The sequence below is a fragment of the Actinoplanes rectilineatus genome (assembly GCF_000962825.1).
In the GTDB taxonomy this organism is placed as follows: Bacteria; Actinomycetota; Actinomycetes; order Mycobacteriales; family Micromonosporaceae; genus Actinoplanes; species Actinoplanes rectilineatus.
The window spans coordinates 1-56876 of record NZ_JZKF01000055.1 but is presented as its reverse complement, the minus strand read 5'-3'; the positions used below and the strand labels follow the sequence as shown (position 1 = coordinate 56876).

Sequence of the window (56876 nt, the reverse complement as noted above, 5' to 3'; positions counted from 1 at the left end):
ATCTTCGACGGGTTGAAGACGACCGCCGATCGTGGTGCCGGCTCGGTGCGGCTGGTGATGACGGTCATCGTGGTGACTCGCTTTCGATGAGATGCCCCTGCGGGATGGCGGGTACGCCGTTCGGAAGGTGGAGCATGGAGCGGACGATGCCGTCAGGCCACCCCGCGGAGCGGAGCGCTGGAGGTGTCGTTGCGGCGGGCGGTGAGCCGGGCCGGGTCCGGCCAGCGAACGTCGCGGGCCCAGCCGAGCTTCTCGAAGATCCAGATGAGACGGGCGGCGGGGTCGATCTGTCCGCGCAGCACACCGTGCCGGGCGCCGGTCGGGTCGGCGTGATGGCTGTTGTGCCAGCTCTCGCCGAACGACAGGATCGCCAGCGGCCAGAAGTTCGTGGCCCTGTCCTTGCTGTCGAACGGGCGCTCGCCGACGACGTGGCAGATCGAGTTGACCGACCAGGTGACGTGGTGCAGCAGGGCCATCCGGACCAGCCCGGCCCAGAAGAACGCGGTCAGGGCGCCGGCCCAGGTGCCGGTGACCAGCCCACCGATCACCGTGGGGGTCAGCAGCGAGAACGCGATCAGGGGAAGGAACAGCCTGTCGATCACGCGGATGCCACGGTCGGCGAGCAGGTCCGGTGCGAAACGGGCCTTGTTGGTGACCTCGGGGTTCAGGAACCAGCCGCAGTGGGCGTACCACAGGCCTTTGGCCAGAGCGCGGACGCCGGTGCCGTACCGCCATGGTGAATGGGGGTCACCCTCGCGGTCGGTGAAGGCGTGGTGCCGCCGGTGGTCGGCGACCCAGCTGGTCGGGGGTCCTTCCACGGCGAGGGATCCGGCCACGGCCAGAGCCAGGCGCAGCGGCCGGACGGCCTTGAACGAGCCGTGGGTGAGGTGGCGGTGGAAACCGACCGTGACACCGGCGACCGCGATCAGGTACCCGATGGCCGCCATGCCGGCGTCGAGCGCGGAGAGTCCCCACCCCCACGCGATCGGTACGGCGGCGAACAGTGCGACGAACGGCGCCACGACGAAGACCCAGAGCATCGCGACGGCCACGCGTGACTGAGGTGCCTCGATCATGGGTTTGGGGCCGGGCAGGGCGACGGCGACGGTGGCGGTGGAGGTGCTCATGGCGCGACTCCTTGGAGCCTGTCGGCCGACGATGACGAGGCGACGACATCGCGCGGACAGGCCGGTTGCGGCGAGGGAGGACCGCGGGAGTCTGGACGGCCGCCGGGATCACAGGGGCGGAACTCGGTGTATCCCCAGTACCCGGTTACGCGGCCGGCAAACGAGACCGTTCTTCACGATGCCGGTTTACCGGGCCGTGGAAGGGGTATCGCCACGACACCGCCACCGCTGTCTCGGTGGCTCGGCCGTCCAGACTCCGCGGCTCGACATCGGTCCTCGCCCCTCCACGGTTCTTTCGTGTACGGCAGGCGACAGCACTGAGGAGCCAGGCCATGAATTGTCCCGTCGTTCGCCGGTGGGCGAATCGGAACTCCTGCCGTCGTGAGCTTTCTTCGAGGAAAGACGTCCTGTGGGCCGCCGTTGAAGGGGGGCCCGGCGGCCCACAGGACGGCCTCCGCCGGACGGCAGGACGCTCATGATGTTCTCCGACGTCGTCGACGTCCTGCGAGGGGAACACGACGAGATCCGGCGGTTGTGCGCCGCGGTCGAGCGCAGTGGTGACCGGGACCGGGGGCATCGGTTCGCCGTGCTCTCCCGTGCTGTGCACCGCCACGAGTTCGGCGAACGAGCGGTCGTCCATCCAGCGGTCAGGAACGTGAGCGTCGCCGCCGACCTGATCGCAACGATGCGCCTGACCGAGGAGACGGCGCTCCTGCTGGCATTGAACACGCTTGACGATCTCGGCCCGGAGGACCCGGGTTTCCGCCGGGGATTCACCGCCCTGCACCGGGCCGTCCTGGAGCACCTGACTCGCGAGGAACTGGACGAGTTCCCGATTCTGCGGCGGCACGTGCCGGTCCAGCGGCTGCACGCGATGACCGGCGCGCTCACCGACGTTCAGCTCATGGCCGCGGCCTGATCTCCCCGACGTCCGCGGCCGGCCCGAACGGTGTCGACGCGTCCACGTCTCCCGGCTGTCGTCACCGGGAGACGCCGTGCTGGAGGGTGGCGATCAGGGCGAGAGTCGATTCGGCACCCTGGTTGAGGTTGGGTCCGAGCGGGGTGAGCCCGTCGTAACCACCGCCGGTCGCCGGGTTCCACATGATCTGGCCGATGTCGTTGTCACCGAGGAACCAGGCGATGCACCGGTCCACGCCCGCACGCCAGGTCCGAGCGCCGGTGATGGTGGCGGCGGTGGCGCAGGCGTCGGCCAGCGCCGCGACCTCGATCGGTTGCTGGTCGTACCGTGGTCGTGTGGTTCCGCGTCGCCAGCCGGCCGCGGGCAGTGCCGACAGGTGGCCGTCGTGGGTCTGGATGTCCAGCAGCCAGGTGAGCATTCGCAGGCCGGCGGCCAGGACCGGGGGATCGTCGAGGAGATCACCGGCGGCGATGAGAGTCTCGGCGAGAGCGGCGTTGGCGTAGGTGAGCCGTTCCTCGGGCCACGGCCAGTGCGGATCGGGGCCGGGATGGCCGATCACCGTCACGGCATCGGACAGGAGCGAAAGGGCCGGTTCGCCGCCGGAGCCGGCGCGGAGCAGTTCGGTGGCTCCGAGCGCGGCGAAGGCCATGGACCGGGGGTTGCCGGACCGGCGGGAGGCGCCCTGGGCGAAAGCGTGGTGGGCTTCCTCGCGGATCCACGGGGCCGGGCAGCGCGCCGCGGCGGTCCCGAGGCCCCACAGGGCGCGTCCCCACCAGTCCTCGACGGCGGGTTCGTCGGCCCACACCCGGTCGAACCCGAGCCGGTTGTGGAAGGCGCCGGTGGCGTCCTGCGCGTGGGTGAGGAACGTCAGGTAGCACTCCGCGAGCCGCAGCACCTCGGCGGACGGGTCGGCCTCGCGGCCGGTGACGACCAGGCCCCGGGCGGCATCGTCGGTGCAGTAGCCGTGCTCGCGGCGGGCGATGGTGTGCCGGGCGTGTTCGAAGAGCCCGGTGTCGTCGGTCAGCCGTGCCAGGTGGGTGAAGGGGATGGCGGACAGGGCCGGGTCGGGGTCCGGGGCCGTGCTGACGGCCTGTGCGGTCACGGACCGACCGTGGTGATCAGGTTGCGGTCGGCGACGAGCGTCGCGGCCAGTTCGTGGTATCGCTGGGCCACGGCGGGCCAGCGCAGTGCCGGTTCGGCGTGGCCGTTACGGCCGCGCAGTGTGGCGGCCAGGGCAGGCTCGGTGAGGATGCGCCGCACGGCGGTCGCGAGGGCCGCGGGATTCTTGTGCGGTACGAGCAGGCCGGGCCCGTCGGTGAGCAGTTCCACCGCGTGCGGGAAGGCGGTGGCCACGACCGGGATCCGTGCCGCCACGGCCTCGACGAGGACGCCCGAGGTGACCTGCTCGGTGGAGTCGTACGGCAGCACGACGACGTCGGCGGAGCGGATCAGTGTTCCGAGCGCCTCGTCGTCGAGGTAGGCCGACTGGTAGCGCACCTGGTGCGCGATGCCGAGGACCGCGCCGAGCCGGTGCAGGCCGGCCCGGTACTCCTCCCCGTGGAGTTCGGCGACCTTGGGGTGGGTGCGGCCGGCCACCGTGTAGACGGGTGCGGGTTCGAGGTTGCGTAGCCGGGCCAGGCCGCGCAGCGCCCACTCGATTCCCTTGCCCGGCCCGAGCAGACCCCAGGTCAGCAGGTGCGACTCCGGGTGTCGGCGGCTCGGCGGGCCGGCGTAGTCCAAGGCTCCGTGCGGGATCACCGAGATCTTCGCGGCGTCGACGGTGTAGCCGGTGATCAACCGGTCGTGGGCGGCCCGGGTGATGGTCACGACCGCGCTGGCGGCGGCCACGATCTGTTCGAGCAGCGACTTCTGGTTCGGGGTGGGATGGGTGAGCACGGTGTGCAGGACGACGAGGCTCGGCACGGTGAGTCGGCGCAGCACGGACAGGACCTCGCCGCCGTCACGGCCGGGGTAGATGCCGTACTCGTGCTGGATGACGGCGATGTCGAAACCGTTCAGCGCCTCCGCGCTGTCGCGCCACCCGGCCGGTGCCGCGGCCGTCCAGGTGTGCACCACACCGTCCTCGGGCGTGGGGTCGTCGCCGTGCGCCGCGACCCGCACGATGCCGACCGCGGCCGCGGACCGGCCGAGGTGGGTGGCGAGCGCGGAGTTGAACGTCGCCAGGCCGCAGCGGGTGGGCGGATGGGTACTGAGGAATCCGTACTTGATGGTCATGAGCTGTGCCCTCTGTCGGTCGGCCCGCCGCGGATCACGTGACGGGGCCTCACACGGCGCCGGCGTATCAACGCCGGAAGCACCGTTCGTCTTGTCGGATCCCACAGCCGAGGAGCAAACGCCGAACCTCACCCCTGGTCGGGCTCGGCCAATGTGGAGAGATCGAGATGAAGCATGGCCAGCAGCCCGCCATGACGTGACGGATCGATGCGGTCCGGCAACTCGCGTTCGACGAAATCGGCTCGGATCGGCTGGCCGCGTTCGCGGAGCGCCGCGACGACCGTCGCCCTCATGATGACCATTGTCTCCGCTCGAACGTTGCCCTTGGACGGGGCCCACGGATAGGGCCCACCGGTGAGGGTCTCGAGCCGCCGGAGTCTGGAGCGACATCCGTCAGAGTACGCCTGAACGACCCGATGGGCCGAACAGCGCTTCGGGCCGTGCTCTTCGCCGGTGACGCGGTGCCGCCGTGACATGGCCCTCTCAGCGGTGTCCGGAACCGCCGGCGTCGTTGTGGTAGCTCAGCCTCACCCGGGTTCCGGTGGCGTCCGTGGTGATGTCCATGCTGGTGCAGGCGCGTTCGATGAGCTGGAATCCGGTGACCTGTCGCTTCCGGACGCCGGCCGGGGGGCGGTCGGCGTGAGCGGATCGCAGTGTCGTGCCGATGCCGGCGCCGTGGTCGCTGATCTCGCACCAGAGGCGATCGTCGCGGCCCCACAGCAGCAGCTGGCCGAAGCCTCCGCCGTGCTGCACGGAATTGGCCATGGTCTCGTGCACGGCCAGCGCGAATCGGTCCGCGTCCGCACGGGCCAGGCCGTGCCGGGTGCTGGCGGTGTGGGCCCGGATGCGCACCCGCGCCATCGAGGCCTGGTCGAACCAGCGGACCAGTGGCGGCACGGCGGCAGCGGCAACGGTCCGCCGCGAGGTCAGGGCGATCGGCGTACCCGCTCCGGAAGGGGCCAGCCGGGCATCGGCGAAGGCGCCGGTCCAGTCCAAGCCGAAGCGTTCCAGGGTGAGCAACTCGGTGGCCGCGGCGGTGAGTTCCGCCGCGGTGGCCCGGTCGGCGAGAGAGAGATCACCTGGTGTACGCCGGTACAGGTCGACGGCTCCGGCATACCGGACGCCGCCGGCGTGCAGGGGCAGAGCGAACACCGCCCGCGCGCCGGAGTGCAGTGCTGCCGGGGTGAACCGCGGCCAGTGCTCACGCCACCACGGATCGCTCAGATCGGGGGCGTGCACCGATCGGCGGGTGGCGGTGGCGTCGCGGCACGGGCCGTCGTCCAGAGTCTCCTGGGCGGCCTCGATGCCGGCGCTGCCCTGGTCGCTGCTGAACCGGATCTGTGGGAACGGGTCGCCCTCCGGGCCGGCCGAGATGCCGATTCCCGCGACATCCGGAATGAGCGCCGAGCCCGCCCGGCACAATCCGGTCAGGTCCGGGCCGTATGTGCGGATCAGGTGCCAGACATGGCCCGGACGCGCTCCGCCGAAGCCCTCGGCGCCGTGCTGGTACATCGCTGCTCCTCGAATGGCTGGCAGCGCCACCAGGGTCCGGGGCAGCGATTTCGACGCGTACGGAACGGGCCTGTGGATCTGCGTGCGAGGGGCGGCCATGGTGATGCCCGTACGATGCGGGTCACAGTAGCGCGACGTGGTGAGCGCTGACGGACATTTCGTACGCCCGCCGTGTCATGGCTTGCCTCCCGGATCGGGACTACGATGCGTGTGTCGTCGGGGTGCTGATGTCTCGCAGGCGTCCCGAACGTTGCAGCGGCAGGCGACGGTGCCACGGCGGACGGCCGTGACCGGTGTCCCGCTGTCGGTGGTGGCGAGGCGGTGCTCACGATGACGGTGTCGGATCTCGGTCCGCAGGCGTGGGTGACGGTGCATCTGCCGGGCGACGGAGTGATCCTGGTCGTCGTGGCGGGTGAACTGGCGCGGCCCGTGGCCGACACGGTGACCGAGCAGTTGATGGGCTCACTCGACCAGCCAGGGCATGTGTTGTGGCTGGATCTCTCCCAGTTGAGTTTCTGTGATCTGGCCGGGCTGCGAGCACTGATCAGCTTTCAGGATCGAGCCGGCGCTCGCGGCCTGCGGGTGCGGGTGGTGGCGATCTCCGGCGCGGCGCGGATGCTGGCCGACCTGACCGGCATGCAGCCTTTCGGCCGGCTGGGTGACTCCGAGGACGAGCCCGGCCCGGTGGAATGACCTCGACCGTCCCCGGTACGGGCCCAGCGCACCCGAGCCGTGCTCAGCATCGGACGGATCCGTGTCCGGCCTCATGCGCGTCGGCCGCGAGTCCCGCATCGCGACGGTGCCGGGTCGGTTTGTGAGATTTATGAGCTCAACTGCGATCATCGACCTGCCGGTATACCGTTGGGACACGGCGGTGTCCCATCGCCGTTCGCTGCTCCGGACCCAGGTGGCGCACCACTTCTGAGTAGGTGCCCTGGAGCAGCCGTGGATTCCGTAACACCTCCCGTGTCCCCCATGTCGGCCACGTCACCGGGTGTGTGGCGCCGTCTCCCACCCGGTCCCGGTCCCGGTGCGGGCGACGGCGGCCGATGACCGCCGTGGAGCGGCGCGGGGGAGCACCGTCCCTTCGATCGCCGTACCTGGTGGCGACGGTCACCGACCGCCGTGGGGTGTCGGTGGGTGTCGTCGCCGACGCGAGCAGCAGCGTGGTCGAGATCAAGGTGCACGGTCACTGGTCACAGCAGCTCGGCGAGCAGATCACCGCCGGACTGGGACTCTGCCTCGCCGGTCCGTCCGAGGCCATCATCATCGATCTGCGTGACTTCAGTGATCGGCATGGGCTGAGCTTGCGGTACTGGCTGGCGGCACAGCGGGAGGCGCGGGGTGGCGCGCTGCCGGTCGGTCTGGCGTTGTGCGTCCCGCCGGCGACGATGCTCGGTTACCGGTTGCGGCATCACGAGGGGAACCCGTTGCCGCTGTTCGCCACGATGGGCGAGGCACGGGCCGCGGTCGTCGGCAGGCTGAGACGAAGTCACCGGTGGCAGACCCGCCTGGCGCCGGTCCCGGTCTCCGTGCGGGCGGCACGTGACCTGGTGGAGCTGGCGTGTCATACCTGGCAGCTGCACGATCTGCGACAGGACGCAGCACTGGTCATGTCGGAGTTGGCCGCTAACGCCGTCGAGCACGCCGGTACGGATTTCGTGCTCACCGTGCTTCGGCGCGGCCGGGATCTGCATCTGGCCGTCCGGGACGGCGACACCCGTTATCCGCGTCTGGTCGAGTCCACCCAGGCGGGTCCACGGCTTCCGGTCGTCGAGGGCGGGCGGGGACTGATGCTGGTGCATGCGGTCGCCGCGAGGTGGGGTGCGATACCGGCCCATGGTGGCAAAGTCGTCTGGGCGACGGTTTCCGCGTGACGTCGCCGGCCGGCGGGCGGTGTCGCACTCCCGCCGGCCGGCGACGACGCTGCCGATCAGCCGGCGCGCTCGACCATGGCGAGGAGCTCCGGGGTGTGGCGTCTGTCGTCAGCGTCCGCCGCTGCGGCCGAGGCGGTGTCGGCCGAGGCCGGGCTGGCGTCCGGCGGAATGACGAGGAGGTCGAAGCGGTCCCTCCCGAAGTCGTTGATGACGGTGATCAGCCCGGGCGGCTGTGAGGTGTACCAGCCGAGCCGGGCCGACGAGCGGCCACTCGCCCGGCTCGGGCGCGGCAGGTCCCACTCGGCGGGGTTCAGCAGCACATGCGTGATCACGCCGCGGAGAGCGGACAGCGCCTCCATCAGGGCGGGGAGTTCGGTTGCCGGGTCGGAGGAGCGGGGCCACCACGCTCCGTCGAGGACGGTGTCCCGCGACGGCGGGTCGGCGAGTCGTAGTCGTGCGGAATCGGCCGTCGGATTCATCGGTGTGCCTTCCTGTCGGCGACATCCGCGCCATCAAAGGGCGGGCGCGATGCGCTCGTCGGGAGACGTCGAGAAAGCCGGTAGTCCCTTCACCCTACCCGCGGCCACGCCGTGGCACGACTCGTGCCGAACGAGGAATCCGTGCGTTCACGTGTAGGTTCCGCGGTAAGGAACGCGGCCCTCTCCCGGGGGACGACCGGCGGTCCGGGACACGCTGAAGCCGTAGCATCATCGGCGCAGGATCCACGCATGTCGCTCCAGACCTCGGCGGCACTCCCACTCGCCGTTGAATTGGAGCACCATGACGGACGTCGGCGACGGCCCGGCCGGAGGAACACCTTCCACCACTGTCAGCGGCGACTCGAGCGACGCCGTGCTGCTCGAAGCGGTCTCGCAGGGCAGTGTGCCCGCGTTCCGTGCCCTGGTCGAGCGGACGTCGGTGGCTGTCGGCGCCCTGCTGGCCGAACTCCTGCCGGACTGCGCATGGCGCGACGAGATACTCGCGGCCACCTATCTGGAGGTGTGGTGGCTGGCAGGCTGTCGCATTCAGCCGGACGTCGACGCCACGGACTGGATCGTCGCGATCGCGCGGCGGCGGGCGGTGGAGACCCGCACCGATCTCGAGCCGGACGGCGAAGGGCCGCGGACCGGGTACGCGCAACGGGAGTTCGCCACGTTGCTCCGCTCACCGGCCGGGCCACCCCGGCCGGTGACGGTCAGGGCCGTGTCAGACCGGGCAGCGACGCCAGATCGGTGACGACCAGCTCGGCGACCTCGGTGAGCCGCCGGTTGTGGTTGCGGGCGTAGGCGCGGATCCGGCGGAACGCCTCGTCGACGCCGATGTCTTGGACCTGTGCGAGAGCGCCCTTGGCCTGCTCGATGATGATCCGGCTGTTCAGCGCCCCCTGCAGTTGCTCGGTCAGCGCCTCACTACGGCGGATCGCGCGTTCCTGCATCAGGCCGATGGTCGCCACGTCGGCGAGAGCCTGCATGATCGGCACATCGGCGGCGCTGAAATCGCCGCCGGTGGTGCTGCCGAAGATGTTGAGGGCGCCGATCACCTGGGAACGCAGTCGCAGCGGGAAGGCGTGCACGGACCGGAAGCCCGCCTCCGAGGCCCGTGGCGCGAATCGGGGCCAGCGGCCTGCCGCCGACGCCAGGTCGATGTTGATGACCGGCTGTCCGGTCCGGTACGCCTCCAGGCAGGGACCCTGATCATTCTGCAACTGGAAGAGCTCGATCAGGCGGACGTTCTCGTCCGATCCGGCCATGAAATCCAGCCGTCCCCGTTCGTCGGCCAGCATCAGTCCGGCGGCGGCCGCGTCCACCAGGCTGCGGGCCCGGTCGGTGAGCATGTGCAGGAAATCGAGGAGGTCGAATTCGTCGACCAGCGTGTCGGCGACCTCCACGAAGATGCTTGCCAATCGCTCAGCCGAAACGCCGCTCATGCCCTGCCTCCCGGTAGTTTCGGTACCAAACAGCCACTCATCCGTGTCAACCGTCCAATCGCAGCCGTCGTTGCACGATGTCGCGGGCGACATCCTCCAGGCGACGGTTCTCGGCGAAGGCGTAAGCCCGTATCCGTACCAGAGCCTCACCGATGGATACCCCTAACTGGACCATGACCATTCCCTGGGCCTGGAACAGTTCGGCCCGGCGTCCGAAGTCCAGCGCCATGGCACCGTCACCAGCGGAGATGTCACCCTGCTGCAGGTTCAGCAGGGCCTCCACGGTGAGCTCGGCGAACGTGAACGCCAGCTGCAGTTCCGTGCCGGTCAACGGGCCCACCCGATCCCGGAAGACGTCCATGACTCCGAGCCGGGCGGCACCGACCTGCAACGGGAAGGCGAAGACGGCGCGGACCCCGGCGTCGCGGGCGGCCGGAGTGTAAACAGGCCAGCGGAAGCCGGCACCATCGGACAGATCCGCCGTGAGAATCGGGCGGCGAGCGGCGAAGGCATCGATGCAGGGCCCCTCGCCGAGGATGAACTGCAACTCCTCGACACGCTCGCTGACCGGATCCGACGTCGCGCACACCCCACGCATCCCGTCAGCGGTCATCACGCTGATCCCGGACCCGCTCGCCGACAGCGCCTCGACGGTGGCGAGGCAGATCCGCTGCAACAGACCCGCATCAACCGGCTGGGCGTCGACGAGACGCCGGACGAGTGCATCATGCTCATCACCGCCAGCAGGCGAGGTCACGATGCCGGACCGTCTGTGCGGGGCCGGAACGATCCGCACGTCAATGCCGACACGGGCGCCCCTTCCCAGCGTAGACGCCGAGGACCAGGGCGGCTTGAGTCAATAGACACCCACACCCTACCCCCACCACCGGTGCGAATAGTGGCGCAGAGACTCGCCTTCCACGACGAGGTCCGTGTCTGGCACGCGCGCGGCCGAGGTCACCTCGGAGAGTGGCGTATCGGGCACTGACGGTAACTCATACTTTCGGCTAGCTTTATGCCTGACCTTTCGGCTAACCTCGTGCTGCCGAACGGGTATCCGGGCTGGCGGAGGCAACCGGAGGACGACATGACCACAGCATCCGTCGACACGACGACCCGCTCGGCCGCTGCGCAGAGTGACGTCGCTGCGCAGAGTGACGTGATCACCAGTGAGCGTCAGGCTGACGTCGCGGGCGATCTGATCAACGCGCTGGCCGCGATGCCCGCCGGTCACCCGTCCCGGGCCGCTCTGCGGGACCGGACGATCGAGGCCTGGCTGCCGCTGGCCCGCCACCTGGCGAACCGCTACACGGGCCGCGGTGAGCCCACCGACGACCTGGTGCAGACCGCCACGATCGGGCTGATCAAGGCGATCGACAAGTTCGACCCGCAGTACGGTGTGGACTTCGCCGGCTATGCGATCCCGACGATCCTCGGTGAGGTCAAGCGGCACTTCCGCGACCGCACCTGGTCGATCCGGGTGCCGCGCCGGCTCCAGGAGCTGCGCCTGCGGATCACCGAGGCCAACAACACCCTGACCCACACGCTGAACCGGCCGCCGACCGTCGCCGACATCGCGGCCCACATCGGCATCACCGAGGAAGAGGTCCTCGAAGGCCTCGAAGGTGCCCGCGCCTACAACGCGACCAGCCTGTCGACGCCGGTCGGCCCGGACGGCAACGCCGAACTCGGCGACATGATCAGTAGCGACACCGACGACTACGCGGCCGTCGACATGCGCGCCACGCTCGGCCCTGCGCTGGCGCAGCTCGACGAGCGCGAGCAGAAGATCGTCACCCTGCGGTTCTACGGCAACATGACGCAGTCGCAGATCGCCGACCAGATCGGCATCTCCCAGATGCACGTCTCCCGGCTGCTCACCAAGGCCCTGACGAAGCTGCGCGGCCACATCAACGCCGACGCTCTCTGAGTTCCTCGGACCCGGGCCCGCCGTGTACTACGGCGGGCCCGCTGTCGTAGCCGTCCACGCCGATCCGGTACCAGCCCTTGACGATCGCGCAGCTCTCCCGGCCGGTGGGGGCGGTGCACGCCCTCGTCCTCGGCGTAGTCGCCCGTAGTGGTGCGGCAGGGCGGCCATCACCTGCCTCTTCGCCGCGTCGACGGGTGAGATGTAGGTCCAGTTTCGGCCCAGCGCGGCCGTTGACCGTCGGGCCGGGAGAGGTAGCCGGCCGGGAAGTGTCGCCCGCGACCGTCAGGTTCCGGGTTGCGATTCCCGGATGTTCAGGTAGGCGTCCATGTGCGTGATGGTGAGCAGGCGTTCGACGATGCTGCCCGGCGCGACGGCGACGGTGAGCCGGCCGCCGTCCCGGTCGAACGCGGCGGACAGTTGCTGGAGCATGTGCAGCGCGCTGCTGTCGAGGAACTCGATGTCGCTGAGGTCGAGATCGACCGGTGTGCTGGTTCCGGCGGCCCGGATCCGGTCACCGACGGTGCCGGCGTTCGACATGTCGAGTTCGCCGGTGACCCGGACGTGCACGCCGGTCTCGTGGATGCTGGTGGTGACGTCCGCGATGGGGTCGGTCATCGGCTTGCTTCCCGGGTAGGCACGCGGAACCGGACGAGGGTGCCGTCGGTGGTGGAGTGTCGCTCGAAGTCGTGGCTGAGGGTGTCGATGATCGGAAGGCCCCGTCCGCGGCTGGTGCCCGCTTCGCCGGGGGTCCGCCAGGTGCCGTGATCCCGGACCGTCGCCAGGTACGAGCCGTCCGGCTCGTACCGGACGTCGATCTCGATGGTGCCGGTGGGGTCCTCGCGGTAGGCGTGTTCGATGGCGTTGGCGCACGCCTCGTTCACGGTGATGAGCAGGTCGTCGTCGTTGCGGTCGAGGCCCGGCAGGGTGCGCTGCCAGGCACTCAAGGCGTGGCGGAGCCGGGACAGGCCGTGGCGGTCCGCGACCATCGTCTGATGGAACGGCGCCGGTGGCACCCGCAGGCAGAGCACGACGACGTCGTCGTTGCGGTGCTCGGCGACGCCCAGCGCGGTCAGCAGACCGTCGCACACCTCGCCGACCGGTGCGTGCCGCAGCGCGACGGTGGCGTCGCGGAGCCGGTCCAGGCCGGTGGTGATCGGTTCGCGGCGCCGCTCGACCAGGCCGTCGGAGAAGAGCACCAGCAGGGCGCCGGGTTCGAGGGTGTCGCTCGCCTGCGGCCGTGATCCGAAGTCCCGGCCGGTGATCGGGGCGGACCGGCCGTCGTCCAGCCACCGGGCGTCGCCGCCGGCCGTGACCACGAGCATCGGCGGGTGCCCGGCCGACGCGTGCCGTAGTTCACGGGTGGCCGGATCGAAGACGGCGTAGCAGGCCGTGGCGAACGGGATCTCGTCGTTGACCGCGACGAACCCGTCCAGGTGGGTCAGCAGGGTCCCGGGGCCGGGCACGTGCGGTGCGAGCGCGCCCATCGCGACCCGCATCTTCCCCATCGCCGTCGCGGCGGCCAGGCCGTGCCCGACGACGTCGCCCACGGTCAGTGCGACAGTGCCGCCGCGCAGCTCGAAGGTGTCGTACCAGTCGCCACCGACCTCCAGCGTGGCGCTGCCGGCTTCGTACCGCGCCGCGATCGAGACCCCGGGCGGCGCCACGGTGCGGGCCGGCAACAACGCCCGTTGCAGCTCCAGGGCGATGCGGTGTTCCTCGTCGCGGGCCCTGGTCTGCTCCGCCAGGGCGAGCTCGCCGACCCGGCGTTGCGCGTCGATGTCGGTGGCCACGCCGAACCAGCGCACCAGATCACCGCTGTCGTCCTGGAAGGGGACGACCCGGATCAGATACCAGTGGTGACCGCCGTCGCGGTGCCGCAGCCGCGCCTCGCACTCGAAGACGGCGGGCGGATCCCGGTGCCCGTCCCAGGCGGCCAGGAACCCGTCGCGCTCACCGGGATGGACGGCCCCGCCGAGCAGCGCACGGTCGGTGTCCGCGGTGTGCGGCGTCCCACCGATCAACGTGGACCAGCTCGGGTTGAGCATCTCCACGGCGCCGTCGGGCCGGGCGACCCAGATGAGCTGCGGGGTCACCTCGACGACCTGGCGGAACCGGGCCTCGCTCTCCCGCAGCGCATCCTCGATCTCCCGGCGCCGGGAGATGTCGGCGGCGACCCCCACCAGCCGGTCCGGTCGGGGCGGGTCACCCTCGAAGTAGGCGCGGGCGGTCACCATGACCCACCGGTACGAGCCGTCTCCCCGGTCGACACGGATCTCCTGGCTCAGCAGGCGGGAGCCGCCCGGGTCGAACGCCGCCGCCACCGCCGTTCCGTACCGCTGCCGGTCCTCGGGGTGGATCATCGAATCCAGCGCTGTGGCGAGCGACAGCACCCCGTCGGACGGAAGGGCGAACAACTCCAGCATGCGAGCGTCGGGCTCTCCGCGGTCCTCCCGTGCCGACCACACGAAGGTTCCCATCTCGGCCGCGTCGAGCGCGACCTGCAGCCGCTCCTGCTCAGTCTTCTGCACCATCACTCATTCCGCGGTCGATCGACTCGTCTCCCGCCGCTACCGGCAACGGTCAGTATGCAGACCATGACGTCGATGATCATCAAGTAGCTCATCGGCCGGTGGGCCCGGTGCGGCGCCGTCATGGGGAGGCGACCGACGTAGCCTTGCGATGTCCAGCTACTTCGATGCCACCCGAGGAGCTTCATGCCCCTGACACCGGCCGACATTCACAACACGGAGTTCGGAAAGGCAACCTTCGGCCGGCGTGGCTACGACGAGGACCATGTCGACACGCTCCTGGACGAGGTCACCGGCGAGATGATCCGCCTTCTCGAGGAGAACAGCGCGCTGCAGAACCAGCTCGCCGCCGCGGGATCCGACAGGCAGGACCGGGCGGCCGCGGCGCAGCTGTCCGCGCTGACCGTCGACCTCGACCGTGCCCGGCGCGCCTGTGAACGCGCCGAGCAGCACGCCCGGCTCACACGGCATCAACTCGACGAGGCCCGGCGCTCGGCCGCCACATCCGACACCGCCCGTGGCGACGCGTCGGTGCAGCCGGTGCTGCGGATGGCGCAGCGGACCGCCGACGGCTATCTCCACGAGGCCCAGGAGAAATCCGGCAGGCTGCTCGCCGAGGCCCGCGAGCGGACCGACCGCACCCTGCACGAGGCGCAGGACACCGTCGACGCCATCGGCCGGAAATCCCAGCGTCTCCAGGAGACGGCCGCGGCGGAACTGGCGGCGGGACGGGCCAGCATGACCCGGGACATCGACTCGCTGTCGCGGTTCATCGACGACTACCGCGCCGGCATGACACACGACATCTTCCGCCGGGGACGGTTCAACGAGGGTACGGCCGGCTCCTGAACCGGGGGCCTCAGCGGCGGGGCGGCCGGTCGGGCAGCATGCGCTCCTCAAGATCCAATTCACGTTCCAGCACGCGCAGGCCCTCGTCGGACAGCTGGCCGGCATCACGCCAGCGGAGGAACTCGTCCCGCTGCGCTTCGAGGGCCACTCGTCGTACGTGCAGCGCGGCCTCGTACCCCGGTGACACCGGCGGACCGTCCGCCTCGTCCGTCTCGCGCAACAGGACGAGCCGGTCCTGATACCGGCTCAGCCGGGTCCGCAGCTGCTCGCGCATCGTCTCGATCACCGGGGCGCTGATGTCGTCGTGCTCCTGCCTCTCCAGGTCACCGAGGGCGGTGAGGGCGGCCTCGACGGACGCCGACCGGGCCTCGTTGCGGAGGCGGGCCTGATCGTTGTCGTCCGCGGGCAGGCCGAGCCGCTGGACGATCGGCGCGAACGTGAGGCCCTGGCCGACCAGGGTGACGAGGACGACGACGAAGGTGCAGAACAGCAGCAGGTCGCGGGCCGGGAACGGGGCACCGGCCTCGGTGACCACCGGCAACGTGAAGATCGCGGCGAGGCTGATCACGCCCCGGGTGCCGGCCCAGGAGAGGACGACGACCTCCCGGCCGGTCCACCGCGCGGGCGCCTCCCCGGCCGGCTCGCCCCTGCTCCACCGGGCGTGCAGCGCGGCGGGCAGCAGCAGGGTCGACAGCAGCCACAACGGCCGCAACAGCAGGACGACGCCCACGGTGATCACCACGGCGACGACGACGGTGCCGGTGTCGTACCCGGTGAGCCCGCGGATGACCTCCGGCAACTGCTGACCGATCAGCAGGAACACGAGGCCCTCGAGCATGAAGTCGACGAGTCGCCAGACCGCGCTCGTCTGCAGCCGGCCCGCACTCGAGGCGGACCGCGGCGTGTGATGCCCGACGATCAGCCCGGCGACGACCACCGCCAGCACGCCGGAGACGTGGACGTGCTCACCGAGCAGGTAAGCACCGAACGGCGTGGCCAGCGAGACGGCGTTCGCCAGCATCGGATCACCGCTGAGCGGCCGGGACAGCAGGCGCACGGCGTACGCGACCAGCACTCCCACGGCGGCGCCGCCCACCGCGGCGATCAGGAACCGGCCGAGCGCCGCCGGTGCCGAGAACCTGTCGCCGGAGGCGGCGGCGACCGCGACGCTCAGAATGGTGAGGGCGGTGGCGTCGTTGAGCAGCCCCTCGCCCTGGATCAGGGTGATGATGCGTGGCGGCAGGCCCACCCGGCGCCCGACGGCCAGGGCGGCCACCGGATCCGGTGGTGCGACGGCCGCGCCGATCGCGATGCCGGCGGCGAGCGTCGCTCCCGGGACGAACCACGCGAAACCCAGGCCGATCAGCAGTGTGGTCAGCAGAACCAGAACGACCGACAGACTGATCACCGTACGCAGATTGCGGCGGATCGCGAGCATCGACGAGTCCAGTGCGGCGCTGTATAGCAGCGGCGGCAGGACGAGCGTCAGGATGATCTCCGGATCGAGGGTGATGTTGGGGCCGGGCAGCAGGGCGTAACCGATCCCGATGATGGGCAGCAGTGCCGCGGCGGGCAGCCCGGTCCGGCCCGCGACCCACCGCACCACGGCGACCACACCGACAGCGGCGAGGACGAAAACCAGAGCCGACTCGACATCCACCTGCCCATCCTCGCGGACCGGCCCGCGGGCGCGGCGAATCCGGGCGGGGATGCGGGCGGCCGCAAAACGGCTGAACCGAATCCCGGGTGGAATTGTCGAAGGTCGGCCCCGTTCACTGTGCTACGGTGGGCGAGTTGCAGGTTTGATTTCCGTAGACGTTTCCAGCGCCTGATGGACTTTAATGATCCATCCAGGCGCTTTTTCGTTCGTGCCGGATCCGGCGCCGGTGTCCAACGCGGCAGCCTGCGAGTTCGCGGAGCAGCGACATCACCCAGGGTCGGCCGGGCCTGCCGGCGGAAATGTTCGCACGCTCTGATTCGCGATCTCCGAACGGTGGCCCGACTGGTTCAGCGGGCCGCCGTTCGGTATTCCTCGACCTCATTCGTTCAGATTTGTTCTCGTGATTGTCCGTGACGTGCGGCACCTGCTCTTACCGGCGTGCCGCACGAGGAAAGGAAGTGCATGTCCATGATTACCGTCGTGCCCGGCGCGTCAGGCGCCCAGCCGGTCGCCGGCACCCCCCGTTCTCAGGGGCCGGCACCCGTCGAGGGCGGGCCGTCGCTGTTCCTCGCCCCGCTCGGCACCAAGGAGCAGAGCCCTGAGCTGCACGCCTCGGACTGCGGCGAGACGGCGATGCACCGGCTGCGCAACCCGTTCGCCGTGACCGCCGAAACCGGCACCGACCGGCGGAGGTAGCACCCGTCACCCGGTGCGCCACCGGTGGTGGCGACCACGTCCGCCGGACGGGGTGCGCAACCGTCGCCCGCCGGTGATCCGAAGCGGGCCACAGCATGATGTCGAGCGCACCGATCCGCTGCGGACATCAGGGCTCCCGTGGGTCAGCGGGCGGCGCCGTTGCGATACGCCCAGACGACCACGTTGAGGCGGTCCCGGACACCCAGTTTGGCCAGAACCCGGCCCACGTGGGTCTTCACCGTCACCTCCGCCAGATGCAACCTCTGGGCGATCTCCGCGTTGTTCGCCCCCGCGACGATCAGGTCGAACACATCACGTTCCCGCGTGGTGAAGGTGTCCAGCGGCGCCGGGTCCCGCGGCACCGGTGGGTCGGCCCTGGCCGCGACGAGGTTGCGTGTCGTGGTCGGGGCGATCACCGAACCGCCGTGGTACGCGCTGCGGACGGCCGCCGTGAGCCCCTCGGCCGTGGTGTCCTTGAGCAGGTAACCACTGGCGCCCGCGTCGAGGATGCGGGTCGCGTAGTCGTTGCTGTCGTAGGTGGTCAGAGCGAGGATCTTCGGCGGCCGGCCGCCGGCTCCCAGGATCGCCTTGGTGGCGGTGATGCCGTCGGTGCCGGGCATCCGGATGTCCATCAGGATCACGTCCGGGTGGTGCCGGGCGGCCAGGTCGATCGCCTCGGCGCCGGTCGCGGCGGTGGCGACCACGCGCATGTCCGGTGCGGCGTCCACGACCATGGCGAATCCGGCGCGGACCAGGTCCTGGTCGTCGGCGATGAGGACGTCGATCATGCCGGTGCTCCTTCGGCGGCCAGCGGCCAGGTGGTCGTCACGGTGAGGTCCCGGTCCGCGGTGATCGTGCAGTCGCCGTTGAACATCGAGCAGCGCTGGCGGATGCCGGACAGGCCGCGGCCGTCGACCGGTTCGTGCCCGCCGCCGGGTGGCAGCGGGCTGGTCACCGTGACCGTCAACAGCGACGGCGTCCACTCCAGACGGAGCTCGGCCCGGTGCTCGGGCGCGTGTTTCAGCACGTTGGTCAGGGACTCCTGGATGATCCGGTAGACCGCCAGGTCCATGCCGGGGGCGAGCGCCTGCTCCGGGCCGCCGGTCACGACGGTCACCTTCAGGCCGGCGGCGGTCACCCCGGACAGCAGGCCGGGCAGCTCGGACAGGCCTTTCGCGTACCGGTGGAGATCGTCCTGATCGACGACGGCGAGCAACCGTTTCACGTCGGTGAGGGCCTCCCGGCCGAGGCCGGCGATCCGGTCGAAGACCGGGCCGGCGATGGTGGCGTCGGCACGCGCGGCGACCCTGCCGCCCTCGGCCTGGGCGATGATCGAGGCCAGGGAGTGGGCGATGATGTCGTGCATCTCCTGGCTGATGCGGGTGCGTTCCTCGTGGACGGCGAGCTGGGCGCGGGTGGCGCTGTCCTGCTCGGCGAGGGCACGCCGGTGGTCGGCGTCGCGGACGGCGGCCCGCTGCTGGCGCTGCATGATGCCGGTCGACCAGGCGGCCAGGGTGGTGGCGAGGATCAGGATGGCGGGCAGGCCCGCCCCGAGCTGCCGGTCGTGCAGGGCCTGGGCGGCGACGACGGCGGCCCCCGCGGCGCCGATCAGCAGACCGGCGTGGCGGGAGCGGCCGGGCGCATACGCCGCGGTCGCGTGCACCGCGACCAGCGCGACCAGGTCGCCGGGGAACATGAAGCTGTGCGAGACCAGCAGGTGCGCGCCGGAGATCATCGCGACCAGGGCGAGGAAGGCGCGCGGCGCGGTGCGGCGGAGCAGCATGGGTACGCTCACCGCCGCCGACCAGTACCACTCGTCCTGCCCGGCGAGCCCGAGGAGCAGGCAGCATCCGATCACCGCGGCGGCGACGAGGGCATCGCCGGTGATCATCCGTCCACTTCGTCCCACCACGCCACCAACCCTAGGCCGCGGCCCGGCACCGGACCCGATACCCAGGTATGGGTTCCGGCGCCGAACACGTATCCCGTGGTCGGATGTGCCGCGCCGTCCCGTTTCCTAGCGTGGGTGCGGTGACGATGCAGACGACACGTGCCGAGATGGTGAGCTGCCAGGACGTCCGTAAGACGTACGGCACCGGCCCGGCCACGGTGGCGGCGGTGGACGGGGTCTCCGCGGGCTTCCTCGCGGGTGAGTTCACCGCGATCATGGGCCCGTCCGGTTCCGGCAAGACGACGCTGATGCACCTGCTGGCCGGTCTGGACACGCCCACCGAGGGCACGGTGAGCCTGGCCGGCACCTCGCTGGCCGGGCTGGACGACGACGCGCTGACCGACCTGCGCCGCGACCGGGTCGGTTTCGTCTTCCAGGCGTTCAACCTGCTGCCGACGCTGACCGCCGAGCAGAACATCGTGCTGCCGTCGCGGCTCGCCGGACACCGGCCCGACCCGGCCGAGGTGCGCCGCATCGCCGAGGAACTGCAGATCAGCGACCGGTTGTCGCATCGCCCGGCCGAACTCTCCGGCGGCCAGCAGCAGCGGGTCGCGGTGGCCCGGGCGCTGCTGGCGAAGCCCTCGGTGGTCTTCGCCGACGAGCCGACCGGCGCGCTGGACATCGCCACCGGACGCGCCCTGCTCAGCGGCCTGCGAGACGCGGCCCGGCACGGCGGCCAGACGATCATCATGGTCACCCACGATCCGGGCGCCGCGACGTACGCCGACCGTGTCCTGGTGATGGCGGACGGCCGGATCCGCGCGGAACTGCGCCATCCGGGCCGGGAGCAGATCCTGGCCGCGATGGCCTCGGTGGCGGTGTGACGATGGTTCTCGCACTCGCCTGGTCGCAGCTGCGCACCTATCCCGCCCGGCTGATCGCGATCGTCGCCGCGGTGACACTGGCCACCGGTTTCCTGGCCGCGACCGCGACGTTCGCGGCCACCTCCAGCGAGGGGTTGCGCCGGACCGCCGCGGCCCCGCTGACCACGTCCGACATCGTCCTGGACGCGGATGAGACGATCACCGACCCGCGATGGTACGAGGCCGCAGCCGCCGTCCCGGGAATCCGGTCGGTGGACCCGCAGTACGCCCGCACGGTGACCGTCTTCGGTGGCTCCCGGCGGGGCGCCGCGAACGTGCAGAGTGTCGCCGCCACCCCGGAGGTCCGCTGGTTCGCCCTCGATCGCGGCGCCTGGCCCGCGGGCCCGGGGGAGGTGGTGGCCGACCAGCGCACGCTCGACGATCTCGGGGTGGACGTCGGCGCCGAGTTGACGTTCCGGCAGGGGGCGCAGGCCCCCGTCCCGGTGACGGTCACCGGGGCGGCCGATCTGGGGTTCCGGCCGCTGACCGGGTCGGACTTCCGGTTCTACGCGGATCCGGCGTTCTTCGCCGGTGACGTGCCGGCGGCGGCGTTGTCGCTGGTCGACGACCCGAGCCGGCTCGACGAAGTGCTGAGCGGGTTGCGGCCGGTGCTGGGTCCCGGGATCACGGCGGGCAGCGCCGCCTCCGCCGCGGACCAGGCCGCCGCTCGGTTCGCCGGTGGAAACGGGCAGCTGGTCGTGCTCATGCTGGCGTTCGCGACGGTGGCGCTGCTGGCGGCGGTGCTGGTCATCGCGAACACCTTCCACGTGATCGTCGTGCAGCGGGTCCGGCAGATCGCGCTGCTGCGCCTGGTCGGTGGACGCCGGAAGCAGGTGAACCGGGTCGTCCTGGTGGAGGCCGCGATCGCCGGCGTGGCCGGTGCGGTGACGGGCGTGCCGGCGGGGGTGGGCGCCGGTTATCTCGGCGCGGACCTGCTGGAGATCAACGGGGGCGGCCTGCGGGTGAGCCTGCCGATGCTGTTCCTCTGCGCGCTGGTGGGCGTGCTGGCCACGGTGCTCGCCGCCTGGCTGCCCGCCCGGCGGGCGACCCGGATCCCCCCGGTGCGGGCGTTGCAGGACGCCGCCGAGCCTCCGGCCGGTGCGGTCCGGGGCGGACCCCGCCTGGTGGTGGGTGTCGTGGTCACGGCCGTGGGCGGCGCGCTGCTCGCGGTGGCGGCGGCCGGTGCCTCCCTGCCGCTGGCGATGGCCGGCGGGGTGCTGCTGTCGGCCGGGTTGCTGGCGGCGCTGCCCCGCCTGATCGGCCTGCTGCTGTCGCCGGTGGCCCGGTTGCTGGAACGGTTCGGGGTGGCCGCCGGCCTGGCCGGCACGAGCCTGAGCCAGAACGCGCGCCGGACCGCTTCGGCGGCGATGGCGGTCGTCGTCGGCGCCGCGCTGATCACCGCCCTGGCGGTGGCGGCCACGAGCGGGCGGGCGACGGTGTACACCGATCTGGAGGCGCGGTACCCGGTGGCGGCCGGACTGCGTACCGACGGCACCGCGATCAGCGGGGCGACGGTGGCGGCACTGGCCGAGGTCGACGGGCTGGTGGCCTCCGGCACGGTCGGCACGGTCGCCGCGCGGTTCCCCGACGGCGGCCAGGCCACGCCGAAGCTGCTGGCCGTGCCGAGCGCCGAGCTGGCCGAGCGGGTGGCCCCGCAGGTGGTGGACCAGCCGGTCGTCCTGCTGCCGGCCGCCTACCTGGCGGAGCTCGGCCTCGCCGACGGCGCACCGATCACCGTCACGGTCGGGAAACGCAGTCTCGCTCTGACCGTCCGGGCGTCACGGCTGGCCGACACCACCGGGCAGTTGCTCGGTGTCGTCGGGCAACGGGCGCTCGGCGACGGCATCGTGACCACCCCGACGGCGGTGTGGGGTGTCGCGGCCGCCGGGTTCGACCGGGACCGGCTGGCCGCCGACGTGAACGCGGTGGCCGCCCGTGACGTGCAGGTGCAGGTCGGCGGGGGGATCACCGAGGGCGGCGACATCGCGAACGTGCTCGCCATCCTCCTCGGACTCTCGGTCGGGATGCTGGCGGTGACCGTGGTCATCGCGCTGCTCGGGATCGCCAACCTGCTCGGGCTCTCGGTGGTCGAACGGGCCCGGGAGCTGGCCCTGCTGCGGGCGCTGGGCACCCGCCGGGGCCGGTTGCGGGCCATGCTCGCGGTCGAGGCGGTCACCATCACGGTGCTGGGGACGGTGGCGGGTGTCGTGGTCGGCGTGCCGGTGGGGCTGGCCGGGGTGGCGGCGGCGGTGGGCGCCACCGCCGACCCGGTGATCCGCCTACCGTGGGGACAGCTGGCGGTGCTGGTGGTGGCGGCGGTCGTGACCGGGGTGCTGGCGAGTCTGCTCCCGGCTCGCCGGGCGGCGCGGGTGGCGCCGGCGGAGGGCCTGACCCGGTAAGAAGTGACGCCGACCGGTGCCCGGCCACCCGCGTGCCGGGGGTCGCTGCGGCGCGGCCCGGCATCCCCGGGACCCGCCGATCGCGGTGATTCACATCCGGTCAGCGGTTGACGTCGCTGATCGGGATCCGGAACGAACAGGTCTCAGCCGAGGAGGCCGGCCCGCTGTGCCAGCATCGCGGCCTGCACCCGGTTGTCGCAGCCGATCTTGGTGAAGACGCGGTAGAGGTGGGTCTTCACCGTGCCCTCGGTGACGAACAGCCGTGTGCTGATCTCGGCGTTCGACAGGCCCTGGGCGAGTAGCACCAGCACCTCGCGCTCGCGGTCGCTCAGGGTCCGCACCCTGGCCAGGTCCTCGCTGGGTGCGGCCGGCGCCGGGGCGGGCAGGCGGTTGAGGACCTGGCGGGTGACCTTCGGCGACAGGTAGGCGTTGCCGGCCGCGGCCGCGCGGATCGCGTGCGGGAGTTCGTCGGCGGCCGAGTCCTTGAGCAGGAAGCCCGCCGCGCCGCCGGTCAGGGCCTGGCCGACGTAGTCGTCCTCGCCGAACGTGGTCAGCATGACCACCTGCACGGACGGGCTGCCGCGCCGGATCTCGCGCAGCGCGGCGAGACCGTCCATCATCGGCATCCGGATGTCCAGCAGCACCACGTCGGGCCGGTGCAGCAGGGTCAGGTCGATGGCCTGGCGGCCGTCGCCGGCCTGCGCGACCAGGGTGATGTCGTCGAACGGCCGCAGGATCGTCTCGAGGGCGGCGCGGACGAGCCGGTCGTCGTCGGCGAGCAGCACACGGATGGGCGCGGTCATCGCGGCTCCCCTCACCGGCGGTCCAGGAATTCCTGCTTGTCTACCAGGGCGCCGTTGCGGAAGCAGAACCGGTAGACGCGTGTCGTCCCGGTCTCGGTCTCCTCCTCGAGCTGTTCCAGGATCGAACCCTCGTAGTCGACGCAGGTGGCCCCCGGCACCTCCCGGCCGCCGGTGGCGCCGATGATCGCGGTGTCCGGGTCGGGCAGCAGGTCGCGGACCTCCGGTTCGGGCCGGCCGACCCCGATCGTGTCGTAGAGTTCCCGGTCGACCGAGGCGAACCGGGTGGACGCCCACAGGCCGGCGCAGCAGACCGTCAGCACCCCGGCGGCGCCGACGGTGGCCGTGATCAGGACGAACCGGGAACGCCGGCGGTCGCGGGCCACCAGGTCGGCGAAGTCCGGGCCGTCCGGGACCGGCGGCGGAACGGCGGCCGGGCCGGTGCCGCCGTTGGCGTACGGCAGGGTCGCGGCCAGCCGGAAACCGCCGTCGGGGGTGGGCCCGTGGTAGAGCACGCCGTGGGCGACCCGGACCCGTTCGGTCAGCCCGAGCAGCCCCTGACCGGAGGTGTGCCGCACGACCGGCCGGCCTGCGGTGTTGGTGACACCGGCGATCACGGCGTCCGGCTCGTACCGCAGCGAAAGCACCACCCGGCTGCCGTGCGCGTGCCGCAGGGCGTTGGTGAGTCCTTCCTGGATCACCCGGTAGGCGGCGTGCTCGATCAGCGGGGACAGCGGCCGGGCCGTGCCCTCCCGGAGGATCTCGACCGGGGTGCCGGAGGCGCGGGCCTGGTCGGCGAGGTCGTCGAGGCGGTCCAGCGACGGCGCGGTGGCCTGTTCGTCCTGTCCGAGAAGGCCCAGGATCTGCCGCAGTTCGGTCATCGCGGCCGCCGACGTCTCCCGCAGCATCGCCGGGTCCTGCTCGGGCATGCTCGCGTACAGCGAGATCAGGGTCAGTTTGTGGCCCAGTGAATCGTGCAGGTCACGAGCGATCCGGGTGCGTTCCCGGGCCCGCGCCTGCCGGGCCACCTCGCTCTGCTGGGAGTGCAGTTGCAGGTTGCGCCGGTGCATCGCGGACATCAGCACCCGGCGGCGCCGGACCACCCGGGCGACTCCCGCCGGAATCACCGCGACCAGCGTGAACGCCGCGGTGAGCAGGATCAGGCTGAGCAGGTCCGGCCGTTCCTCCCACCACCAGGAGCCGCCGGCGAAGCAGGCCGCGCCGAGAGCGAGCCCGGCCGCGACCTGCCACCACCGGGCCGCCTGGTAGGCCAGCGACGCGCTCATCACCAGCAGCGACACCCAGCCCTGACCGCCGGTGACCAGGCCGGTCAGGGCGGCTGCGGCGTAGGCGGGGAGCGGGAGGCGACGGCGCGACAGCACCGCCGCCGGCGTCATGACGCCGATCAGCCAGGGTGCCAGGGCATGGACCGGGACGACGATGACGGAGATCAGCGACTGCCCGGTGACGGCCAGGACCAGGACGGTCTCGTAGGCGAGGCGCCAGCCACCGGCGGCTCGCAACCGGGCCGTTCCGGCTCGCAGCCCGGCCATCACGTGAGCTGCCGGCGGCGGGCCAGCCACAGGACCGCCAGGCCGTAGAGCGCCATCATCACCATGTCGGCGATGGCCTCGGTCGCGGCGACGGGCCGGTCGGCGGCGTCCACGGCGCCGGTGACGATCAGGAGTCCGAACACCGCCACATTGTTGATCACGTGCAGTCCGATCGCGGCCTCCAGCCCACCGGTCCGGATCGTCAGCACGCTCAGCACCAGCCCGCAGAGGACCATGGCGGCCAGGCCCCAGCCGGAACCCAGGCCGTGTGCCAGGCCGAACAGCACCGACGACACCACCACACCCGGCCACGGCGTGCGCATCCACGACCCGAACGCCTGCAGCAGCCAGCCGCGGAAGAAGTACTCCTCACCGGCCGCCTGCAACGGCACCAGCAGCATCACCACGACCGCCCCGACCAGCATCCGCGACCCGTCCGCCGGACCGCTCTCCAGCCCGGCACCGGGGAGAAGAGCCACAAACCCGAGATTCAACGCCATCATGGGTACGGCTACCAGCGCGCACGTGGTCATCCAGCGCCACCGCAGCCGGCCCGCCACCGACGACACGGTGCCCGGCCGGCGGCGCTGCACCCACCACGCGGCGAGCAGGGTCATCGGGATCAGTGCGCCGAGCGTGAGCAGCGTGCGGGGGAGTTCCCCGGCGGCGCCGCCCAGCACCTCCTCGGCCCGCCCGCCGGCCAGCGTCACGATCGCGTCCGCCGCGCCCATGCCCCCGGCCAGCATCAGCGGCAGTCCGAAAAGGATTACGAAGGTGCCGGCGATCGGCCGCCACCGGCCGGGGCTGCCGGTCCGGGCGAGCAGGTGGTAGGGCACCGGTGCGGGGGCCACGGCCTGCGGCGGTGTCGCGAGAAGCGTCGTCATGGGAGGAAGCCTTCCGGCTCGTACCCGGGGAGACGTCTGCCGGACGCATGACCGCCGGTACGACTTTCGGCATACAGCGCGCCCGCCGGGTTCCCACGAAGCACTGACGATTCCCGATCCGATTCTCGGGAGGCTACTTCCGACACAGCGAACACCATTCCTGGAGGAACGCCATGCGGAAAGTCGCCATCATCGTCACGGCAGTGCTCGTCGTCCTGTGCGGCGGACTCGGCTGGACCGGATACCAGTGGTTCAACCTGGGCCGGGAACTGGTCGACGCCGGCGTCACGCAGGAACAGTTCGACGCCCAGAAGGTCGGCGCGGACGAGAAGACGGTCCGGGACGCGCTGCCCGAGCCGCTCAGTGACATCGCGGAGAAGGACCTGTACGGCGACGACCAGGGCCGCAACGGGGCGCCGGCCGGTTCCGCCTGCGTCTACTACACGTTCGCGCCGCTCGAGGACGCCGGTCCCGACCTGTGGCGCTTCTGCTTCGCCGACGGCAAGCTCGCCGAGAAGAGCGGCCAGTCGATCCCGGAGTGACCGCTCACGGCGCTCGCGAACCGCGGAGTCTCTCCTGCTCGAGCAGGGCGTCCAGGTCGGAGAGCCGGCCCAGCCCCTGCAACGGCCGGCGCATCCGGTGATTGCCCGCCAGCTCCGGTTCGTGGCGGGCCAGGAAACTCCAGTAACCGGCGGTGTACGGGCAGGCGGTGTCGCCGGTACGCACCTTCGGGTCGTACCGGCAGCCGCGGCAGTAGTCGCTCATCCGGTGCACGTACGCGCCGCCGGCGGCGTACGGCTTGCTGCTCATCCGGCCGCCGTCGGCGAACTGGCTCATGCCGATCACGTTGGCGGTCATCACCCACTCGTAGCCGTCGACGAAGCAGCGGTGGAACCAGTCGGCCACCGCCCCGGGACGCCAGCCGCGCTGCATCGCGTAGTTGCCCAGGATCATCAGCCGGGGGATGTGGTGCACCCAGCCGCGGTCGCGGACCCCGGCCAGCACGTCCGACAGGCAGCGGGCCTCGACCGCGTCGGCGTTCAGGTCGGCGAACCAGCGGGGCAGTTCCCGGCGCGCGTGCAGCTCGTTGGCCGCCCGGTAGTCCGGCTCGAAATACCAGTAGAGATGCCAGACGAAGTCCCGCCAGCCGAGGATCTGCCGGATGAAACCCTCGGCGCCGGCCAGCGGCACCGTCCCGGCGCGGTACGCGGACTCGGCCGCTTCGATCACTTCGAGCGGGTCCAGCAGACCGAGATTGATCGCCGGGCTGAGCAGGCTGTGCGCCATCAGCGGGTCACCGGCGAGCATCGCGTCCTCGTACCGGCCGAAGGTGGGCAGACGGTGCTCGACGAAGTGGCGCAGCCGGGCCACGGCCTCGGCCCGGGTGGCCGGGAACAGACGCGGGCCGTCGGAGCCGACGAAGGTGATGCCCTCGTCGTGCTGCCAGCGGTCCAGGTCGGCGCGGACCTCGGCGTCGATCTCGTCCTCGACGATCTCCGGTGGGGCGGGGACGCCGAGGCGGGCGGCGCCCCGCGGTGGCGGCTCACGGTTGTCGGCGTCCAGGTTCCAGCGGCCGCCGGCCGGCTCGCCACCGTCCATCAGGATGTCGTGGCGGCGGCGGGCGTGCCGGTAGAAGTCCTCCAGGCGCAGGTGGTCCCGTCCGTTCGCCCAGGCCGTGAAGTCGCCGGGCGAGGTGACGAAACCGCGGGGCGGCAGCATCTCGACGTCCGGCAGCCGGCGGACGAGACCGCGGGCGGCGCGGGAAGTGGGGTGGCAGACGCTGACCGGTTCGGTGATGGCTTGCGCGTACGTCTCGGCCCGGACCAGGCGGACCCGGTCCGACCGGGCCAGGTGCCGCAGCGCGGAGAGGACGAGGTGGGCCTTCTGCCGGTGGAAGGCGCGCCGCCGGAACACCGCCTTCGACTCGACCAGCAGCACCTTCTGGCCGGGTTCGTCGAGGAAGTGCGGGCCGAGCTGGTCGGCGAACAGCCAGCGACGTGTCATGCCGCCATGCTCCCGGACCGGGGGCGGGGCGGTGCGCGAAAGCCGGCGGTGTGCGCCCCCGGGTGGATGACCTCGACGGGCCACCGAGAAAAACTATGACGGAGGAGGTAGAAATTCTCGACGAAGCCGGGTAACGTTCCTGTTGTCGAAGTCGGAGGTAAACAAAGACCGAGACGATGTGACCGAGCGTCAAGCAGGGCCCGGATCGCTTCGAGGCTCGCTCGGCACCGCAGGTGAGGCTGATGTCAGTTCAGGGCTTCACCTGGCAGTGAAAAGCTCGTCGCACGCGTGTGGAGCCATGAAGTCGCGTGGGGTTCCCTCGCCGTCGAGCAGCACGACAGCGACTCAGAAACGAAGTCAGAGGAAAGGGAGGGGAAGACACCGTTGGATCGCCCGCTGAATGGATCGTGTCATCGATCCGGGTGGGGGACACCGCAGTATCCATCGAACGAAAGGTGGTCTTCGGTCACGCTCATGCGATCCTCGCATCCCAAGCCGCACATACCGGCGGATGCGGAAACGACAAACCGGCGAACGAGCCGGCAGATGGTGTTTTCGACCCACTAGTCCCTGGGCCCCGGCGTTCCGACGCCGGGGCCCTCGTCATGGAAGAAGAGGAGTGCATGGCCCCACCCGACGACATGTTCGGTGACGACGACTACCCCGCCTACACGATGGGCCGCGCCGCGGAGATCATCGGAGCCTCGCCGGATTTCCTGCGCCGGCTCGGCGAGGCGAAACTGATCAGCCCGCTGCGCTCCGCCGGCGGACACCGCCGCTACTCCCGGTACCAGCTGCGCCTCGCCGCCCGCGCGCGGCAGATGGTCGACGACGGCACCGCTCTGGAAGCGGCCTGCCGGATCATCATCCTCGAGGACCAGCTCGCGGAAGCGCTCGAGGAGAACGAGAAGCACCGGCGCCGGCTCTCCTGAATCCGTCCGGCGTCTACCAGGCCTGTTCGGTCTCGCAGGCGATCATGGGTGTCGGACACCCTGCCCTGGCACACGTCGGTGTTCGCGCCACCGTCGAGAACGCCGGCGCCACCTCGATCCGATCCGCGCCGTTCCCGCCGGTGATCAGGTCGTGGCCGTTCCCGCCGTACAGCTGGTCGTTGCCCCGCCCGCCGAACGCCCGCATCTTCAACCCGAGACGGGAACGGGACGGCCCCCCGAAGGGAGCCGCCCCGTGGCGGTAGAGGTGGCGACTCAGAAGGGGCGCTTACGGAGCAGGCCGTCGCGGCGGGCCTTGCGGAACATCCACACCGCCGGGACCAGGCAGACCAGCATGGCGACCACGCTGGCCTCCGGCCCGAACGTCCCGCCGGTCAGGGTGGTCGACGCGGTCGGGTCCATGGTCAGGTGGAACAGGCCGGGGACGCCCTCGGTGCCCGAGGTGGCGGTGCCGAAGATGCCCAGCTCGGTGGTGTTCCAGGCGAAGTGCACGCCGATCGGGAGCCAGAGCGAGCGGGTCAGCACGTAGCTCAGCGCGGTCAGGGTGCCGCCGGCCAGGGCGATCGCGAGGGAGCCGGAGATCGTGGAGTTCTCGTTCACCAGGTGTGTCAGGCCGAACAGGACGGACGAGGTCACGATCGCGATGACGCTGCCGGTGCGCTCCTCGAGGATCCGGTAGATCACTCCGCGGAACAGGATCTCCTCGTTGACGGCGACGCTGGTCATCGAGCCGGCGATGGTGAGGAAGGCGCCGATCGAGCCCGCGGTGATCCGGCCCCAGCCGCCGAACATCCCGATGATGAGAATGGTCGCGGTGAAGCAGAGGAAACCGATCAGCGTGCCCCTGCGAAGGCCGGACCACATTGCTTTCCGGTCGAATTCGGCGACGTCCTCGCGGCCCTCCACCCGGCGGGCCAGCCAGGTGTAGCCGGCGATCGCGGCGGCACTGGTGGCCAATCCGGCGACCAGCGCCGCGATCGGGTGGACCTCGGCGAGGACGTTGATCCCCCGGGTCGCCGACAGCACCGCGACCATCGCGACGAGAAGAATCGGGAAACGGAATCGCCGGAGCGTTTGCGGGTTCAGTGCCGTGACGATCGCGTTCATTTCCCGGTCCTTTTCAGTCGCCGTTCGTTCTGATGAACACGACTTTATGGATCGGGAGGGCCCACCCCATCCCCGTGCGGGAAGCACTTTCGGATCCCCCGCGCGGGGGATGGGGCCGGGGCCTTTCGGTTCGGCGTACGTCGCCCGGACCGCGGTGTCGTCCGGCGGCGAGTGCCGATGGTCCCGATACCACCTGGGTGGTGCCGAGCAGGGGATAGATATGCGAGGATGGCAGGACGATACCGTCTCGACGCTTCCTGAAGCGGTCGGCGGCCACATTCCACTCACGGGGATCGGTGGATGTTCTCTCTGCGTAATCTGGCCGGAGCCGTCATGGTCCCGGCCCTCCTGCTCGGCATGGGCACACCGGCCGAGGCGGCCGGCAACACCCTCACTCTCACCGCTCTGAACCGCAACGGCGTCAAGGCCGGCGTCACCGCCACCGCGGTCAACCTCGCCACCAACTCCAGCTACACGCTGAAGGGCGGCAAGGCCAAGAAGCTGCCCAAGGGCACGTACACCGTGATCACGTCGATTCGCACCGGGCGCACCACCACCCTCGCCGGCAAGACGGTGAAGGTGTCCGGCAAGAGCAAGCTGACCATCGACGCCCGTAAGGGCAAGAAGGTCTCGCTGGCGATCAACCCGGCGCCGAAGGGTCTCTACGCGCAGACCGAGGTGCGGATCTGCACGAGGAGCGCCAACGGCGGCTACTCGGTCGAGACCAGCACGTTCGACAACGACGCGGTCTACGTCGTCCCGACCACGTCCACGAAGTACGGCTACGCGGCGCTCGGCCACTGGGACGACGGCTCGACGATGAGCGAGAACTACGCGGTGCTGCACCAGACCGTCGGCGTGCCGAGCAAGCCGAGCAGGACGTACGCCGTGTCCAGCCTCGCCGCGGTCACCGTGGACACCCGCCGCGGACCGGACGGCGGTTCCTACCACCAGCTCTCCGCCCGGCCGGGCGGCAGCGGGTGCGGGCAGGGCCTGCACGCCGGTCTCGGCAGCACCGACCAGCCGGTCCGGACGAAGCTGCGGCTGACCGCCGGCAAGTGGACCATCGAGTCGGATTCCTCGGCCGCCGCGAAGGACGGCTCCACCCGGACTGTGGCCGCCGAGTCCGCGAACCGGACGGTCAGTGGCGGCAAGATCTACGGCCTGCGGTTCTACGGCGCGGGTTGGGGACCGGGCTCGACCCTGCCGCATGTGATCAGTGGCCGGATCAACTACCCGATCGGCGAGATGTTCGAGGACCCGGCCTTCGCCACCGGCGGCTACGCGTACGCCGTCGGCGAGAAGGCGACGGCGAAACTGGTCTTCGGCGGCAAGACGGTCAAGACGGCCAAGGACAAGGGCTGGACCAACGAGGCGGTGTACCTGGGCTACACGGTCAAGAAAGCCGGCTGGTACACCCTCTCCGTCGACGCGAGCCGTTACTACCCGGAGGTCCGCCTCCCGGGCGCCCTGCTGTCGCCGAAGACCGCCGTCACCTACCGTTTCAAGGCCAAGCCGAAGAGCTCGGTGCTGGCCCCGGTCTACGCGGTGCAGATCGTCCCCATCGGGCTGAACCTGAACAACCAGGCCAAGGCGGGCAGCACCACCGAGGTGGCGGTGAAGCTCAACCGGCTCCTGCGGTTCGGCGACACCAAGAAGGGCGCGAACCCGAAGGTCACCAAGGTCACCGCGAAGGTGTCCACCGACAACGGCAAGACCTGGCGGGCGACGACCGTCAAGAAGGTCGGCGGGACGTGGACCGTGCTGGTGAGGAACCCCGCGTCCGGTGGGGTGTCCCTGCGGACCCGGGCCACCTATTCCGGTGGTGGCTACACCGAGGCGACCGTCGTTCGGGCGTACGCCGTCGGTTGAATGAAGTGACCCGGTCCGCTGGTGAGAAAGGCTGAGCATCAGCTCCCGGGGAGAGCGAACGCCGCCCGGCGGGCATGGTCCTGGATCAGCTCCACATCGGAGGACGACAGGCCGGCCCGGGGGGCGGCGTCGCGGTACTCGCCGGACAGGGTGATCGCCGACGTGCGGGGATCGTCGGTGCAGAGCGCGACCGGCACGCCCGCCGCGAGCAGCCGCCGCACCGGGTGTTCGGCGTAGCTCGGGGCGCCGCTGGTGTGCAGGTTGCTGGTCAGGCAGACCTCGAGCGTGATCCGGTGCTCGGCGAGGTGCTCGAGCAGGGCGGGATCCTCGACCGCGTGGATGCCGTGGCCGATCCGTTCGGCGCCGAGATGACGCACCGCGTCCCACACGCTGTACGGCCCGGCCGCCTCGCCCGCGTGCACGGTGACGTGCAGGCCGGCGTCGCGCGCCAGGCGGAACGGGTCGGCGAACTCGGCGGCCGGCACGCCCGCCTCGTTGCCGGCGATGTCCACCGCGCAGAACAGGTCCTGCCTGGTCAGCAGGGTCTTCATCTGGGCGGTGCCCTGCTCGGGCCCGAGGTCGCGGAGCAGGATGCCGATCAGGGCGACCGGCAGGCCGGACTCCCGGGAGGCGGCGTGGACGCCGTCGGCGACCGCGTCGATGACCGCCTCCGGGGCCAGGCCGGTCTCCTGGGCGATGAAGGCCGGGCTGAACCGCACCTCGAGGTAGTCCAGGCCGTCGTCGGCGGCGTCCCGTACGCATTCGCGGGCGGCGCGCTGCCAGTCGTCGAGGGTCTGGAACGCGGACGGCGCCGCGTCGACCTTGGCGAGGTACGGGATCAGGCCGCCGAGCGGGCCGCGGGCGACCAGCAGGTCCTCCGGGTCGTCGGCGGTGGCCAGCGGGTGGCCGTAGCGGTGGGCGAGTTCCACAGTGGTGGACACGCGCAGCGTGCCCTCGAGGTGCCGGTGCAGGTCGATCAGTGACATGGGGTCTTCTCTTCCGGTAGTGGTGGCCGTCGGGGTGCGACGGGCGACTACTGGTAGAAGTCCTTGCGGAACGAGTGATCGCCGAAGACCGATTTCGGCCGGTTCGAGGTCGTCGCGATCACGGAGGCAGCCTAACAGCTCACACCCTATGTAGAAAAACGGCTGAGGGTGGGCTACGGTGTCCCGCATGACACCCCCGTTCCGGGTGACCGCGGCTGTGATCAAGGTGCTGGTCGCGTTCCTCGAAGACCCCGACGCCGACCGCTACGGTCTCGATCTGATGCGTGCCAGCGGACATCCCAGCGGCACGCTCTACCCGATCCTGCTGCGCCTGCAGAACGCCGGCTGGGTCGACGCCGTGTGGGAGGAGATCGATCCGGTCGCCGCCGGTCGCCCGGCCCGCCGCTATTACCGCCTCACCCCCGACGGCCTGGTCGCGGCCCGCGCCGAGATCGCGGCCCTGCGGCAGCAGCTCGACCGCACGCACAGCCCGTCGGCCAAGGTGCGTCCCGCGTGAGCGCGCTGCACGGGCTGACCCGCTGGGCCGTCGACGCTGCCGCCCGGCGCTGGCCGGCCGAGATCCGCGACGAGATGGCCCGTGAGTGGCACGCCGAGATGGCCGCGATCGAGGCCGAGCCCGGTGGCGCGCGGCAGGCGTTCGCCTTCGCGTTCAGCCTGCTCACCGCCCCGCCGGTGCATGACCGCAGCGGCGCGCCCCGCGGCTGGTCGGAGACCACCGGCCCGATGGCCCCGGCCGCCGCGCTGATGCTCGCCGGGCTGCTCATCTTCGGCTTCCTGACCTCGACCTTCTCGGTCAGCATGATGCTGCTCGCGCCTCTCAGCGTCGAGATGACGCCGATGACCTGGCCGGTGACCCTCATCGACGGGGCGGTGGCGATCCTGGTGTGCGTGCCGGCCGGCCGCTGGCTGGGCCGCCGGATGCCGATCGACCGGATCGACCGGTTCGGGCCGGCCACCTCGGTCTTCTTCGCTCCCCTGCTGCTCGCGCCGGTGATCTACCTGCTTGCGGTGACCGGCCAGGAGTGGGTCTTCGTCGTCGGCCTGCTCGTGGCCCTGGTCGTCTGGGCGCCCGCGATCGCCGTCCTCGGCGTCGCCGCGGTCCGGGCCCGGCGCCGGACCGCCGTGTTCCTGATCCTGCTCGGCACCCCGCTGATCAGCGTGCTCGCCGCCGTCGCCGGGACCCTGCCGATGGTCGTGTCCAGTGCGGACGGACTCTCCGGTGGCCTGCGGGCCGCCGAGGCGTCCCTGCTGTACGGCACGCCCACCCCGGAGTACGAGGTCATCGTGGACGGGCTCAGCGGCCGGGCCTTCTACTGGTTCGGACCGTGGGCGGTCACCCTCGTCGCACTCGCCGCGCTGGCGCTGACCTTCGGACTGGCCGCGGTCCGGCCACTGCCCCGCCGGATGCCCGTCGCCGCCACCGCGGAGCAGGAGCCGGCCGTCACGATGCCGGCCGCCGTCGTCGCCGTCGGATCGGCGTGCCTGACGCTCGGCGTGGTGGCGTGGGCGTACACGCTGGCGATCCTCGACCCGGCGATGCCGGTGGTCTCCCGGAACGCCCCGATGCCGGGCGGCGACGGCGAGATCTACCTGTGGGTGGCCGAGCTGCGCTGGACGGCGATCCTGATCGCCGCCCTCGGCATGCTGATCGCGGCCGCCGACCGCCGGCGCGCGACGCCGTCCGCGGTGGTGCTCGCCGTCAACCTGCTCGCCCTCAACGGTGTGCTGATGCGGCTCCAGCCGACCGGCGCGACGGGTCTGCAGATCACGCTGCTGCTCGGTGCGGTGGCGATCGCCCTGGCGTGGTTCGTCGCCGGCGGCCGACTCGACGAGCCCCGGATCGCCGGGGCACTGCGCCGGCGGGTCGCCGCGGGTGCGGTGCTCGCCGCCGCCTGCGGGCCATTGATCCTCTCCCAGGGCACGCCCGGGGTGAACCACCCGTACCTCCCCGCGGGCCTGCAGATCACCACGACCGGCCTGGCCGTCCTCGGGGTGCTGCTGGCGATGGTCCCCGCGGCGGTGCTCAGCCGGTACCGGCTTCCGGTGTGGGCGGCGATCACCCTGATCGTGCTGCCGGTCGCGCTGGTCGTGGCGGCCGGGACCTACCCGGTGGACACCGGCTCCGAGGACACCGGGTACGGCCTCTGGGGCGCGCTGGCCGGCGTCCCGGTCGCGGTGGTCGTCCTCTGGCTGCTGCGCCGTCATCGTTCACGGCGCCGGGGCCGGACGGTCGCGGTGTGGACCGCGCTGACGCTGGCCGGGATCCCCGGCGTGGTCGTGCTCTTCCTGGCCGGCCTGTACCTCGGGGCCTTCGCGCCGAACATGCTGTTCATCGTCGAGGGTTCGGGTTACCCGGCGGACGGTCTGTCGATCGTGCCCGGGGCGGCGCTGCTCCTGCTGCCGCTCGCGGCGGTGGCCGCGGCCCGGATCGACGGCCGGCCGGCGGTCGTGGCGGAGCCGGGTCCGGGCTGGCAGCCGGTGACCGACGTCGTGCCCGGCTGAGAAGACGAACGGGCCCGGCCGGGGATTGTTCTCCGCCGGCCGGGCCCGTGAATCAGGGGTGGGTCACTCCTTGAGCGAGCAGACCGACAGGCCCTCGGCGTTCAGGTTCGGCTTGGCGGCGTTGCGGCCGATCGCCGTCTCGATCCGGTTGATCGTGGCGAAGCGCTTGTCCGCCAGCGGGCCGAGGATCGCGTTCTGGATGAACGCCGGTCCGCCCTGGCCCACGGTGTTGACGATCCGGGTGTTCGCCTCGTTGATCTGGGTCTGCAGCAGCTCCAGGTTGCGGGTGACCTCGGCCTGGGCCTGCGCCGGGATCGTGACGTTGACCTTCACGGCCGGGCAGTTCACGGTCGGGGCCGCACCGGTGCCGGCGGCGTTCTGGCCGGCCTGGCGGACGGTGACGCTGGTCCCGTTCTTGGTCGAGGTGCCGCCGTTCGCGTTGAGCGAGCAGACCGAGAGGCCCTCGGCGTTCAGGTTCGGCTTCGGGGCGTTGCGGCCGATCGCGGTCTCGATGCGGTTGATCGTGGCGAATCGCTTGCTCTGCAGCGGGCCGAGGATCGCGTTCTGGATGAAGTTCTTGCCGCCCTGTCCGACGGTGCTCTTGATCCGGGCGTTGGCCTCGTCGATCTGGGTGTTCAGTAGTTCGAGGTTGCGGACGACCTCGGCCTGCGCCTGCTGCGGCACGGCCACGGTGACGGCGACCTGCGGGCAGTTGACGGTCGCGACGCCGGTGTTCGCGCCGGCGTTGTCGTTGCCGCCGGCGTTGTTGCCGGTGTTGCCGCCCGCGTTGCCCGCGTTGCCCGCGTTGCCGGTGTTGCCGGCCGCGGCGGTCGGGAACGACGTCGGGTTCTTGACCGACGCGCCGCCGTTCGCGTTGAGCGAGCAGACCGAGAGGCCCTCGGCGTTCAGGTCCGGCTTGGCGGCGTTGCGGCCGATCGCCGTCTCGATGCGGTTGATCGTGGCGAACCGCTTGCTCTGCAGCGGGCCGACGATCGCGTTCTGGATGAAGTTCGGGCCGCCCTGACCCTTCGTGCTGATGATGCGCGCGTTGGCCTCGTCGATCTGCGTGTTCAGCAGTTCGAGGTTGCGCTTCACCTCATCGGTGGCCTGCGACGGCACGTTGACGGTGATCTTCAGCGGCGAGCAGTTCACCGTGGGCGACGCCTCGGCGGCCGAGGCGACACCGAGTCCCACACCGACGATTGCCACCGCGACCCCCGCGACCGCGCCGGCCTGCCAGCGACGAGCAGTGGTGCGAGGGTTCTTGAACCGGGACCTGTACATGGGAACCTACGCCTTCCGAGGAACGAGCTGTGCGCTTCGGCCCCGAATACGGGAGCGTTCCCACGGCCGGATCAAAACTTTTGATCATTAGTTTCAAGTGATACCGGAATCTGCCCTGTGAGCTGCCTGTTTGCCGTCTGTGCAGTTTTTCGTCCGGGCGGCCGCCGCCCGGATCGGACGAAAGTGGATTCCGGCGTGCAGGCGATGATCATCCGAAGGGCTCGAATTCCGATATGGACGGACGACGCGAGCCTTGCGTCGCTACGGTACCGTTCTGCTGTCGATCGAACAACGACGATCGCCACCTCGACGGGGGAATCCATGTTCTTGCTTCAGCGTAGGAAGCTCGCTCTGATCGGTGCCGCCGCCGCAGCGGTCGCCTCGACCGCGTTCCTGGCCTCGCCCGCTCAGGCGGCCTCGACCGGCTCCGCCAAGGTCTCCGGCTCGACCGTCGTCTTCACGGCCGCGGCCGGTAAGGCGAACAACCTGGTCATCACGATCAAGGGCCGCGCCGTCACCCTCGACGACAAGGTCGCGATCAAGGCGGGCAAGGGCTGCAAGGCGGTCAAGGGCGACAAGACCAAGGTCAAGTGCACCACCGCCAAGAAGACCACCAAGATCACGGCCAGCCTCGGTGACAAGAACGACAAGGTCACCAACAAGACCGCGGTGGCGCTGGTCGCCGACGGCGGCTCCGGCAACGACACCCTGAACGGCGGTTCGGGGATCGACACGCTCAAGGGCGGCACCGGCAACGACCGGATCGTCGGCAACGCGGGCAACGACGTGCTCTACGGCGGCACCGGCAACGACAACATCGACGGCAACGCCGGCAACGACAAGGTCTACGGCGGCGCGGGCGACGACCTCTTCGACGGCGGCGCGGGCAACGACACGATCTACGGCGAGGCCGGCGAAGACGAGATCTGGGGCAACACCGGCGACGACACGCTCAGCGGCGGCGCCGGCATGGACATCCTCCTGGGCGAGCAGGGCCACGACAAGCTCTACTCGGGTGCGGGCGACGACATGGCGCTCGGCGGCCCGGGCAACGACACGGTCTTCGGCGACGCCGGGCTCGACATCGTCTCCGGCGACGACGGCAACGACCGGCTCTTCGGCGGCACCGACGACGACCTCGTGTGGGGCTTCACCGGCACCGACACGCTGTACGGTGACGCCGGCGACGACATCCTGATCGGCGAGGACCTCGACGACGACTTCCTCCCGACCGGCAGCACCACCGCCAAGGACAAGCTCGACGGCGGCGCGCACGCCGAGGCCGGCGACATCTGCCTGGCGGTGGAGGGAAGCACCTCGGTCAACTGCGAGCTCACCGCGGTTCCGCAGGAGTGGCTCGAGGAGGGTGACTTCTCGGCGAGCAGCGTCGGCGCCGGCAGTGTGAAGGTGGCCGAGGGCCTCAAGCGCGTCGAGGCTCTCCGCGCGGCGCAGAACTGAATCGGATAGAACCGGCAACGGCCCGTCGCGGGAACACCGCGGCGGGCCGTTCTCAGTCCCGGTCCGGGAGGTCCGGACCTGGATTCCCGGACCGGAACTCCCGGACCGGGACGACGAGCGGCGCCCCCGACCGCGGATGCGGCAGCACCTCGACCGGATGCTGATAGACCGCGCTCAGCAGTTCGCCGGTGAACACCTCGTCCGGTCCGCCGACGGCCCGGACCCGCCCGGCCTCCAGCACACAGACCCGGTCCGCGTAGGCGGCGGCCAGCCCCAGATCGTGCAGCACCACGATCACCGCGGCGCCCGCCGAGGCCCGTGCCCGGGCCGCGCCCATCACGAGTTCCTGATGCCGCAGGTCGAGCGCCGCGGTGGGCTCGTCGAGCAACAGCACGGGTGTGCGCTGGGCCAGCACTCGGGCCAGCGCCACCCGGGCCTGCTCACCCCCGGAGAGCTGCGGAAACGGTCGTTCGGCGAAAGCGGCGGTGTCGGTCAGGCGCATCGCCTCCGTGATCGCCGCGGCGTCGTCGGCCGCCTCCGGGCACCCCGCCCACGGGGCCCGGCCCATCGCGATCACCTCCCCCGCGGCGAACGGGAACGAGAGCGTCGCCTTCTGCGGGAGCACCGACCGGAGGCGGGCCAGCTCCAGCGGCCGGTATTCGCGTACCCCCTTGCCGGAGATCTCCACCCGCCCGCCGTGCGTGACGTCCCCGGCGAGCGCGGCGAGCAGCGTCGATTTCCCGGCGCCGTTCGGCCCGACGAGCGCGACCACCTCGCCCGGATCGGCGTGCAGGTCGACACCGTCCACGACGGACCGCCCGCCCAGACCGACGGTCACCCCGGTCGCTCTCATCCCCAGCCTCCCGCGCGGGCCCGGGTGCGGCGCAGCAGCCAGAAGAAGGCCGGCCCGCCGACCACCGCGGTCAGCACCCCGAGCGGTAGTTCCTGGTAATCGACAGCGGTCCGGGCGATCAGGTCACCGGTCACCACGACCACCGCGCCACCGAGTGCGCTCGCCGGGATCAGCACCCGGTGTCCCGGCCCGGCGACCATCCGGATCAGGTGCGGCACGACCAGCCCGACGAAGCTGATGATCCCGGTGAACGCCACCGCCGACGCGGTGAGCAGGGCGGTCGCGACGATGGCGATGATCCGCAGGCGTTCGGTGTCGACGCCGAGATGCCGGGCCGGTCGTTCGCCGAGGGCCAGCAGGTCGAGTTTGCGGGCGTGCAGCAGGGCCACGCCGATGCCGGTCAGGGCGCCGGGCAGGGCGATCGAAACCGCACCCCAGGTGGCCTGCGCGAGACTGCCCAGCTGCCAGAAGGCGATCGCCCGGACACCGTCGTCGTCGGTCAGGAACATCAGCAGACCGAGCAGCGCGCCCGCCGTGGCGTTGACGGCCACGCCGGTCAGGACCAGGGTGACCACCTCGGTGCGGCCGTCGGCGCGGCTCATCGCGTACACGATCAAGGTGGTGATCATGCCGCCGGCGAAGGCGGCGCCCGCGGTGGTCCAGGCCCCGAGGAAGGTGACGCCGCTGACGATGGCCGCGGCCGCACCGACCGCGGCGCCGGCGGAGACACCGACCACGCCCGGCTCGGCCAGCGGGTTGCCGAAGACGCCCTGCATCAGTGCGCCGGCGCAGCCGAGTGCCGCGCCGACCACCACCGCGAGCACCACCCGCGGGAACCTGACCAGCCACAACGCGTTCTCACCCTGTACCGCCGAGGGCAGCGGGCCGAGATCGATCCCGATCCGGTGCAGCAGCGAACCGGCCACTTCGGCGGGGGAAATCGGGACCTGTCCCCGTCCCGCCGCGACCAGGCAGATCACCACCAGAACAAAGATCAAACCCACGATGAGGTACGCGCTGCGCCTCCCGTGGCTCGTCGATCGGATCGCCGGCTCCCGCCGGGAAACGGCGGAGCTCACCGGCACGGCCCGTAGACCGCCGTGGCCAGTGCTTCGACCGCCTTGCCGGTCCGCGCGCCGAAGTTCAGCAGGATCCCGTCGTCCATGTCCACGATCCGCCGGTTGATCCCGGCCGGGGTCTGCGCGACGCCCGGCAGTTCGAGCAGCCCGTCCACCCCGTCGACGCTGTTCAGGCCCTCGGTCATCACCAGGATCACGTCCGGTGCCGCGTTGATCAGGCCTTCGCTGGTCAGCGGCCGGAATTTCTTCAGCCCGGCCGCGGTGCCGGCGTCCACCGCACCGATCGCCTCGATCATCGAGTCCGAGCCGGCGCCGTCGCCGCCGATCAGGAAGACCCCGGCCGTCCCGCGGACGTAGAGGAACGCGATCCGTAGCGGCTCGCCCTGGGCGGGCGCGGTCTTCTCGGCCGCCTCGATCTCCGACCGCACCCGGGTGACCAGTTGCTCGCCCGCTGCGGGGACGCCGAGTGCGCCCGCGACGGCCCGGATGTGCTCGGGGATGGTCTCCAGCGACTGCTCGTCGTCGACGATCACCACCGGGATGCCGGCGTCGCGGATCTGGTCGAGCACGGTGGCCGGCCCGATGGTGTCGTCGGCGAGCAGTACGGTCGGGTTCAGGTCGAGGACCGCCTCCGCCGACAGGTCGTGTCCCTGCGGCGTGACCAGCGGCAGTTTCGCCGCGGCGGGGAAGGTGGTGGAGGTGTCGCGGCCGATCACCCGGTCGCCGAGCCCGAGGCTGAAGACGATCTCGGCGAGTGATCCGTAGAGGTTGACGGCGAGGATCCGCTCGGCGCTCGTGACGGTTACCTTGCGCTTGTCCGCGGAGTCCACGGTGACCGGCAGTCGCGGTGCCGGGGCGGGGGAGAGCGGGGTGACGTCCTCGTCCGCCAGTTTCGCCGTGGTCACCCCGCAGGCGCCGCCGGCCGCGGCCGGTTCGGTCTCCGGCCCGATCTCGCTGACCGAGGTGCAGCCGGCGGTGAGTGTCAGGGCCGCGATGAGGAGGGCGGCTCGTTTCATGCGGTCTTCTCCTGCCTGCGGCGGCGGACCCGGCCGGTGAGGGACGCGGCGAGGATGCCGACGAGGAACGCGCCGCCGATCGCCCACCAGTGGCCCAGTGGTGTCGCGGTGCTGGTCCGGTTCAGTGCGGGCTGCGCCACCTGCAACTGCTCCACCGCGGCGGCCTCCAGCGAGGGCGCGGCGGTGGCGAGCTTCCCGGTGGGCGGCCCGACCGGCGTGGTCTGTTTCCCGGTCGGTGCCTTGGTGGTGGTGGCATTGCCGGTGACGGCCGGGGCGGCCGTCGTGGTGGTGCCGCCGCTGGTCTTCTCCGGGGCGAACCGGACCGGGATCCGTTTGTCCTGCGACCGGTCGGCTGTCCGAGTGTGATCAGCCCGGGTCACGATCGCGCAGCCGCGGACGGCGCAGTCGATGTCACCGATCATCTGGCTGACCTTGAGGGAGACCGAGAACGAGCCGTTCTTGCCGTACGGCTTGGCCAGGTCCTCGCCGTACGACGGGGGGTTCGACGAGATCCAGACCGACGAGCCGGAGCCGCCGCTCATGTCGGCGCCGCCCCCGCACGGGGACGGCAGCACGCCCGGCCCGTTGTCCAGGCAGAACGCCACGTAGATGCCCTTCTCCACGTTGTAGCCGCTGCCGGTGACGGTGACCGTCTCCCCGCTGCGGGACAGGTTCTCGGTCTTGGAGACGGACAGCCGTTTCGCGGCCGACGCGGGAGTCCCGGTCATGACCGTCACCAACAGCGCCAGAGCCACCACTGTGGCTCTCCGGCCGATGCGCACCCTCGCCTCCACCGAAATCAAACCGATGCGATCTTGCTTTTGATCGCGAGATTAGGTGAGGCTAGCCTAACTTCGCTCGTACTAGCGAGCACTGCCCTATTCGGAAGGAAAACGAGCATGGGCACAATCAACGGCCCGCATCGGGTCGGCCTCTGGGCCGGCGCGCTCGCGCTCGGCGCCGCCACAGTGCTGACCGGAGCCTCGCCCGCCGCGGCCGCCCCGGTCGACGTCGCCGGTGGCAGCCTGGACTGGGGTTTCAAGGCCTCGTTCCGGGCGTACGTCTCCACCGGAAACGGGACCCCGCCGATCGCCACCACCGACGGAGCGAGCCGCAACGCCGACGGGACGTTCGACTTCCCGGCCGCCAGTGGCACCTACGACGCCTCGGCGGGCACGGCCACGGTCAAGTACAAGGGGACGGTCGTCTTCTCGTACCCGGCGCACATGTTCGAGATCACACTGGCCGACCCGACCCTCGTCGTCAACGGTGACGGCACCGGGTCGCTGCTGGCCGACGTGGATCTGGTCGCCAACAACGGGACCACCGAGCAGCACCTCGACCAGGCCGAGGTGGCCACCCTGGTGACCACCGCGCCGACCGTCACCGACGGCGACGTGTCGTTCGCCGGCCTGGGCGCCACGCTGACCGCGAACGGGGCCGGCGCGTTCGCCGGCTTCTACTCGGCCGGCACCGCTCTCGACCCGGTGAACGCCACGGCGTCCGACGAGGCGACCGACCCGGCCGATCCCACGGATCCGACCGATCCGACCGACCCCACGGATCCGACGGACCCGACGGAACCGGGCACCGGCAACGGCTCCGCCGCTCAGACGATCAAGGCAGCTGTCGCCGGTGGCGCACTGACCCTGACGTCGGCCGGCTCGGCGGTCTCGCTCTCCGCGGCGACGCCCGGCCAGACCGCGACCGGCGCCCTGAACGCCGTCACCGTCAGCGACCTGCGCGGCACCAACGCCGGCTGGGACCTGGTCGGCCAGGTCACCGACTTCACGTCGGCCGGCGGCGGGAACATCCCCGCGGCCAACCTGGGCTGGGAACCGACCGCAGCGGTCACCACCAGCACCCTCAAGGCGGCCGGCGGCGTGACCAACGCCGTGTCGGCCGGTGACCCGGTCGCCCCCGGCACCGGCCTCGGCACCAGCCGCACGCTGTGCAGCGCCGAGACCGGCGGCAGCCTGGGCAGTTCCACCTGCGGCGCGACGCTGAACCTCGGTGTTCCCGAGTCCAGCGCCGCCGGTGAGTACAGCGCCGTGCTCACCCTGACGCTCGCCTGATCCACGGGTGGGGGAACCGGCCGGGGATTCCGCAACGATTCCCGGCCGGCCCGGCCCCATCGTAAGGAGTGAAATGAAAGTCCGAGGCGTGCTGGCCGCGGTTCTTCTCCTGGTCCTCGCACCGGCACCGGCCCAGGCCGCGCCCAAGGACTCCGACCTGCGCTGGTCCGTGCAGCCGTCGACGGCGAAAGGGCCGGACGGGCGGGACTACATCATCACGCGGGCGGCCCCCGGCGAGACGTTCACCGACTACGTCGGCGTCACCAACCTGACCGCCGGGAAACTGACCTTCACGGTGTACGGGACCGACGCGTACAACACCGAGGACGGCTCGTTCGCGCTGCTGCCGGCCGCGCAACAGCCCACCGACATCGGCTCCTGGGTGACACTGGGCGCTCGGGCGTACACCGTGCCGGCGAACACCCGCCTGGACATCCCGTTCTCGGTGACCGTGCCGACCGGCGCCACCCCCGGGGACCACGCCGGTGGCATCGTCGCCTCGATCGCCGAGGAATCGGTCGACGCCCAGGGGCAGAAGGTGCTGGTGGACCGCAGGGTCGCGGCCCGCGTCTATCTCACCGTGGCGGGCGCGGTCGCGCCCACCTTGAAGATCGATACGGTACGCCTGGAGTACGCGCAAGCCGCCAACCCGGCCGACGGCGGCGTGATGACCGTGCGGTATCTCGTCCGCAACACCGGGAACCTGCGTCTCACCGGCGCCGGTTCGGTCCGCGTCGTCGGGCCGCTCGGCTGGGAGCTGGCGCGTACCGAAGACCTGGAACTTCCGGAACTGCTGCCCGGCGGTTCCGTGACCATCACCGAGAAGATCCTCGGGGTGCAGCCGACCGTGCGACTCGCCGCGCAGGTCGACGTCGTGCCGGCCAGCTTCGACCAGAAGCTGCCGACCGTGACCCGTGCCACCGGTGTCTGGGCCTGGCCATGGGCTCTGGTCGCGCTGCTCGGTGTGGCGCTGCTCGCCCTGGCCTTCCGATACGCCCGGAAAGTCCGCCGCAAGCGGGCCGCGGGTCTGGACACCGTCACCACTTCATGAGGACGATGAACACGACATCGGTGTCGTGCCGCCTCCCCGCCACACCGTTGATCAGGAAGGACGAGCCGACATGACCGGATTCGCCGCCCGCATCCGCCGGGCCACGATGGTTGAGCACCGCGAGGCCGAGACCAGGACGTTCATCACCCGGCTGGCCTCCGGCACGGTGCCGATCGCCGGATTCGCCCAACTCACCGCGCAATACCTGCACATCTACCGCGTACTCGAACAGGCTGCCGAACGATGGCGTGACGACGATGTGGCCGGCCCGTTCGCCGACCCCGCGCTGGCCCGGGTGCCGGCGCTGGAGGCCGACCTGGCGCAGCTGTACGGCCCCGGCTGGGAGTCCGAGATCGCCCAGCTGGACGCCACCCGGCGCTACACCGACCACCTGCGCGAACACTGCTCCACGTCGCGGCCGCACTTCATCGCCCACCACTACGTCCGTTACCTGGGCGACCTGAGCGGCGGCCAGATGATCGGACGGACCCTCTCCGGGGTGTACGGGCTGGAGCAGGCCGGCACGATGTTCTACCGCTTCGAGGCCATTCCGGACGCGCGGGCGTACAAGACCGGTTACCGCGAGCGGCTGGACGCCCTGCCGTTCTCCGAGGCCGAGCTGGAGACGGCGGTCGCCGAGGCGCAGCTGGCCTTCCGCCTCAACGGCGGCATCTTCCACGAGATGGGCCTGATCTTCCCCGAGGACCGCACCCCCGCCGCTGCCTGAACCCTGCGCCGATCCTGGTGCGGTACCCCCTCGGACGGTGGTCACCGCACCAGGATCGCGTACGGCGCCGCTAACGGGCGGTCTTGGCGAGTGCCTTCTTCTTCAGCATCAGACGGACGGTCGGGAGAACCTCGGAGACGGCCGGGATGCCCGGGCCGGGCGCCTGCACGCCGACGGTGAGCGCGGGCGCGGACAACTCGAGGGAGCCGGCCATCCGGTCCACGTCCGTGATGATCGAACCGGTGAGGACCAGCACGCCGGTGTCGTCGACCTCGGTGCGTACCTTCCGCAGGGTCCGCTGCCGCTCCTCGCGCAACGTCTCCAGCAGCTTGTGCAGGTTCTCCGCGTCCCGGGCGGTGTTGGCCTGCCGGTCCGCCACCACGGTCGCGTGGAAGGCGAACGCCTCCGACGCGGCGGTCAGCACCGAGCCGATCTGCTCCGGCACCATGGCCGCCCGCGGCGTGACGGCGGCGTCGAACATCGACCGGGCCACCGAGTTGACCTGGTGCACCCCGTGCTCGAGAGCCCGCAGGGTCTGCTGCAGGGGCGCCACCCGGGCCACCGGCGTGGTCAGCGACCAGCGGGCCTGCCGGAGCAGTTCGTCGACGGCGGCGCCGGCCTCGGCCAGGTCCTCGTCGAGTTCCCGGGACCGGGCCAGCCACGCGGCGGCCTGCTCCCGGTCGTAGCCGTCGCGGACCCCGGTGCCCAGGTTGCCGAGCAGACGGGCGATCTCGGCGGAGAGGTGGGCGAGGCGCTCCCGGGCCCGTTCCAGCGGGGTCATGCCGCCGACGAGCGGTGACAGGATCATGCCGACCAGGATGCCCAGGCCGGTCGCGGCGACCCGCTGCCACACGAAGGACTCGGTGACGGTGCTGCCGGCGACCAGGATGCCCAGCGAGGTCAACGGCACGGTGACCGAACTGTCCCCGAGGCGCAACAGCCGCCCGGCGGCGAGACCGCATCCGGCGATGATCGCGATCGTCCACAGGCTCAGCCCGAACGTCCCCCACACGACGACGGTGACGGCCATCCCGGCGAGTGTGCCGATCAGCCGGCGGGCGCCCTCCCGCATCGAGGCGTGCGAGCTCATCTGCACCGACAGCGTCGCGGAGATCGCCGCGGTGACCGGCCCGACCATGTGCAGCGTCTCCGCCGCGAACCATGCGCCGCCGGCCGCGACCGCGGTGACCAGGATCGACCGGACGGTGGCGGGCTCGACCCGTTCAGCACACCACCGGACCACCCGCCGCAGTCGTTTCGGCACATGCGGCCGCAGCCGGGCGAACACGGCCCGCCAGACGGCGGCGACCGCGGGCCGGGCGGTGCGCCGCAGCAGCGCGCTGACGAGCGCGCCGAGGAGCAGGCCGGTGGAGACGAGGATGATCGGATTCGGGTGCTGGAGGAGCGAACGGAACAACGGAAGCCTTCTACTAGACGCGGGGGGACGGACAGGAGAACCGGAGACGTTCTCGAAGTTATCCCTGCCGAAAGCCGCATCCAGGGCATTTACCCCAACTGTGACGGGTGTCGCCTTGAATGATCCTTTTCAGTCACTTCCGCCACACCTATCCGCCATACCCGGCCTCGTGCCCACCCGACGCGCTCGGCTGATCGCCCGCCGGGCCCGTTCTGCGCCCGCCGGGCCCGTCCTACGCCGCCGTTGCTCGTGTCATGACGACGTGCACGGCTCCCCGTCGATGCTGCAGTCCGACGGCGCCGCATCGATCAGCGTCGCGCCGTACACGTCGAAGGAGACCTCGACCTGCCCACCCGCGGTGACCGCGGCGCTCGCCGGGTCCGGCACGAACGTCCAGACCGCGCCCTGCTGTGTCACCGACGCACCCTTGACGTTGTCGATCCGCAGCGTCGACCGGGGCATCGTCACGGCGAGCGTCCAGCCGGTCCGGTCCACCGTGCCGGGATTGCCGACCGCCACCCGCGTCTTGTAGCCGAGCAGCCCCGCCACGTACGGCGTGGTGGTGTACCCGGCGGTGAGCGGCACCGCCTCCGGCGCCGTACCGCTGCTCGGCACCGCACCGCCGGACGAGGGTGATGCCGGCGCCGGTGCCGACGAGGCGGCGCCGCTCGCGGACACCGACGCGGACGGTGACGGCGACGACGAGGTCACCGCCGGGGCCCCGGCCGCCGGAGCCTGGGCGTCGGAGGTCGCGGAGATGCCGGTCCCGTCCCGGAAACCCGGCAAGCCTGCTGCCTGATCCGGCTGGACATCGCCCTGACCGGGCCGGTTCAGCTGGACCACGACCAGCACCGCCGTGATCGACACGGCTGCCAGCACCCCCGCGACCAGCAGGAGACGCCCGGCCCGGCGAGGACGGGCCGGAGCCCCGGCGGCCCGGATGCGCGGTTCGGGGGCGGGACCGGTCAGCAACGCGGTGGCCAGCCACCATGCGGTGTCGCGTACCACGTCTGCCGGGGTGCGGTGTTTCCTGGTCATTCGGTGACCGCCTGCAGATCGGTTCGGGTGTCCAGGCTGTCCGGGCGGCCGGTCACGACCGTCGCCGGGATCAGCACGGCGGCGGTGAGCCCGCCGTCAGGGTTGTTGTGGAGGCGGACGACGACCTTCTGCCGGTCGGCGAACCGGCCCGCCGCCCACAGCCCCCACCAGGCGCCGGGCGGCTCGGAGGCCGCCATCATCTCGTGGCCGGTGGCCAGGTCGTCGTCGGTCATGCCCGGCCCGATGTCCGAGACGGTCACCAGGTAGCCGTCGGGCTCGTGCTGCCCGGCGACCACCACCGGTGAGTCGGCCGGTGCGAACGTGGTCGCGTTCTCGATCAACTCGGCCAGCAGATGGGTCAGATCGGTCGCCGCGGTCCCGGCCAGATAGCCGGACTCCACCTCGGTGGCCGTCACCCGTTCGTGATCGGCGATCTCGGCGGCCGCCTCCTGAATGATCTCGTCCACCGCCACCAGCCGTGACCAGGGGCGTTCCGGGGTGCCGCCGGTGAGGGTGACGTCCTTCTCCACGTTGCGCCGGAGCCGGACCGCGAACTCCCCGGCCCGTCGCAGATCGGCGAGGGTCTCCGGGTCGCCGGACCGGCGGGCCATCGCGTCGAGCAGGCGCAGCTGCCGCTGGAGCAGGCCCTGGTTGCGGCGTCCCAGGTCGCGCAGCAGTTCGTCGGCGAGCCGTGGCCCGGAGCGGACCGGGCCGGCGGCCGGCACCGGCGCCGCGGTCTCGGCGGACCGGCGGCGCAACGCCACCACCAGCCAGCCGGCCAGGGCGATGAACCCGACACCGCCGATCGTCCCGGCCCACACCGTGGCGGTCACCGCGCGGGTCGTGGCGGCCGCCACCACCTCGTCGCCGGCGCTGTCCCGCAGGTCCCAGAGAGCCGTGTTGAGCTCGTTGAACGCGGGCGCCCACACGGCCGGGTCCGGGGCGTCGCCGGCGTCGGCCGCGAAGGCGTCCTCGAAGCGGGTCAGCTGGGTCGCCGCCGTGCCGGCCGACAACTGCCGGTGGCGTTCCGTGGCGTCGGCGGGCAGGGCCCCGCCCGCGGCGGTGAGCAGGGCCCGCCGGGCACCGGAGAGCCTGGCCACCCGGGTCCGGTCGGCCGGAGTCGGCCCGGCGGAGGCGGCCGCCGCGGCGGCCAGCAGGGCGTCCTCCTCGGCCAGGATCTCCCGGGAACGGCTCAGAGCGCTGATCCCGGCGTCCGCGGTCACGACGTCCGCCGGGGAGGACGCGCTGATCACCTCGGAGTACGCGGTGACGATCCGCTGGCGCGCGGTGTCCCCGTCGTCGACCGACGCCCGGACGGCCGGCAGGTCGTTCAGCCGGGCCGACAGCCCGTCGGTGGCCGGACCCGACGCCGCCTGCCGCAGCCGTCCGACCGCCTCGTCGGTCTCGGCCCGCTGGGCGTTCAGCGCGGTGTCCGTGCTGTGGGCGACGGACACCCGCCGCTCCGCCTCCAGGGCCAGGATCACCTCGTCGACGGTCTGCTCCCGCTCCTCGGCCGCGGCCCGGAAGGCGTTCGCCTCGACCGCACCCAGAGCGGCGGGCACGGCGGCCCCGGCCCAGAACGCCACGAGCAGTCCGGCGCCGAACAGCCGGGTGCGCCGGTTCACAGGCCGCTCTTCGGGTCGCCGATGATCTCGCGAAGTCGGCTGAGCAGCTCGTGACGGTCGGCGCAGCCCAGTCGCTGCCGGATGCGTGCCATGTGATGCTCCACGGTCTTCGCCGACAGGTACAACCGGTCGGCGATCTGTTTGTACGTCATTCCGGCCAGGACCAGCGCGCCCACCTCGCGTTCCCGGGCGCTGAGCAGTTGCTGGCCGGGGTTCGCGGCCCGAACCGGTGCCGCGTTGGTCTCGGGTCGTGCTCCACGATCTTGCAGGACGCGGGCGGACTCCAGCAGCAGGGCCATCGCCTTGCGGTCCGAGGTGCGGATCGCGGCCTGCCCGGCGAGCCGGGCCGCGTCCCAGGCGAGCCCGGCGAGGTTCAGCCCGCGCGCCGCGACCAGCACCGACTCCGGGTCGGCGCGTTCGGCGAGCACGTCAAGCCAGACCGTGGCGGCGTCGGCGTAGGCCGCGGCGTACGCCCCGGCGTCGCGCAGCTCCACCAGACGGTCGGCGTGCTGACGGGCGGTGACCCGGTCGTCCGCCAGGATCGCGGCCTGCAACCGGAACCAGTGCAGAACGACCGACCAGAGTGGTGGGTCGCCGAGCTCGGCGAGGAGCCGGTCGGCCTCGGCCAGATGCCCGGCGACCCGGTGAAGCTCACCGAGCCGGGCCGCGGCCACCGCCAGCTCGCCCAGCGGCAGCAGGTTGAACAACTCCACCGGCTGGCCGATCAGGGCCTGACAGGCGTCCGGCCAGGCGCTGCGGAGACCGACCAGGTCGCCGTTGCGGCGGGCCAGGCCGACCCGGAGCGCACTGCCGAACAGGGAGTCCCGGCCCTCCGGGGCGGCGACGCCACCAGGTTCGGGCAGACGCTGCTCGACGTCGGACAGCCGGCCGCGCAACAGCAGGATCCAGGAGCCCAGCAGCCGGTGCCGGGCGGCCAGCAGGGCGCCACCGGTCTGGTGACGCTCGGCGCGGACCAGCAGCGACTCGGCGACGTCCAGCTCGCTGCAGTGCATGGCGACCAGGGCGCCGACCGCGGCCGGGCTGTCCGGCAACAGCGTCGACGGACCCGCCGGAATGATCATTGCCGCGGCCTGGACCAGGGTGGACAGTGCGGCGGCCGGCGGACCGGTGACCGATTCGGCGGTACCGCGGGCCATCAGGGTGGCCGCCGCGCTCAGCGAGGTCGGCGGTCGGGCGGACGTCTCGTCCGGGCGGACGAGACGTTCGGCCTCGGCGAGACGGCCGGTCGCGACCAGCCCGACAGCGGCGAACCCGGCCGCCACGCCGGAACCCGCCCACTCGTAGAGCCGCACCGCCTGAGTGGTCTGACCGCGGTGCGCCAGGACCGCGGCCGCCACGTACGCGGCCTCCGCCCGCTGCTCCGGCGTGCCGGCCGACAGGACCCGGTCGGTGAGCCGGGAGGCGTGGTCCAGGTCGCCGGCGAGCGCGATGGCCAGGGCACGGCGGGCCGAGGTGGTGCGGCCGGCACCGGCGGCGGCCTCGAACAACTCCGCGGCCAGCGCCGGATCGTCGCCGAGCGCCTCCTCACCGGCGGCCTCGTAGACCGGGCCGAGACTGCTGCCGGCCGCACCGGGCACCAGGCCGGGTCCCGTGGCGACCTGCAACAGCGGGCGGATCAGGGACAGCACCGGGCCGCCGCGGGCCAGCTGCCGGGCCGCCAGGCGCTGGCGCACGTCGATGCGCTGACCGATCGGGCCCAGGACGGCGATGGCTCGCTGGGCCAGCGGGACGAGCGTGCCGTCGGCGGCGAGCATGCCGGTGGCGCGGCCCTCGTCGACGAGGTCGGCCACGTCGGCGCCGTCCTCCAGAACGGCGGCCATCAGATCGAAGGAGAGGCCGGCGCCGGCCTCGACGGCGAGCAGCAGCATGCGTACGCGTGGCTCGAGCTCGTCCAGGTCGGCGGCGAACGGTGCCAGCGCCGCAACCGGGACCTGTGGCGGGCCGGGTGGCACGGGCGGACCGGCCGCGAGGGCGTCGGCGATCCGGGCCACGTACCGCGGAATGCCCGCGGTCTGCGCGGTGACGAAGGCGGCGACCTCGGCCGGTACGCGTTCGGCGACCTGCTCCGTGGTGAGCGCCGGAAGGGCGATCGCCGGTCCGCCCCGGCGCAGCGCCTCGACCAGCCGCACCAGTTCCGGCCGTCGTGGGTGCGGCCGGTGGGCGACGACGACGCGGGCACCCGGGCGCGCGGCGTGGTCGCGTACCTCATCGAGGTGTTCCGGGGTGAGCAGGTGGGCGTCGTCGATCAACAGGACGTGGTCGGTGTCCGGTGCCCGGGACGGCCAGGGGCCGGCCACCGGCACACCGGCACCGCGATAGGCGTCCGCCAATTGCCGCAGCAGGGTGCTCTTGCCGTAACCGCCGGGGGCGACGACGACGGCGTGCACCGGCGCGGACGGGTCGGCGATCACCCTGGCCAGCAGGTCCGCGGCGGCGGACCGGGCGTTCATCACCGGCGCGCTCATCCGCTCTCCGCCCGCACCGGGACGCGGGTGACCGGCGGCCGGGGCGGGCACTCGCCGGCGGTGCCCCGGACCCGGGTGATCTCCATCGGCTCGGGGGCGGCGGGCAGCACGGCGAACGCGTCGGTGGGTGCCACCACGGCCGGCTGGTTCCGGCGGGACGGCGGCCGCCCGGCCAGCGCCGCACCGATCGCGACCGTCATCCGGGGCTGGGGGTCACGGACGACGGGGACCGGGAAATCGACGCTGAGAAGATCGGACACGTAGGTACATACGGTGCCATCCGCGCCGCCGATCAGAATTGCCGAAAGATCGCCGGGAGCATGCCCTCGGCTGCGTATCAGAGCACCCGCGAGATCGACGGTGGGACGGAGCACGGACTGGGCCTCGGCCGGGGTCAGGCCCTCGACCTCGAAACCGCCGACGTCGTTGAGTTCCGCCGCGGCGAGCAGCTCCATCCGGCCCGGTTGCTGCGGGGCCACCAGCGCCACCTCCGCGGTGGAGCCGCCCAGCCGGAACACGCCGAACAGCCCGCCGCCGGTGGACGCCCGGCCGGCGGCCTGATGACACTCCACGATGGCCCGGGCCCTGGTCACCAGCACGGCACCGGCCAGGTCCGCCTCGTCCAGCCCGGCCCGCAGCAGCCCCAGACGGCCGCCGCCCCAGGTGGAGGGGTGCGCCACGGCGACGCGCATCGGCGGCTCACCCATCAGCTCCCAGACCCGGTCCACCACCCAGCGGACCATCGCGGCGGTCAGCCCGTGCGCGGGGAAGTAGCCGCCGGCGAAGTGCATCGGCAGCGGATCGCCGACCCGGTTCAGGTAGCCGCCCACCGCGTCGGCCGGGTACTGGCCCACCTCGGCGGGAACGACAGTGCCGTCACCGGTCATCCGCAGGGCGGAGGCGACCATCGGCGAACGGACACCCAGGGAGACCGGCTGGGCCGGCCCCCACCCCGAGCCGCCACGCTCCCCCTCGGGGGAACGCCGGCAGACCGCCGCTCGGACAGTGCCGACACCGATGTCAACTCCCAGCACGTAGGGCACGTGTTCATCTCCTCAGATGTCGGTACCTCACGTTCGTACCAAAAGGCGGGGGAGAACCGTCCCCCCAAAAATCGCGGACCGGAGATCCCCTAATCCCCTAATGACCAGGCGTTCGGGGTTGGGGAATCGACCCCGATACCGGATGGCGGCGACCGCTGTAGCTTTCAACTCGGCGCCGGGCCCGCGCCGTCCGGTCTCTATCCGCGCAGCAGCGTCAAGGAGTTCGCCATGACCTCACCCACCCTGCAGGACTTCGTCCTCAACCTGATCTATGACCCGGCGGCCCGCTCGGCCTTCGAAATCGATCCCGAGGCTACCCTGCAGCACGCCGGGCTGAGCGACGTCACCGCGGCCGACGTGCAGCAGGTGCTTCCCCTGGTGCTCGACTCCGCCCCGGTCTCGGGACTGACCGGCGCCGAGGGGATCGACGGGCTCACCACCGGGGTGGCGAGCCTCGACGTCGCCGGCGCGGTCGCCCAGCTGCAGGCGATCACCGCCCAGGTCACGCCGGACACCCTCGTCGACGTCAACGCGATGAGCAACGTCAACGCCACCGTCCTCGGCCTGAACGTCGACGGGCTCACCCAGGTCTCGGTCCTGCCCGGCACCTTCGATCTGGGCGTGGGCACATCGGCGTCGGTCGGCGGGCTGTCGGCCGACAACGACCCGGCCCTCGACCTGGACAGCGCGGTGACCACCCCGGTCGTCGAGTCGGCGACCAGCACGTCGGTGGGGATCACGGAGGCCGGGCCGTGGGACAGCGGTGCGGGCGTGAGCGTCGGCGGCACGCTCGACGCGGTGACCGACATCTCGTCGCCGCTGCTGCCCACGACTTCCGGGCTCCTTGACGTCACCGGGGTGAACGAGGCAACCTCTTCGGTCGGATCGTTGGTCAAGTCGGACCTCGACGTGACCACGTCGATCGATGCGGTCGACGGTCTGGGCGACACCGTGACCGGCGCGGTCACCGGCGTCGACAGCACGTTGCACGGTGTCACCGGCCTGCTGTCCGGCGGCACCGACACGGACGTTCCGGAGACGGAGCAGGCGGACACGGCGGGCACGGCCGGCGTGTTCGGCAGCATGTAGCGGCGACTACGGTCCCTGGCGGGGGACCAAGTACCACGCGGAGAGGCTGACGGACACGGATGACGAACTGGGAAGCCGGGACGACGGCACCGACGGGTCCCACTTCCCTGGCTCCGCGTCAACGATCGGCACTCGACCCGCTGCGGGGGGCCGGGTCCGGCGCTGATCCGTGGTGGATGGACACCATCGACGCGGTGATCCGCACCTGCCACACCCACGGCCGTCCCGACCTGGCCGAACAGCTCACCCGCCGGCGCGGGCGTCTGCTGCACCCGGAACTGCGGGTGCTGGTGACGGGCACCGCGCAGCAGGGCCGGAGCCGACTCGTCAACGCGCTGATCAACGCGCCGGTGTGCGGCATCCTGCCGGACGGTGATGCCGCACTTCCCGTCGTGGTGCGGCATGCCGCCGCTCCGGCGGCACACCTGATCCGGCGCGAGTCACCGACCGTCGACTGGACCGTCGCGGTCGGCATGCAGGCCCGCACCCCACTCGCCCCGGAACGACTGGGCGCGTCCCTGGCCGAGGCCGCGGCGACACTGCCGGCCGGCGCGCCGGTGCACGTCGACGTCGCCGTGCCGCGGTCCCTGCTGGCCGGGGGACTCGTCCTGATCGACGGCCCGGCACTGCACTCCGTGGCCGAGGCGCGGGACCTCGCCGACCGGGCCGGCGCCGACCTCGTCCTCTGGACCTGTGAGGCGGGACGGCAGCTCAGCGACGCGGAACTCGGTGTCGTCTCCGCGCTGAGCCAGGTCTTCCCCGGCCTGCTCGTGGTCCTCACCAAAGCCGACTACACCGCCGACTGGCGTCACGACCTGGCGGAGAGCCGGCAGCGACTGAACCGGGCCGGCATCGCCGCGGCGGTCACCGCCGTCTCCTCCTCGCTGCGGGTGCACGCGGTACGCGCCGGCGACGAAGCCCTCAACAAGGAGTCCGGGTTCACCGACCTGATCGTCTACCTGCGACAGATGGTCGAGGCGAAACCGGACCGGCTGGCCCGGGCCGCAGCCGGGGCACTCAGCCGGATGGCGCTCCAGGAACTCGCGGTGCCGCTGCACGCCGAACTGGCGAACCAGGACGACGACGGCTCCTCGGAGACGGTCGCCCACCTGCAGGCCACCCACCGGCGCCTCGACGAACTGCGCAAATCCACGGTCCGCTGGCAGAACCGGCTCTCCGACGAGGTCACCGACCTGATGTCGGACATCGAACACGACCTGCGGGACCGGGTGAAGGCGCTGCTCGCCGAGGCGGACGAGTTCTTCACCACCGCCGACCCGGCGAAGAGCTGGGACGAGTTCGAGCCGTGGCTGCGGCAGTCGCTGCAGGACCTGGCACGGACCAGCATGTCCTGGCTGACCGAGCGGACCGAGTGGATGGCCCGCCGCACCGCCGACATGTTCCCCGAGGACGCCGGTGACGTGTTGCCGCCGGCCGCGCCGACCGTCGGCCGCGACTCGCTGGCAGGTCTCTCCGGACTGGACGCACCGCCGGTCGCCGAGTTCACCCCCGGGCAGAAACTCTTCATCGGGCTGCGCGGCTCGTACGGTGGCATCGTGATGTTCGGTCTCGCCACCACCCTGGCCGGTATGTCGCTGATCAACCCGATCTCGATCGGCGGCGGCGCGCTGTTCGGCGGCAAGAGCGTCCGCGACGAGAGCAAGACGCTGCTGAAACGGCGCCAGGCCGAGGCGCGCGTCGCGGTCCGGCAGTACGTCGACGACATCTTCACCAAACTCAACAAGGACGCCCGGGACAGTGTCCGGCGGGTGCAGCGAGCCCTCCGCGACCACTTCACCGCCGTCACCGAGGACCTGCAGGAAGCGGCCATGGAGTCGCTGCGGGACGCCAAGGCCGCCGCGGACCGGGACGCGGCCGCCCGTGAGCTGCGCGGCCGGAACCTGCGCACCGAACTGGCCCGGCTCACCGAGCTGAACACGCAGGCGCTGGCCCTCAGCGATCGGGCCCGGGCGTGACCGGCGGCGACCTGGAACAGCGCGCCCACGCCCTGCTGTCCCAGGCGGCGCACGTCTACCGCGGTCACCCGCGGGCCGCCGGACGGCTGCGCCACACCCTGGACAGGTTCGCCGGCCCGCTGCGCCTCGCCGTCGTGGGCGAGGCCCGGACCGGTAGGTCGACGTTGGTGAACGCGCTGGTCGGCGAGGAGATCGCACCGGTGGATCCGGCCACGTTCGTCACCTACCGGGACGGCACCCAGCCCCGGGCGTGGTGCCACCCCGAGCAGGGCCGGCCCTACGAGGTCCCGGTCACTCGCGGTCCCGGAGGACTCCAGCTCGGCGCGGACACCGCGATGTCCCGGGCCGTCGTGCAGTGGCCGAGCCGCGTGCTGCGGCGCACCGAACTGATCGACACCCCGCCGTCGGTGCCACCCGGCCAGATCCTGCCGGAAGCCGACGCGGTCCTGCTGCTCACGCCACGCATCGGCGAGACGGACCTGAGATTCCTGGGCGCCGGCCGGGGACTGCGCGGCCCGTCGGTCCATCCGGTGCACGCGATGGTCGTCCTGACCAAGGCCGACACCCACGGCGACGGGCTCCCCGGCGGGCTGCTGGAGGCCCGGCGTGCCGCCCGCCGCCGGCGCCGCGAACCGGCGATCGGCGCACTCTGCCAGGACGTGGTGGCGGTGTCCCCGATGATCGGCCATGCCGCCCGCACCCTGCGCGACGACGAATACCTGGTGATCGCCCGGATCGCGGCCCTGCCGAAGGCGGAGGCGGACCCGTTCCTGCTGTCGACCGACCGGTTCACCGCGGCCGGTTCGCTGACCGTCGTCGACCAGCAGGCCCGGATCGCCCTGCTGCGACGCCTCGGGCTGGGCGGGATCCGGCTCGCGCTCGCCCTCACCCGGACCGGCTCCACCACCCGCGCCGAACTCGCCGACCGGCTGCACGAACACAGTGGACTGAAGGAACTGCAGGCCTCGATCGGGGAGCTGTTCGTGGCTCGGCGGGCGGCTCTCAAGGCGCGGTCGGCACTGATCGTCCTCGACCAGATCCTGCGCACGGAACTCCTGCCGCCGTCACCCCAGCTGCTGGCCGAGTTGGAACTGCTGATGGCGGGGGCGCACGACTACGCCGAGATGCGGTTGCTGTCGGCGCTGCGATCCGGCCGGGTGGAGCTTCCGGCCGAGACGGCTCTGGAGGCGTTGCGGTTGCTCGGCGGCGCGGGCACCAGCCTGGGCGAACGGCTGGGGCTGCCTACCGAGGCGACCGTCGACGACATCTGGGCGGCGGCCGGAAGCAGCGCCGAACTCTGGCGCGAGGAGGCGGCGCTGGGCTCCCGAACCCCGGCGCAGCGGCGGGCTGCCGCCGTGGTGCTGCGCAGTTGCGAGGCGATCCTCGCCGACCTGACCGTCACCACGCCCTGAGGGCCGGTTCACGGGCGCTGAGGGCCGGTTCACGGGCGCTGAGGGCCGGTTCACGGGCGCTGAGGGCCGGTTCACGGGCGCTGAGGGCCGGTTCA

52 protein-coding genes (1 of these 52 running past the window's edge) are annotated in these 56876 nt (G+C 71.6%); 21 read left to right on the top strand and 31 right to left on the bottom strand.

Annotated elements, in window-relative coordinates; translation table 11 throughout:
- On the bottom strand, positions 1-68 hold the 5' end (the start) of the coding sequence (locus tag WH85_RS31740) for a diacylglycerol/lipid kinase family protein (RefSeq protein ID WP_045745733.1). 898 nt of this gene lie to the left of the window's left edge; only the first 68 of its 966 coding nucleotides appear in the window; its start codon is at positions 66-68; the stop codon falls past the left edge of the window.
- Between the two features lie 84 nt (positions 69-152).
- Complete coding sequence (locus WH85_RS31735) at positions 153-1127, bottom strand: acyl-CoA desaturase (RefSeq protein WP_045745732.1); 975 nt, start codon at positions 1125-1127, stop codon at positions 153-155.
- A 475-nt stretch (positions 1128-1602) separates the two neighbouring features.
- Here WH85_RS31735 and WH85_RS31730 point away from each other — a divergent pair, with 475 nt between their 5' ends.
- Complete coding sequence (locus WH85_RS31730) at positions 1603-2046, top strand: hemerythrin domain-containing protein (RefSeq protein WP_052720960.1); 444 nt, start codon at positions 1603-1605, stop codon at positions 2044-2046.
- Between the two features lie 61 nt (positions 2047-2107).
- Here WH85_RS31730 and WH85_RS31725 read toward each other — a convergent pair whose 3' ends face one another.
- From WH85_RS31725 to WH85_RS50880, 4 genes are all read right to left on the bottom strand, one after another.
- A complete protein-coding gene (locus WH85_RS31725) occupies positions 2108-3148 on the bottom strand; it encodes a hypothetical protein (protein WP_045745731.1) in 1041 nt (346 codons plus the stop codon).
- The gene (locus WH85_RS31720; protein ID WP_045745730.1) at positions 3145-4281 is read right to left on the bottom strand and encodes a glycosyltransferase; all 1137 of its coding nucleotides are present in this window, start codon (positions 4279-4281) and stop codon (positions 3145-3147) included. Before WH85_RS31720 ends, WH85_RS31725 begins: the two co-directional genes overlap by 4 nt.
- Before the next feature lie 128 nt (positions 4282-4409).
- Positions 4410-4574 carry a hypothetical protein gene (locus WH85_RS51795; protein WP_169792509.1) on the bottom strand — a complete coding sequence of 55 codons (165 nt, stop codon included), beginning with the start codon at positions 4572-4574 and terminating at the stop codon, positions 4410-4412.
- A gap of 190 nt (positions 4575-4764) precedes the next feature.
- On the bottom strand, positions 4765-5793 hold the full coding sequence (locus WH85_RS50880) for an ATP-binding protein (RefSeq protein WP_052720959.1): 1029 nt from the start codon (positions 5791-5793) through the stop codon (positions 4765-4767).
- A gap of 330 nt (positions 5794-6123) precedes the next feature.
- Here WH85_RS50880 and WH85_RS31710 point away from each other — a divergent pair, with 330 nt between their 5' ends.
- Complete coding sequence (locus WH85_RS31710; protein ID WP_157411335.1) at positions 6124-6486, top strand: STAS domain-containing protein; 363 nt, start codon at positions 6124-6126, stop codon at positions 6484-6486.
- A 356-nt stretch (positions 6487-6842) separates the two neighbouring features.
- Positions 6843-7670 carry an ATP-binding protein gene (locus WH85_RS31705; RefSeq protein ID WP_157411334.1) on the top strand — a complete coding sequence of 276 codons (828 nt, stop codon included), beginning with the start codon at positions 6843-6845 and terminating at the stop codon, positions 7668-7670.
- Between the two features lie 56 nt (positions 7671-7726).
- Here WH85_RS31705 and WH85_RS31700 read toward each other — a convergent pair whose 3' ends face one another.
- Entirely contained in the window at positions 7727-8149 is a 423-nt protein-coding gene (locus WH85_RS31700; RefSeq protein ID WP_045745728.1) for a DUF5994 family protein, read from the bottom strand.
- A 301-nt stretch (positions 8150-8450) separates the two neighbouring features.
- Here WH85_RS31700 and WH85_RS31695 point away from each other — a divergent pair, with 301 nt between their 5' ends.
- The gene (locus WH85_RS31695) at positions 8451-8906 is read left to right on the top strand and encodes a sigma-70 family RNA polymerase sigma factor (protein WP_052720957.1); all 456 of its coding nucleotides are present in this window, start codon (positions 8451-8453) and stop codon (positions 8904-8906) included.
- Here WH85_RS31695 and WH85_RS31690 read toward each other — a convergent pair.
- Positions 8866-9573: a GAF and ANTAR domain-containing protein gene (locus tag WH85_RS31690; protein ID WP_245674174.1), complete on the bottom strand. Its 708-nt coding sequence runs from the start codon at positions 9571-9573 to the stop codon at positions 8866-8868. The genes WH85_RS31695 and WH85_RS31690 overlap by 41 nt on opposite strands.
- Before the next feature lie 70 nt (positions 9574-9643).
- Positions 9644-10354 carry a GAF and ANTAR domain-containing protein gene (locus WH85_RS31685; RefSeq protein ID WP_045745725.1) on the bottom strand — a complete coding sequence of 237 codons (711 nt, stop codon included), beginning with the start codon at positions 10352-10354 and terminating at the stop codon, positions 9644-9646.
- A 462-nt stretch (positions 10355-10816) separates the two neighbouring features.
- Between WH85_RS31685 and WH85_RS31680 the strand changes: the two genes are divergently transcribed.
- Positions 10817-11527 (top strand): SigB/SigF/SigG family RNA polymerase sigma factor, encoded by a 711-nt coding sequence (locus WH85_RS31680; protein WP_245674175.1) that lies wholly within the window; start codon positions 10817-10819, stop codon positions 11525-11527.
- A gap of 282 nt (positions 11528-11809) precedes the next feature.
- Here WH85_RS31680 and WH85_RS31675 read toward each other — a convergent pair whose 3' ends face one another.
- Together WH85_RS31675 and WH85_RS47600 are read right to left on the bottom strand one after the other, a co-directional pair.
- Positions 11810-12142, bottom strand: a complete 333-nt coding sequence (locus tag WH85_RS31675; protein ID WP_045745724.1) for an STAS domain-containing protein — start codon at positions 12140-12142, stop codon at positions 11810-11812.
- On the bottom strand, positions 12139-14058 hold the full coding sequence (locus WH85_RS47600) for a SpoIIE family protein phosphatase (protein ID WP_052720956.1): 1920 nt from the start codon (positions 14056-14058) through the stop codon (positions 12139-12141). Before WH85_RS47600 ends, WH85_RS31675 begins: the two co-directional genes overlap by 4 nt.
- A 183-nt stretch (positions 14059-14241) precedes the next feature.
- On the opposite strand from WH85_RS47600, the gene WH85_RS31665 reads away from it, so the two are divergent.
- Positions 14242-14904 carry a DivIVA domain-containing protein gene (locus WH85_RS31665; protein ID WP_052720955.1) on the top strand — a complete coding sequence of 221 codons (663 nt, stop codon included), beginning with the start codon at positions 14242-14244 and terminating at the stop codon, positions 14902-14904.
- A 10-nt stretch (positions 14905-14914) separates the two neighbouring features.
- Here the strand turns inward: WH85_RS31665 and WH85_RS31660 are convergent, their stop codons facing one another.
- Complete coding sequence (locus WH85_RS31660) at positions 14915-16564, bottom strand: Na+/H+ antiporter (RefSeq protein ID WP_083449398.1); 1650 nt, start codon at positions 16562-16564, stop codon at positions 14915-14917.
- Positions 16565-17026: 462 nt separating this feature from the next.
- Between WH85_RS31660 and WH85_RS31655 the strand changes: the two genes are divergently transcribed.
- Positions 17027-17260: a hypothetical protein gene (locus tag WH85_RS31655; RefSeq protein WP_157411333.1), complete on the top strand. Its 234-nt coding sequence runs from the start codon at positions 17027-17029 to the stop codon at positions 17258-17260.
- A 143-nt stretch (positions 17261-17403) separates the two neighbouring features.
- Here the strand turns inward: WH85_RS31655 and WH85_RS31650 are convergent, their stop codons facing one another.
- Positions 17404-18048 carry a response regulator gene (locus tag WH85_RS31650; protein WP_045745721.1) on the bottom strand — a complete coding sequence of 215 codons (645 nt, stop codon included), beginning with the start codon at positions 18046-18048 and terminating at the stop codon, positions 17404-17406.
- A complete protein-coding gene (locus tag WH85_RS31645) occupies positions 18045-19151 on the bottom strand; it encodes a sensor histidine kinase (RefSeq protein ID WP_045745720.1) in 1107 nt (368 codons plus the stop codon). Before WH85_RS31645 ends, WH85_RS31650 begins: the two co-directional genes overlap by 4 nt.
- A gap of 140 nt (positions 19152-19291) precedes the next feature.
- Between WH85_RS31645 and WH85_RS31640 the strand changes: the two genes are divergently transcribed.
- Positions 19292-20035 carry an ABC transporter ATP-binding protein gene (locus WH85_RS31640; protein WP_083449403.1) on the top strand — a complete coding sequence of 248 codons (744 nt, stop codon included), beginning with the start codon at positions 19292-19294 and terminating at the stop codon, positions 20033-20035.
- Entirely contained in the window at positions 20032-22473 is a 2442-nt protein-coding gene (locus WH85_RS31635) for an FtsX-like permease family protein (RefSeq protein WP_052720954.1), read from the top strand. The genes WH85_RS31640 and WH85_RS31635 overlap by 4 nt, the downstream gene beginning before the upstream one ends.
- Before the next feature lie 143 nt (positions 22474-22616).
- Here WH85_RS31635 and WH85_RS31630 read toward each other — a convergent pair whose 3' ends face one another.
- Genes WH85_RS31630 through WH85_RS31620 form a run of 3 tightly spaced genes read right to left on the bottom strand, consistent with a single transcriptional unit; the run spans position 22617 to position 25710 of the window.
- Positions 22617-23276 (bottom strand): response regulator transcription factor, encoded by a 660-nt coding sequence (locus WH85_RS31630; RefSeq protein WP_045745718.1) that lies wholly within the window; start codon positions 23274-23276, stop codon positions 22617-22619.
- 11 nt (positions 23277-23287) lie between these two features.
- Entirely contained in the window at positions 23288-24826 is a 1539-nt protein-coding gene (locus tag WH85_RS31625) for a sensor histidine kinase (protein ID WP_157411332.1), read from the bottom strand.
- Positions 24826-25710: a CPBP family intramembrane glutamic endopeptidase gene (locus WH85_RS31620; protein ID WP_045745716.1), complete on the bottom strand. Its 885-nt coding sequence runs from the start codon at positions 25708-25710 to the stop codon at positions 24826-24828. Before WH85_RS31620 ends, WH85_RS31625 begins: the two co-directional genes overlap by 1 nt.
- A gap of 173 nt (positions 25711-25883) precedes the next feature.
- On the opposite strand from WH85_RS31620, the gene WH85_RS31615 reads away from it, so the two are divergent.
- Entirely contained in the window at positions 25884-26252 is a 369-nt protein-coding gene (locus tag WH85_RS31615; RefSeq protein WP_045745715.1) for a hypothetical protein, read from the top strand.
- A gap of 4 nt (positions 26253-26256) precedes the next feature.
- On the opposite strand, the gene WH85_RS31610 is transcribed toward WH85_RS31615, so the two are convergent.
- Entirely contained in the window at positions 26257-27714 is a 1458-nt protein-coding gene (locus WH85_RS31610) for a cryptochrome/photolyase family protein (protein ID WP_045745714.1), read from the bottom strand.
- Between the two features lie 623 nt (positions 27715-28337).
- On the opposite strand from WH85_RS31610, the gene WH85_RS31605 reads away from it, so the two are divergent.
- Positions 28338-28646 carry a MerR family transcriptional regulator gene (locus WH85_RS31605; protein ID WP_045745713.1) on the top strand — a complete coding sequence of 103 codons (309 nt, stop codon included), beginning with the start codon at positions 28338-28340 and terminating at the stop codon, positions 28644-28646.
- A 13-nt stretch (positions 28647-28659) separates the two neighbouring features.
- Here the strand turns inward: WH85_RS31605 and WH85_RS52450 are convergent, their stop codons facing one another.
- Together WH85_RS52450 and WH85_RS51785 are read right to left on the bottom strand one after the other, a co-directional pair.
- Positions 28660-28851, bottom strand: a complete 192-nt coding sequence (locus WH85_RS52450; RefSeq protein ID WP_045745712.1) for a hypothetical protein — start codon at positions 28849-28851, stop codon at positions 28660-28662.
- 68 nt (positions 28852-28919) lie between these two features.
- Positions 28920-29771, bottom strand: coding sequence for a CPBP family intramembrane glutamic endopeptidase (locus WH85_RS51785; RefSeq protein WP_052720953.1), 852 nt, complete (start codon positions 29769-29771; stop codon positions 28920-28922).
- 300 nt (positions 29772-30071) lie between these two features.
- Between WH85_RS51785 and WH85_RS51780 the strand changes: the two genes are divergently transcribed.
- Positions 30072-31643, top strand: a complete 1572-nt coding sequence (locus WH85_RS51780) for a hypothetical protein (protein WP_045745711.1) — start codon at positions 30072-30074, stop codon at positions 31641-31643.
- A 38-nt stretch (positions 31644-31681) separates the two neighbouring features.
- Here WH85_RS51780 and add read toward each other — a convergent pair whose 3' ends face one another.
- Positions 31682-32629 carry an adenosine deaminase gene (gene add, locus WH85_RS31585; protein ID WP_045745710.1) on the bottom strand — a complete coding sequence of 316 codons (948 nt, stop codon included), beginning with the start codon at positions 32627-32629 and terminating at the stop codon, positions 31682-31684.
- Positions 32630-32816: 187 nt separating this feature from the next.
- On the opposite strand from add, the gene WH85_RS31580 reads away from it, so the two are divergent.
- The gene (locus WH85_RS31580; protein ID WP_045745709.1) at positions 32817-33146 is read left to right on the top strand and encodes a PadR family transcriptional regulator; all 330 of its coding nucleotides are present in this window, start codon (positions 32817-32819) and stop codon (positions 33144-33146) included.
- On the top strand, positions 33143-35152 hold the full coding sequence (locus WH85_RS31575; RefSeq protein WP_045745708.1) for a hypothetical protein: 2010 nt from the start codon (positions 33143-33145) through the stop codon (positions 35150-35152). Before WH85_RS31580 ends, WH85_RS31575 begins: the two co-directional genes overlap by 4 nt.
- Positions 35153-35215: 63 nt before the next feature.
- Here the strand turns inward: WH85_RS31575 and WH85_RS31570 are convergent, their stop codons facing one another.
- A complete protein-coding gene (locus tag WH85_RS31570; RefSeq protein WP_045745707.1) occupies positions 35216-36436 on the bottom strand; it encodes a hypothetical protein in 1221 nt (406 codons plus the stop codon).
- Positions 36437-36757: 321 nt separating this feature from the next.
- Here WH85_RS31570 and WH85_RS31565 point away from each other — a divergent pair, with 321 nt between their 5' ends.
- Positions 36758-37894, top strand: coding sequence for a calcium-binding protein (locus WH85_RS31565; protein WP_052720952.1), 1137 nt, complete (start codon positions 36758-36760; stop codon positions 37892-37894).
- 52 nt (positions 37895-37946) lie between these two features.
- On the opposite strand, the gene WH85_RS31560 is transcribed toward WH85_RS31565, so the two are convergent.
- From WH85_RS31560 to WH85_RS31545, 4 genes are all read right to left on the bottom strand, one after another.
- Positions 37947-38747: a heme ABC transporter ATP-binding protein gene (locus WH85_RS31560; protein WP_052720951.1), complete on the bottom strand. Its 801-nt coding sequence runs from the start codon at positions 38745-38747 to the stop codon at positions 37947-37949.
- Positions 38744-39751 (bottom strand): FecCD family ABC transporter permease, encoded by a 1008-nt coding sequence (locus WH85_RS31555; RefSeq protein ID WP_245674173.1) that lies wholly within the window; start codon positions 39749-39751, stop codon positions 38744-38746. Before WH85_RS31555 ends, WH85_RS31560 begins: the two co-directional genes overlap by 4 nt.
- Positions 39752-39822: 71 nt before the next feature.
- Positions 39823-40842, bottom strand: coding sequence for a heme/hemin ABC transporter substrate-binding protein (locus WH85_RS31550; protein ID WP_083449395.1), 1020 nt, complete (start codon positions 40840-40842; stop codon positions 39823-39825).
- Entirely contained in the window at positions 40839-41570 is a 732-nt protein-coding gene (locus tag WH85_RS31545; protein WP_157411330.1) for a hypothetical protein, read from the bottom strand. Before WH85_RS31545 ends, WH85_RS31550 begins: the two co-directional genes overlap by 4 nt.
- 171 nt (positions 41571-41741) lie before the next feature.
- On the opposite strand from WH85_RS31545, the gene WH85_RS31540 reads away from it, so the two are divergent.
- The 3 genes from WH85_RS31540 (at position 41742) to WH85_RS31530 (ending at position 44695) form a co-directional block, all read left to right on the top strand.
- Positions 41742-42917 carry an HtaA domain-containing protein gene (locus WH85_RS31540; protein WP_045745705.1) on the top strand — a complete coding sequence of 392 codons (1176 nt, stop codon included), beginning with the start codon at positions 41742-41744 and terminating at the stop codon, positions 42915-42917.
- A 73-nt stretch (positions 42918-42990) separates the two neighbouring features.
- Entirely contained in the window at positions 42991-43968 is a 978-nt protein-coding gene (locus WH85_RS31535; protein WP_045745704.1) for a WxL protein peptidoglycan domain-containing protein, read from the top strand.
- A gap of 70 nt (positions 43969-44038) precedes the next feature.
- Positions 44039-44695 (top strand): biliverdin-producing heme oxygenase, encoded by a 657-nt coding sequence (locus WH85_RS31530; RefSeq protein WP_045745703.1) that lies wholly within the window; start codon positions 44039-44041, stop codon positions 44693-44695.
- A gap of 70 nt (positions 44696-44765) precedes the next feature.
- Here WH85_RS31530 and WH85_RS31525 read toward each other — a convergent pair whose 3' ends face one another.
- From WH85_RS31525 to WH85_RS31505, 5 genes are all read right to left on the bottom strand, one after another.
- Positions 44766-46112, bottom strand: a complete 1347-nt coding sequence (locus tag WH85_RS31525) for an FUSC family protein (protein WP_045745702.1) — start codon at positions 46110-46112, stop codon at positions 44766-44768.
- Between the two features lie 252 nt (positions 46113-46364).
- Complete coding sequence (locus WH85_RS31520; RefSeq protein WP_083449394.1) at positions 46365-47150, bottom strand: cellulose binding domain-containing protein; 786 nt, start codon at positions 47148-47150, stop codon at positions 46365-46367.
- Positions 47147-48775 carry a sensor histidine kinase gene (locus WH85_RS31515; protein WP_045745700.1) on the bottom strand — a complete coding sequence of 543 codons (1629 nt, stop codon included), beginning with the start codon at positions 48773-48775 and terminating at the stop codon, positions 47147-47149. The genes WH85_RS31520 and WH85_RS31515 overlap by 4 nt, the downstream gene beginning before the upstream one ends.
- Positions 48772-51261 (bottom strand): LuxR C-terminal-related transcriptional regulator, encoded by a 2490-nt coding sequence (locus tag WH85_RS31510; RefSeq protein WP_045745737.1) that lies wholly within the window; start codon positions 51259-51261, stop codon positions 48772-48774. The genes WH85_RS31515 and WH85_RS31510 overlap by 4 nt, the downstream gene beginning before the upstream one ends.
- Entirely contained in the window at positions 51258-52304 is a 1047-nt protein-coding gene (locus WH85_RS31505; protein WP_157411328.1) for a hypothetical protein, read from the bottom strand. Before WH85_RS31505 ends, WH85_RS31510 begins: the two co-directional genes overlap by 4 nt.
- Positions 52305-52532: 228 nt before the next feature.
- Here WH85_RS31505 and WH85_RS31500 point away from each other — a divergent pair, with 228 nt between their 5' ends.
- The 3 genes from WH85_RS31500 to WH85_RS31490 all read left to right on the top strand — a co-directional run bounded on the left by WH85_RS31500 (position 52533) and on the right by WH85_RS31490 (position 56781).
- On the top strand, positions 52533-53393 hold the full coding sequence (locus WH85_RS31500; protein WP_045745698.1) for an IniB N-terminal domain-containing protein: 861 nt from the start codon (positions 52533-52535) through the stop codon (positions 53391-53393).
- 176 nt (positions 53394-53569) lie between these two features.
- The gene (locus tag WH85_RS31495; RefSeq protein WP_045745697.1) at positions 53570-55369 is read left to right on the top strand and encodes a P-loop NTPase family protein; all 1800 of its coding nucleotides are present in this window, start codon (positions 53570-53572) and stop codon (positions 55367-55369) included.
- A complete protein-coding gene (locus tag WH85_RS31490; RefSeq protein WP_052720947.1) occupies positions 55366-56781 on the top strand; it encodes a P-loop NTPase family protein in 1416 nt (471 codons plus the stop codon). The genes WH85_RS31495 and WH85_RS31490 overlap by 4 nt, the downstream gene beginning before the upstream one ends.
- The last annotated feature ends 95 nt before the right edge of the window (positions 56782-56876 follow it).

Coding starts and splice junctions, on each gene's coding strand:
- WH85_RS31565 (WP_052720952.1), top strand. CDS start 36,758: ATGTTCTTGCTTCAGCGTAGGAAGCTCGCTCTGATCGGTGCCGCCGCC.
- WH85_RS31710 (WP_157411335.1), top strand. CDS start 6,124: ATGACGGTGTCGGATCTCGGTCCGCAGGCGTGGGTGACGGTGCATCTG.
- WH85_RS31625 (WP_157411332.1), bottom strand. CDS start 24,826: ATGGCCGGGCTGCGAGCCGGAACGGCCCGGTTGCGAGCCGCCGGTGGC.
- WH85_RS31500 (WP_045745698.1), top strand. CDS start 52,533: ATGACCTCACCCACCCTGCAGGACTTCGTCCTCAACCTGATCTATGAC.
- WH85_RS31680 (WP_245674175.1), top strand. CDS start 10,817: ATGCCCGCCGGTCACCCGTCCCGGGCCGCTCTGCGGGACCGGACGATC.
- WH85_RS31610 (WP_045745714.1), bottom strand. CDS start 27,714: ATGACACGTCGCTGGCTGTTCGCCGACCAGCTCGGCCCGCACTTCCTC.
- add (WP_045745710.1), bottom strand. CDS start 32,629: ATGTCACTGATCGACCTGCACCGGCACCTCGAGGGCACGCTGCGCGTG.
- WH85_RS51785 (WP_052720953.1), bottom strand. CDS start 29,771: ATGAACGCGATCGTCACGGCACTGAACCCGCAAACGCTCCGGCGATTC.
- WH85_RS31510 (WP_045745737.1), bottom strand. CDS start 51,261: ATGAGCGCGCCGGTGATGAACGCCCGGTCCGCCGCCGCGGACCTGCTG.
- WH85_RS31730 (WP_052720960.1), top strand. CDS start 1,603: ATGATGTTCTCCGACGTCGTCGACGTCCTGCGAGGGGAACACGACGAG.
- WH85_RS31620 (WP_045745716.1), bottom strand. CDS start 25,710: ATGACGACGCTTCTCGCGACACCGCCGCAGGCCGTGGCCCCCGCACCG.
- WH85_RS31615 (WP_045745715.1), top strand. CDS start 25,884: ATGCGGAAAGTCGCCATCATCGTCACGGCAGTGCTCGTCGTCCTGTGC.
- WH85_RS31530 (WP_045745703.1), top strand. CDS start 44,039: ATGACCGGATTCGCCGCCCGCATCCGCCGGGCCACGATGGTTGAGCAC.
- WH85_RS31695 (WP_052720957.1), top strand. CDS start 8,451: ATGACGGACGTCGGCGACGGCCCGGCCGGAGGAACACCTTCCACCACT.
- WH85_RS31495 (WP_045745697.1), top strand. CDS start 53,570: ATGGACACCATCGACGCGGTGATCCGCACCTGCCACACCCACGGCCGT.
- WH85_RS31665 (WP_052720955.1), top strand. CDS start 14,242: ATGCCCCTGACACCGGCCGACATTCACAACACGGAGTTCGGAAAGGCA.
- WH85_RS31700 (WP_045745728.1), bottom strand. CDS start 8,149: ATGAATCCGACGGCCGATTCCGCACGACTACGACTCGCCGACCCGCCG.
- WH85_RS31550 (WP_083449395.1), bottom strand. CDS start 40,842: ATGAAACGAGCCGCCCTCCTCATCGCGGCCCTGACACTCACCGCCGGC.
- WH85_RS31705 (WP_157411334.1), top strand. CDS start 6,843: ATGACCGCCGTGGAGCGGCGCGGGGGAGCACCGTCCCTTCGATCGCCG.
- WH85_RS31645 (WP_045745720.1), bottom strand. CDS start 19,151: ATGATCACCGGCGATGCCCTCGTCGCCGCCGCGGTGATCGGATGCTGC.
- WH85_RS31560 (WP_052720951.1), bottom strand. CDS start 38,747: ATGAGAGCGACCGGGGTGACCGTCGGTCTGGGCGGGCGGTCCGTCGTG.
- WH85_RS31720 (WP_045745730.1), bottom strand. CDS start 4,281: ATGACCATCAAGTACGGATTCCTCAGTACCCATCCGCCCACCCGCTGC.
- WH85_RS31630 (WP_045745718.1), bottom strand. CDS start 23,276: ATGACCGCGCCCATCCGTGTGCTGCTCGCCGACGACGACCGGCTCGTC.
- WH85_RS47600 (WP_052720956.1), bottom strand. CDS start 14,058: ATGGTGCAGAAGACTGAGCAGGAGCGGCTGCAGGTCGCGCTCGACGCG.
- WH85_RS31520 (WP_083449394.1), bottom strand. CDS start 47,150: ATGACCAGGAAACACCGCACCCCGGCAGACGTGGTACGCGACACCGCA.
- WH85_RS31655 (WP_157411333.1), top strand. CDS start 17,027: ATGTCCATGATTACCGTCGTGCCCGGCGCGTCAGGCGCCCAGCCGGTC.
- WH85_RS31735 (WP_045745732.1), bottom strand. CDS start 1,127: ATGAGCACCTCCACCGCCACCGTCGCCGTCGCCCTGCCCGGCCCCAAA.
- WH85_RS31570 (WP_045745707.1), bottom strand. CDS start 36,436: ATGTACAGGTCCCGGTTCAAGAACCCTCGCACCACTGCTCGTCGCTGG.
- WH85_RS31675 (WP_045745724.1), bottom strand. CDS start 12,142: ATGACCGACCCCATCGCGGACGTCACCACCAGCATCCACGAGACCGGC.
- WH85_RS31545 (WP_157411330.1), bottom strand. CDS start 41,570: ATGACCGGGACTCCCGCGTCGGCCGCGAAACGGCTGTCCGTCTCCAAG.
- WH85_RS51795 (WP_169792509.1), bottom strand. CDS start 4,574: ATGAGGGCGACGGTCGTCGCGGCGCTCCGCGAACGCGGCCAGCCGATC.
- WH85_RS31650 (WP_045745721.1), bottom strand. CDS start 18,048: ATGATCGACGTCCTCATCGCCGACGACCAGGACCTGGTCCGCGCCGGA.
- WH85_RS51780 (WP_045745711.1), top strand. CDS start 30,072: ATGTTCTCTCTGCGTAATCTGGCCGGAGCCGTCATGGTCCCGGCCCTC.
- WH85_RS31535 (WP_045745704.1), top strand. CDS start 42,991: ATGAAAGTCCGAGGCGTGCTGGCCGCGGTTCTTCTCCTGGTCCTCGCA.
- WH85_RS50880 (WP_052720959.1), bottom strand. CDS start 5,793: ATGTACCAGCACGGCGCCGAGGGCTTCGGCGGAGCGCGTCCGGGCCAT.
- WH85_RS31540 (WP_045745705.1), top strand. CDS start 41,742: ATGGGCACAATCAACGGCCCGCATCGGGTCGGCCTCTGGGCCGGCGCG.
- WH85_RS52450 (WP_045745712.1), bottom strand. CDS start 28,851: ATGCGGGCGTTCGGCGGGCGGGGCAACGACCAGCTGTACGGCGGGAAC.
- WH85_RS31580 (WP_045745709.1), top strand. CDS start 32,817: ATGACACCCCCGTTCCGGGTGACCGCGGCTGTGATCAAGGTGCTGGTC.
- WH85_RS31605 (WP_045745713.1), top strand. CDS start 28,338: ATGGCCCCACCCGACGACATGTTCGGTGACGACGACTACCCCGCCTAC.